Source organism: Snodgrassella sp. ESL0304, assembly GCF_013344995.1.
In the GTDB taxonomy this organism is placed as follows: Bacteria; Pseudomonadota; Gammaproteobacteria; order Burkholderiales; family Neisseriaceae; genus Snodgrassella; species Snodgrassella alvi.
This window is the reverse complement of the sequence record NZ_JAAEDR010000012.1, coordinates 57,672-115,342: the sequence shown is the minus strand read 5'-3', so window position 1 is coordinate 115,342 and position 57,671 is coordinate 57,672. Positions and strand designations below refer to the sequence as shown.

The 57,671-nt window shown below is 41.1% G+C and carries 50 protein-coding genes (2 of these 50 cut by a window edge); 39 read left to right on the top strand and 11 right to left on the bottom strand.

Features of this window, described 5'->3' with window-relative positions:
* Both GYX91_RS04125 and GYX91_RS04120 read left to right on the top strand, forming a co-directional pair.
* On the top strand, positions 1 to 755 hold the 3' end of the coding sequence (locus GYX91_RS04125) for a flavocytochrome c (RefSeq protein ID WP_174830018.1). Its footprint begins 2,023 nt before the window's first position; 755 of the gene's 2,778 nt are visible here — the last part of the coding sequence; the start codon falls outside the window, past its left edge; it ends in the stop codon at positions 753 to 755.
* 24 nt (positions 756 to 779) lie between these two features.
* Positions 780 to 1,748: an FAD:protein FMN transferase gene (locus GYX91_RS04120; protein ID WP_078475275.1), complete on the top strand. Its 969-nt coding sequence runs from the start codon at positions 780 to 782 to the stop codon at positions 1,746 to 1,748.
* A 74-nt stretch (positions 1,749 to 1,822) separates the two neighbouring features.
* Here GYX91_RS04120 and hisC read toward each other — a convergent pair whose 3' ends face one another.
* The 5 genes from hisC to GYX91_RS04095 form a co-directional block, all read right to left on the bottom strand.
* Complete coding sequence (gene hisC / locus GYX91_RS04115; RefSeq protein WP_084564704.1) at positions 1,823 to 2,881, bottom strand: histidinol-phosphate transaminase; 1,059 nt, start codon at positions 2,879 to 2,881, stop codon at positions 1,823 to 1,825.
* An 81-nt stretch (positions 2,882 to 2,962) separates the two neighbouring features.
* Positions 2,963 to 4,498 (bottom strand): SulP family inorganic anion transporter, encoded by a 1,536-nt coding sequence (locus tag GYX91_RS04110; protein WP_084551618.1) that lies wholly within the window; start codon positions 4,496 to 4,498, stop codon positions 2,963 to 2,965.
* Positions 4,499 to 4,527: 29 nt separating this feature from the next.
* Positions 4,528 to 5,715, bottom strand: a complete 1,188-nt coding sequence (locus GYX91_RS04105) for a 5-(carboxyamino)imidazole ribonucleotide synthase (RefSeq protein ID WP_174830017.1) — start codon at positions 5,713 to 5,715, stop codon at positions 4,528 to 4,530.
* A gap of 481 nt (positions 5,716 to 6,196) precedes the next feature.
* On the bottom strand, positions 6,197 to 6,787 hold the full coding sequence (locus GYX91_RS11230; protein ID WP_174830016.1) for a ricin-type beta-trefoil lectin domain protein: 591 nt from the start codon (positions 6,785 to 6,787) through the stop codon (positions 6,197 to 6,199).
* 28 nt (positions 6,788 to 6,815) lie between these two features.
* The gene (locus tag GYX91_RS04095) at positions 6,816 to 7,763 is read right to left on the bottom strand and encodes a class I SAM-dependent methyltransferase (RefSeq protein WP_174830015.1); all 948 of its coding nucleotides are present in this window, start codon (positions 7,761 to 7,763) and stop codon (positions 6,816 to 6,818) included.
* A 425-nt stretch (positions 7,764 to 8,188) separates the two neighbouring features.
* Between GYX91_RS04095 and GYX91_RS04090 the strand changes: the two genes are divergently transcribed.
* The 8 genes from GYX91_RS04090 to GYX91_RS04055 all read left to right on the top strand — a co-directional run bounded on the left by GYX91_RS04090 (position 8,189) and on the right by GYX91_RS04055 (position 18,719).
* Positions 8,189 to 9,520 carry a DEAD/DEAH box helicase gene (locus GYX91_RS04090; protein WP_084585850.1) on the top strand — a complete coding sequence of 444 codons (1,332 nt, stop codon included), beginning with the start codon at positions 8,189 to 8,191 and terminating at the stop codon, positions 9,518 to 9,520.
* A gap of 297 nt (positions 9,521 to 9,817) precedes the next feature.
* A complete protein-coding gene (locus tag GYX91_RS04085; RefSeq protein ID WP_157785008.1) occupies positions 9,818 to 9,958 on the top strand; it encodes a hypothetical protein in 141 nt (46 codons plus the stop codon).
* Positions 9,959 to 11,235: 1,277 nt separating this feature from the next.
* Positions 11,236 to 11,775 carry an RNA pyrophosphohydrolase gene (locus GYX91_RS04080; RefSeq protein WP_025330459.1) on the top strand — a complete coding sequence of 180 codons (540 nt, stop codon included), beginning with the start codon at positions 11,236 to 11,238 and terminating at the stop codon, positions 11,773 to 11,775.
* A gap of 127 nt (positions 11,776 to 11,902) precedes the next feature.
* The gene (locus tag GYX91_RS04075) at positions 11,903 to 13,879 is read left to right on the top strand and encodes a DNA topoisomerase IV subunit B (RefSeq protein WP_174830014.1); all 1,977 of its coding nucleotides are present in this window, start codon (positions 11,903 to 11,905) and stop codon (positions 13,877 to 13,879) included.
* A 607-nt stretch (positions 13,880 to 14,486) separates the two neighbouring features.
* Positions 14,487 to 14,849 carry a roadblock/LC7 domain-containing protein gene (locus GYX91_RS04070; RefSeq protein ID WP_078475281.1) on the top strand — a complete coding sequence of 121 codons (363 nt, stop codon included), beginning with the start codon at positions 14,487 to 14,489 and terminating at the stop codon, positions 14,847 to 14,849.
* A 445-nt stretch (positions 14,850 to 15,294) separates the two neighbouring features.
* Complete coding sequence (locus GYX91_RS04065) at positions 15,295 to 15,792, top strand: PAS domain-containing protein (RefSeq protein WP_078475340.1); 498 nt, start codon at positions 15,295 to 15,297, stop codon at positions 15,790 to 15,792.
* Position 15,793: 1 nt separating this feature from the next.
* Entirely contained in the window at positions 15,794 to 16,540 is a 747-nt protein-coding gene (locus GYX91_RS04060; RefSeq protein ID WP_078475282.1) for a phosphate/phosphite/phosphonate ABC transporter substrate-binding protein, read from the top strand.
* Between the two features lie 778 nt (positions 16,541 to 17,318).
* Positions 17,319 to 18,719, top strand: a complete 1,401-nt coding sequence (locus GYX91_RS04055; protein ID WP_084584914.1) for a DHA2 family efflux MFS transporter permease subunit — start codon at positions 17,319 to 17,321, stop codon at positions 18,717 to 18,719.
* Between the two features lie 250 nt (positions 18,720 to 18,969).
* On the opposite strand, the gene GYX91_RS04050 is transcribed toward GYX91_RS04055, so the two are convergent.
* Positions 18,970 to 20,364, bottom strand: coding sequence for a nucleobase:cation symporter-2 family protein (locus tag GYX91_RS04050; protein WP_174830013.1), 1,395 nt, complete (start codon positions 20,362 to 20,364; stop codon positions 18,970 to 18,972).
* Between the two features lie 224 nt (positions 20,365 to 20,588).
* Here GYX91_RS04050 and dapA point away from each other — a divergent pair, with 224 nt between their 5' ends.
* The 11 genes from dapA to GYX91_RS03995 all read left to right on the top strand — a co-directional run bounded on the left by dapA (position 20,589) and on the right by GYX91_RS03995 (position 30,815).
* Positions 20,589 to 21,464 carry a 4-hydroxy-tetrahydrodipicolinate synthase gene (gene dapA / locus GYX91_RS04045; RefSeq protein WP_025330452.1) on the top strand — a complete coding sequence of 292 codons (876 nt, stop codon included), beginning with the start codon at positions 20,589 to 20,591 and terminating at the stop codon, positions 21,462 to 21,464.
* A 46-nt stretch (positions 21,465 to 21,510) separates the two neighbouring features.
* Positions 21,511 to 22,659, top strand: a complete 1,149-nt coding sequence (bamC, locus tag GYX91_RS04040) for an outer membrane protein assembly factor BamC (RefSeq protein ID WP_078475284.1) — start codon at positions 21,511 to 21,513, stop codon at positions 22,657 to 22,659.
* 1,184 nt (positions 22,660 to 23,843) lie between these two features.
* Positions 23,844 to 24,083, top strand: a complete 240-nt coding sequence (locus tag GYX91_RS04035; protein ID WP_025330449.1) for an NGO_0222 family membrane protein — start codon at positions 23,844 to 23,846, stop codon at positions 24,081 to 24,083.
* The gene (gene rdgB / locus GYX91_RS04030) at positions 24,076 to 24,687 is read left to right on the top strand and encodes an RdgB/HAM1 family non-canonical purine NTP pyrophosphatase (protein WP_174830012.1); all 612 of its coding nucleotides are present in this window, start codon (positions 24,076 to 24,078) and stop codon (positions 24,685 to 24,687) included. Before GYX91_RS04035 ends, rdgB begins: the two co-directional genes overlap by 8 nt.
* Positions 24,680 to 25,879, top strand: coding sequence for a radical SAM family heme chaperone HemW (gene hemW, locus GYX91_RS04025; protein WP_174830011.1), 1,200 nt, complete (start codon positions 24,680 to 24,682; stop codon positions 25,877 to 25,879). Before rdgB ends, hemW begins: the two co-directional genes overlap by 8 nt.
* 30 nt (positions 25,880 to 25,909) lie before the next feature.
* Entirely contained in the window at positions 25,910 to 26,296 is a 387-nt protein-coding gene (locus tag GYX91_RS04020; protein WP_174830010.1) for a RidA family protein, read from the top strand.
* Between the two features lie 60 nt (positions 26,297 to 26,356).
* Positions 26,357 to 27,175 (top strand): symmetrical bis(5'-nucleosyl)-tetraphosphatase, encoded by an 819-nt coding sequence (locus GYX91_RS04015; RefSeq protein WP_174830009.1) that lies wholly within the window; start codon positions 26,357 to 26,359, stop codon positions 27,173 to 27,175.
* Between the two features lie 257 nt (positions 27,176 to 27,432).
* Complete coding sequence (locus GYX91_RS04010; protein ID WP_078475288.1) at positions 27,433 to 27,981, top strand: hypothetical protein; 549 nt, start codon at positions 27,433 to 27,435, stop codon at positions 27,979 to 27,981.
* 231 nt (positions 27,982 to 28,212) lie between these two features.
* On the top strand, positions 28,213 to 28,746 hold the full coding sequence (hslV, locus tag GYX91_RS04005; RefSeq protein ID WP_025330443.1) for an ATP-dependent protease subunit HslV: 534 nt from the start codon (positions 28,213 to 28,215) through the stop codon (positions 28,744 to 28,746).
* 57 nt (positions 28,747 to 28,803) lie between these two features.
* The gene (gene hslU / locus GYX91_RS04000) at positions 28,804 to 30,141 is read left to right on the top strand and encodes an ATP-dependent protease ATPase subunit HslU (protein ID WP_025330442.1); all 1,338 of its coding nucleotides are present in this window, start codon (positions 28,804 to 28,806) and stop codon (positions 30,139 to 30,141) included.
* An 86-nt stretch (positions 30,142 to 30,227) separates the two neighbouring features.
* Positions 30,228 to 30,815, top strand: a complete 588-nt coding sequence (locus GYX91_RS03995; protein ID WP_174830008.1) for a biotin transporter BioY — start codon at positions 30,228 to 30,230, stop codon at positions 30,813 to 30,815.
* Positions 30,816 to 30,918: 103 nt separating this feature from the next.
* Here the strand turns inward: GYX91_RS03995 and GYX91_RS03990 are convergent, their stop codons facing one another.
* Positions 30,919 to 31,257, bottom strand: coding sequence for a P-II family nitrogen regulator (locus GYX91_RS03990; protein ID WP_174830007.1), 339 nt, complete (start codon positions 31,255 to 31,257; stop codon positions 30,919 to 30,921).
* A 166-nt stretch (positions 31,258 to 31,423) separates the two neighbouring features.
* Here GYX91_RS03990 and purL point away from each other — a divergent pair, with 166 nt between their 5' ends.
* From purL to GYX91_RS03910, 16 genes are all read left to right on the top strand, one after another.
* Positions 31,424 to 35,359 carry a phosphoribosylformylglycinamidine synthase gene (gene purL / locus GYX91_RS03985; RefSeq protein WP_174830006.1) on the top strand — a complete coding sequence of 1,312 codons (3,936 nt, stop codon included), beginning with the start codon at positions 31,424 to 31,426 and terminating at the stop codon, positions 35,357 to 35,359.
* A 19-nt stretch (positions 35,360 to 35,378) separates the two neighbouring features.
* A complete protein-coding gene (luxS, locus tag GYX91_RS03980; protein WP_084563444.1) occupies positions 35,379 to 35,885 on the top strand; it encodes an S-ribosylhomocysteine lyase in 507 nt (168 codons plus the stop codon).
* 387 nt (positions 35,886 to 36,272) lie between these two features.
* Positions 36,273 to 38,552: a class 1a ribonucleoside-diphosphate reductase subunit alpha gene (gene nrdA / locus GYX91_RS03975; RefSeq protein ID WP_174830005.1), complete on the top strand. Its 2,280-nt coding sequence runs from the start codon at positions 36,273 to 36,275 to the stop codon at positions 38,550 to 38,552.
* Positions 38,553 to 38,638: 86 nt separating this feature from the next.
* Positions 38,639 to 39,772: a class Ia ribonucleoside-diphosphate reductase subunit beta gene (nrdB, locus tag GYX91_RS03970; protein WP_096765293.1), complete on the top strand. Its 1,134-nt coding sequence runs from the start codon at positions 38,639 to 38,641 to the stop codon at positions 39,770 to 39,772.
* A gap of 55 nt (positions 39,773 to 39,827) precedes the next feature.
* The gene (gene yfaE, locus GYX91_RS03965) at positions 39,828 to 40,139 is read left to right on the top strand and encodes a class I ribonucleotide reductase maintenance protein YfaE (protein ID WP_025330435.1); all 312 of its coding nucleotides are present in this window, start codon (positions 39,828 to 39,830) and stop codon (positions 40,137 to 40,139) included.
* A gap of 79 nt (positions 40,140 to 40,218) precedes the next feature.
* The gene (pdxJ, locus tag GYX91_RS03960; RefSeq protein WP_084564921.1) at positions 40,219 to 40,950 is read left to right on the top strand and encodes a pyridoxine 5'-phosphate synthase; all 732 of its coding nucleotides are present in this window, start codon (positions 40,219 to 40,221) and stop codon (positions 40,948 to 40,950) included.
* Positions 40,951 to 40,979: 29 nt separating this feature from the next.
* On the top strand, positions 40,980 to 41,366 hold the full coding sequence (gene acpS / locus GYX91_RS03955; RefSeq protein WP_084564923.1) for a holo-ACP synthase: 387 nt from the start codon (positions 40,980 to 40,982) through the stop codon (positions 41,364 to 41,366).
* On the top strand, positions 41,363 to 42,154 hold the full coding sequence (locus GYX91_RS03950; protein ID WP_174830004.1) for an NUDIX domain-containing protein: 792 nt from the start codon (positions 41,363 to 41,365) through the stop codon (positions 42,152 to 42,154). The genes acpS and GYX91_RS03950 overlap by 4 nt, the downstream gene beginning before the upstream one ends.
* An 87-nt stretch (positions 42,155 to 42,241) precedes the next feature.
* Positions 42,242 to 42,682, top strand: a complete 441-nt coding sequence (locus GYX91_RS03945; protein WP_078475298.1) for a hypothetical protein — start codon at positions 42,242 to 42,244, stop codon at positions 42,680 to 42,682.
* An 89-nt stretch (positions 42,683 to 42,771) separates the two neighbouring features.
* Positions 42,772 to 43,077 carry an accessory factor UbiK family protein gene (locus tag GYX91_RS03940; RefSeq protein ID WP_084551633.1) on the top strand — a complete coding sequence of 102 codons (306 nt, stop codon included), beginning with the start codon at positions 42,772 to 42,774 and terminating at the stop codon, positions 43,075 to 43,077.
* Between the two features lie 11 nt (positions 43,078 to 43,088).
* A complete protein-coding gene (locus GYX91_RS03935) occupies positions 43,089 to 44,585 on the top strand; it encodes a YifB family Mg chelatase-like AAA ATPase (RefSeq protein ID WP_084551634.1) in 1,497 nt (498 codons plus the stop codon).
* Between the two features lie 104 nt (positions 44,586 to 44,689).
* A complete protein-coding gene (locus GYX91_RS03930; protein ID WP_174830003.1) occupies positions 44,690 to 45,394 on the top strand; it encodes an SPOR domain-containing protein in 705 nt (234 codons plus the stop codon).
* A 29-nt stretch (positions 45,395 to 45,423) separates the two neighbouring features.
* Positions 45,424 to 46,119 (top strand): thiol:disulfide interchange protein DsbA/DsbL, encoded by a 696-nt coding sequence (locus tag GYX91_RS03925; RefSeq protein ID WP_078475302.1) that lies wholly within the window; start codon positions 45,424 to 45,426, stop codon positions 46,117 to 46,119.
* A gap of 98 nt (positions 46,120 to 46,217) precedes the next feature.
* Positions 46,218 to 47,036 carry an undecaprenyl-diphosphate phosphatase gene (locus tag GYX91_RS03920; protein ID WP_174830002.1) on the top strand — a complete coding sequence of 273 codons (819 nt, stop codon included), beginning with the start codon at positions 46,218 to 46,220 and terminating at the stop codon, positions 47,034 to 47,036.
* A gap of 151 nt (positions 47,037 to 47,187) precedes the next feature.
* Complete coding sequence (locus GYX91_RS03915; RefSeq protein WP_174830001.1) at positions 47,188 to 48,339, top strand: ATP phosphoribosyltransferase regulatory subunit; 1,152 nt, start codon at positions 47,188 to 47,190, stop codon at positions 48,337 to 48,339.
* Between the two features lie 36 nt (positions 48,340 to 48,375).
* Complete coding sequence (locus tag GYX91_RS03910; RefSeq protein WP_041880984.1) at positions 48,376 to 49,668, top strand: adenylosuccinate synthase; 1,293 nt, start codon at positions 48,376 to 48,378, stop codon at positions 49,666 to 49,668.
* Between the two features lie 135 nt (positions 49,669 to 49,803).
* Here GYX91_RS03910 and GYX91_RS03905 read toward each other — a convergent pair whose 3' ends face one another.
* The gene (locus GYX91_RS03905) at positions 49,804 to 50,946 is read right to left on the bottom strand and encodes a D-alanyl-D-alanine carboxypeptidase family protein (RefSeq protein ID WP_174830000.1); all 1,143 of its coding nucleotides are present in this window, start codon (positions 50,944 to 50,946) and stop codon (positions 49,804 to 49,806) included.
* Between the two features lie 198 nt (positions 50,947 to 51,144).
* Here GYX91_RS03905 and ilvA point away from each other — a divergent pair, with 198 nt between their 5' ends.
* Complete coding sequence (gene ilvA / locus GYX91_RS03900) at positions 51,145 to 52,677, top strand: threonine ammonia-lyase, biosynthetic (protein ID WP_174829999.1); 1,533 nt, start codon at positions 51,145 to 51,147, stop codon at positions 52,675 to 52,677.
* 160 nt (positions 52,678 to 52,837) lie between these two features.
* On the opposite strand, the gene recR is transcribed toward ilvA, so the two are convergent.
* From recR to dnaX, 3 genes are all read right to left on the bottom strand, one after another.
* Positions 52,838 to 53,443: a recombination mediator RecR gene (gene recR, locus GYX91_RS03895; RefSeq protein ID WP_174829998.1), complete on the bottom strand. Its 606-nt coding sequence runs from the start codon at positions 53,441 to 53,443 to the stop codon at positions 52,838 to 52,840.
* 386 nt (positions 53,444 to 53,829) lie between these two features.
* Complete coding sequence (locus tag GYX91_RS03890; RefSeq protein WP_025330421.1) at positions 53,830 to 54,171, bottom strand: YbaB/EbfC family nucleoid-associated protein; 342 nt, start codon at positions 54,169 to 54,171, stop codon at positions 53,830 to 53,832.
* A gap of 56 nt (positions 54,172 to 54,227) precedes the next feature.
* Positions 54,228 to 56,186: a DNA polymerase III subunit gamma/tau gene (gene dnaX / locus GYX91_RS03885; protein ID WP_174829997.1), complete on the bottom strand. Its 1,959-nt coding sequence runs from the start codon at positions 56,184 to 56,186 to the stop codon at positions 54,228 to 54,230.
* A 668-nt stretch (positions 56,187 to 56,854) separates the two neighbouring features.
* On the opposite strand from dnaX, the gene GYX91_RS03880 reads away from it, so the two are divergent.
* Positions 56,855 to 57,671, top strand: partial view of a hypothetical protein gene (locus GYX91_RS03880; protein ID WP_174829996.1) — the 5' portion only. The gene runs 341 nt beyond the window's last position; the window shows 817 of its 1,158 coding nt (coding positions 1–817); its start codon is at positions 56,855 to 56,857; its stop codon lies beyond the right edge, outside the window.

Sequence of the window (57,671 nt, the reverse complement as noted above, 5' to 3'; positions counted from 1 at the left end):
TGGTCACCCATTACCGCCCTGATTTAGCTGATTTTGTCACCACCAATCATAAAGGAGCAACCGGTTCAGGCATTGCTTTATTACAAAAAATTGGTGCCGGCACTGTTGATATGAACGAAATACAGATTCATCCCACAGTAGAGCAAAATACCGCTTATCTGATATCAGAATCCATTCGTGGCGGAGGTGCTATTCTGATATCGCAAAAAGGCAAACGCTTTGTCAATGAACTGGATACCCGTGACAAAGTATCCAACAGCATCATTGCTCTTTCTGAACATTATGCCTATATATTATTTGATGAACAGATTTGTGCTGAAAATAAAGCAGCAGAAACCTACATAAGCAAAGGACTAGCGGTAAAAGCCGGCTCACTGACTGAACTTGCAGAAAAGCTGAATATTAATCCGGATTCTCTCATTACCACAGTAGAGCGCTACAATCATTTTGTAAAACAACAGCATGATGAAGATTTCGGACGTACTACCGGCATGCGTCACCAGTTGAACCAGCCATTCTTTTACGCTATCCGCATTGCACCAGGCATTCACCATACTATGGGTGGTGTAACCATTAATACGAAAACAGAAGTTCTTGATACTCATGCAGAGATTATTAAAGGTGCTTATGCCGCAGGTGAAGTTGCCGGTGGTGTACATGGGGGCAACCGCATTGGAGGGAACGCCATTGCCGATATCATTATTTTTGGTATTCAGGCCGGTGATCAGGCTGCTGCATATGCTAAAAATCATTAATTACAGATAAATACCTCATCACTTATGTCTGGTACAAGTTACACCTATAGCCAACAGTTAATGGGGACAACGGTTTCCCTGAAACTGTTCGTTGAAAACCTAACCGCAGTTTCTGCCGTTTTTAACGCTATAGAGCAACTGGAAGCTCAGTTAACGGTAAACCGCTACCACTCAGAGGTGATGGGCATTAACCATGCTGCCGGCAAACAGCCGGTAGCAGTAAGCAAACTGGTTTTTGATTTAATCAGTCAGGCTAAAGCAGCCAGCCTGTTACCTGACAGCAAGTTTAATCTGGCAATTGGTCCGTTGGTGAAATTATGGAAAATAGGTTTTAACGGACGCAGTATTCCGGAAAAGGATGAAATAGCCCGTAGATTAACACTGACTAACCCGAATCACATTGATCTGAACCGGACAAATCAAACTGTATATCTGGCTAAAGCTGGTATGGAAATTGATTTAGGAGCTATTGCCAAAGGCTATATTGCGGACATTATCAAATTGCTCTTAGCTCAATATAATATTTTTCAGGCAATTATCAATTGCGGAGGTAATGTACTAACAATCGGTTACTCACCAATTACTGCTGACAAGCAATGGCATATTGGTCTGAAACGCCCTTTTGCCGAGGCAAACAATCTGCTCGGAATCATACATGTCGAAGACAAATCAGTAGTCACTTCCGGCATTTATGAACGCTATTTCATTTTTAACGACCAGCTGTATCATCACATCCTTGATCCGCACACCGGCTATCCTCTGAATAATGAATTGCACAGTGTAACCATCATTTCAGATAACTCATTAACCGGAGATATTTATTCAACTATTTTCTATGGCTTAGGTATCAGACAAGGGTTGAGTGAACTGAAAAAAAAGCAAAATATCGGAGTCATATTCGTAACACGGGATAAAAAAATAATTATTCAATCCAATCAGCATTTCACATTTGAATTAACAGCAGATGATTATCAGCTCATCAGCTATTCTTAACTGCATTAACCGAACAAATACCTTTTATGATAATTTGCACTTTCCAGACGAGCAAAATCAGAATGTATATTTGTCTATGGATTCAGCATTTCTTCCAATACTTCAATCAGCCTTTGCTGCTGTTGCTGTGTTCCGACACTGATTCGTAAAAAATTATTGATTCTTTCCTGAGGAAAATGCCGAACCACTACACCATGCCGGCGTAACTCAGCAGCAATTTCCACAGCTGTTTTATTTTTATGACTTGCAAAGACAAAATTGGCCTGCGAAGGTAAAACCTCAAATCCGAGCTGAGACAGATGTTTAGTCAGCCAGATACGGTTTTCAATAACTTTGGCACAAGTTGAGCGAAAATAATTTTCATCTTCGAATGCTGCAATAGCGCCAGCTTGTGCTAAACGATCAAGCGGATAAGAATTAAAACTGTTTTTAACCCGCTCAAGTCCTTCAATCAGCTCTGCCTGCCCTAGTGCAAGACCAATCCGCATACCGGCAAGCGAACGAGATTTTGAAAGTGTCTGCACCACAAGCAGATTAGGATAATCAGCAATCAATGCCACCGCAGACTCACCGCCAAAATCAATATAGGCCTCATCTACCAGTACCACACAGTCCGGATTGGCTTGTAATATCTGCTCTACCTGAGCCAAAGGCAAAATACATCCGGTAGGTGCATTCGGATTAGGAAAAACAACTCCGGCCTGAGCACCATAATAATCAACCGGATTAATAGCGAAGTGCTCATCAAGCCGGATATAACGGGCCTCAACATCATATAACTGACAATAGACCGGATAAAAACTATAACTGATATCAGGTAATAATAATTGTTGTTTTCCCTGAAAAAAAGCAGCAAATGCCTGAGCCAGTACTTCGTCCGAACCATTACCCACAAAAATCTGCTCCCTGGACAAACCATAATAATCAGCAATGGTCTGTTTTAATCTATCTGCATTCGGATCAGGATATAAACGCAAATCTTCAGTAGCAGCCTGCATTGCTTTTAATACCAATGGAGAAGGCGGAAATGGATTTTCATTAGTATTCAGTTTAACCAGATTAGCTATTTTGGGCTGCTCTCCGGGTACATAAGGTTGCAGCTGTCTGGTTTTCTCACTCCAGAATTTACTCATTCTCTCTCCAGCCTGAATAAAATATTCAGTATTAAAATCTCAGAACTGACATTCATATCAACAATTATCATATTGAGCAAATCATGCTATTACAGGACCATTATTATACTTATGACATATTAACAAAGATTCAGCACTGAGGGTACTGAATTGCTCGGCTGATAAATAATCCAGCTTTTTAGCAATAAGTATACGGTATGTTTTTTCATTCAGACCACATACAAATAACATTTTTTCCTGCTGATGCAATCTACGGGCAAGAGCTTGTAAATGAAAAAATACAGTCACATCAGCATGACAGCCTGCACTCATATCCAGATATATTTTTTTAATATCCAGCGTATTAATAAGAAGATAGCTTTTATTCAGCAGCGTGCTGACATTAGCAAACAATAATATCTGCGGTAAAATGATAACCGCTTCTTGCGCAATAATCTGAACTTCAGGCAATAAAACCGGCCAGGCATGCATCCGGAGTGAATACCAGCACATTACTATCAGAGCAAAAGAAATCACCAGCCACAAACCCGTACAGACACCAAACAGAATAATCAGTATGGCAGATATACACAGCCACAATAAATCGCTCCATTGCCAGCAATATAAACGTAATTCACACCAGTTAATCTGAACACAAATAACATATAACGCAATTACTGCCAGCACAGGTAATGGTACATATGCCAGCCATGACCAGCAAAAAATCAGTGCCATAAGCAATAACATTGCTATCAGCGTATTACGCTTAATCCTGAGAACCTCATCAGCTATGTAGCCTAAACTGATTACCATACCTCCGGTGAATGCTGTCAGAATATTACTAAAACCAACCAGGCCAACATTACGCCTGAACTGATTAGATAAATACTGACAACTTTCCATATATATTAATAGTGCTATTGTGGCACTTAAAAAAAACAATAATGGCCAGTCAGCATGTACGGGATTCATAAATGGCCAGAGCTGAACATTTTGCTGAACCGGAGTAGCAATTCCGACTAGCGCAAACGGCCATATATAACTGAGAATCCATACCAGTAATAATACCCATAAAGCCTTGGGCTGAGTTTTGCTTCTCCATAATACCAGCAAGGCAAATGATAAACCGGCCAAAACCACACTTGGCCAGTTCCAGCTTTGCCAATTAATCAGCAGTTCACACATTCCCTGCCATGAACTATTATTGGACTGCACACCTAAAATGACCGGAAAAAGCATGACAATCAGAGTCAGCGTCATACCCAAACCAATACCATGCCAGACTGGCCGTGCAATCCAGTTCAGACAATGTTTGGGTAATATCAGTGACATCAATATTAACCAGCCACCGGTAAACAGCGTAAGTAAACTGGCCACAGCAATACGTTCACTGACTACACCTGCATAATAGGCTATTGCCGCCATCAGCATTAGTGCGGAAAAAGGTGATGGTGTTAATAATATTTTTTTACTACCGCCCAAAAGCAGACTGCATAACAAAGCACACATCACACCTGCAATTGCCATAGAAACAGGTAAACCGGCAATACCAGCACAGGCTAGGGCCATTGGCAGGACATATCCCAATAATTTCCAGCCAGAAGAAAACCACGCCAATGGAGACAGTTTTGTGCTCATCAGTTTCAAGGTATTATCCTTTGTCCATGTCAACAGGATTTATCTAAAGCAGTCGAGCAAGAATTTTGAGCTGAGTTTTGCAAGTGAAGATGAAGATTGCGTGCTGTCTGCCATGCCTGATCAGGGTTATCAGCCAGAACAGTAAAATGTCCCATTTTACGGCCGGGTCTCACCTGTTTTTTTCCATACAGATGTAAACAGGCAGTTTTATGATTCAGAACAGCATTCCAGTCCGGTTCGCCGTTTTCAGGCCAGACATCACCAAGAATATTCGCCATACAGCAGGGCTTTAATAAATCTGAGGCTGCCGGAGGCAAACCACACATTAATCTTACCTGCTGCTGAAACTGATCAGCAATACAGGCATCTAAAGTGTAATGACCTGAATTATGCGGCCGGGGAGCAATTTCATTAACAATCAACTGCATATCATTGCCTACAACAAACATCTCAACTGCCAGTACCCCTTGATAATTCATGGCCTGAGCCAGCTTAAAAGCCATATTTTCAGCCTGCTTTAATATAGCCTGAGGTAGCCTTGCCGGTACTAATGAGTACGCCAGAATACCATTTTTATGCTGATTTTCTGCGGGTGGAAAACATACTGCATACTGATTATTCAGACGGGCAACCACTACTGATATTTCAGCACGTAAATCTACTTTTTTTTCCAGCACACAGCGCACATGCTGCAATTGAGTAAAAGCTTCACGCAATTCAGCGATAGAATCAACTGTTTTCTGTCCTTTTCCGTCATAACCCAGAGTGGCTGTTTTCAGAATACCCGGTAACAATTTTTTCAGAGAATCATTAATATCAGATTCCGTGCTGATAACAGCATAAGGCACGGTAACCAGACCTGCGCGGTCAATCCATTCTTTTTCCTGCTGCCTGTCCTGAGCAATCGCAACACAATCTCCCGAGGGCGATACAACCGTATATTGTGCCAGCCAGCGCATTGAATCAGCACTTACATTTTCAAATTCAGTTGTAACAGCAGCACATTTGGCCATATGCTGCAAAGCATCAGCATCATCGAATGCAGAACATAAATGTCTGTCAGCAAACTGTGCTGCTGGCGCATTCGGATCAGGATCCAGAACCGTTACCTGATAACCCATTGTCTTAGCAGCTACCGTAAACATTGCACCCAGCTGGCCGCCACCCAGAATACCCAGCATCGCCGGCGGCAGAATACAGGAAGAAAAACGAGACATAGTGGTATTAAATTACCTTACCAAGAATATAAATAAAATTAGCTGAAATCAAAAATTCCTGCAATGAAAGTCATCAGTATGAAATCGCCTTTTCTCATACATATTCGTTATATTTCTACCTGATAAATCGGATTAATAGCTTAATTACCACTTCTTTAGCAGCTATTATTCCACCAGTGAAACCACTGAAACAGGCAAAGTTTACACAGGCACAACATAAATAAAACTGATGTCCGTATTTATAATTATGAATATAAAAACAAATTTTTCAATAAATTTAAAGCAATTTCATTAAGTATTATCTTAACATAATAAAATATAAAATTACATAAACATGTAGAATTATATTAAAGTCAAAAGTTATCTACTTTTACCAAATTTATCAATTAAACAAAATATTACAAACATAGATTCGCATTATAAAATATAACAATAAATTTTATTGGATATATTTATTATATTAACAAATCTGTAAACAGATTTAATGAAACTGCTGACTTCTATCATTACTGCAAGGTCGCAATTGTAAATGTCCTTGTGATCCATCCACACATAAATTACTGTTTCTGTCACGAATCTGTCTGCCTGTAAGCAACCAATTATTGTTCCTGTCCGGTTCACAGAAAACTGTCCCTACTGAATGATTTTTCACCGCCAGACAACGATTATTCAGCCATACCTGCCCCTGATGAAAATAAAAAGCCTCGCTGATTTCACCGCCGGCACAGGAATCGAGTGCTACCGACTGCCAGACCGAAGACATACCGTCATTACGCAGACAGCCATGGCTTACCGGCCGTAAACTGATACTGGATGCCATAGGATAAACCGGAGGATACGGAAGTGCAGCAGGATAAACCGGCGTATCCGTATAAATCACTGTTGCACCGGCAGGAGCATTAATATGTACTGTTTTATTAATGGTTGTAGTTGATGAAACGGGTAAATCGACATAAACATGACGTTCGCCACGACCTGAATGGTAGATAACAGCGGCCTCAGCTACAGAAAATAACCACTCTGACAAACTCAATACACCAAAAACTAAAAATAATTGTATAGCCCGAATCATTTTTATCTCCCGCAAAATGACCTTTTGATTAACGATGCCGGATTTCCCAACATTGATGAATACGAGTATTGCGAAAATCTTCAGGTATTGTTTTTCTGGAAATATTATTTACATCATAACGTTGCTCCAGAACCGGATTTAAAGTAAAACTACGCAGATTATTTGAAAAATACAAACTACCCTGTTTCGATAATAAACGCATTGCACCATCTATCAGTTTTTCCTGATCCCGCTGAATATCCAGAATATCCAGCATTTTCTTACTATTTGAGAAACTTGGCGGATCCATTACAATCAAATCAAACTGTTTGTGATCTTCATCAGCTTTCTGCAAATATTGAAATACATCAGCACGAACAATCTGATGAGCCTGCATATCCAGCCCGTTCAATTCAAAATTTCGTTGTGCCCATTGCAGATAAGTATTCGAGAGATCTACAGTTTCGCTGAATAAAGCACCGCCAGTTGCAGCATATACTGAAAAACTGCCTGTATAAGCAAATAAATTCAAAAATCGTTTTCCCGCCGCTATATTGCCTATTTTCTGGCGAGTATTACGATGATCAAGAAATAAACCTGTATCCAGATATTTATCCAGATTCACCCAGAATGCACGCCCATGCTCATGAATTACAAAATCCGTACCCGTAACACCAGTTTTTTCATACTGATCTTTACCTTTTTGCCTTTGTCTTTTTTTCACATGAATATGTTCTTTAGGCAGACCAGTCACAAATAAAACAGCCTCCACTACTTCAGCCAACCATTTTTCATAGTCTGTCTTATGCATCAACCAGCCCGTATCATATTCTTGTAAATGTACATGATCGGCATAAATGTCAGCAGCAAATGGATACTGCGGAATATCCCGGTCATACATACGCCATGCCTCTATATCCTGACGTTGTGCCCATTTACGTAAATGCTTAATATTTTTGCCCATACGATTGACAAAAGCACCAATATCTTCACTCATAAATAAAATTTTACATTTCTGCAATAAATACACTAACAGTCACATTGTAACGGAAAAAACCACAGAAACCTTCGCACATTTACATATACAGATATAATAGTGCTCTTGCTTAAAAAGACCATATCTCTTATAATTAAAAAGATAATATTTGAAACCATCGTTTGCAACCTTATTAAATACGGCGAATTCATTATTACTTTAATAGTTATGTAATGCCGCTCTCCCAACACTCGCAGCAATGCGTACGTTGTCTGGTTGTTGTCGATGTATAAAATACCTAAACACACACGCTTACGACAACCAATTGCTATCTTTCCTTTGTTATTTTCTTTTTGGCTTAAGCTAGCAACAGTTCCCTGTAATCTAATTTCACATCAATAAACTAGATTATCACGTTTGGTTGGTCGTTTAACCAAAGGAAAATCATGACATTGTCTTTTTCAGATTTAAAACTAGACAAACAACTCACCAATGCACTCACTGCTGCCGGCTACGAAAATCCAACACCAGTACAACTTGAATCTATTCCGGCAGTTCTGGATAACCAGGATTTAATGGTTTCCGCTCAAACTGGTTCTGGAAAAACAGCCGCATTTTTATTACCAACACTGCAAAAACTGCTCAAACGCAGTGAAAAATCAGGCAAAGGCCCGCGTGCTCTGGTATTAACACCTACACGCGAACTTGCTCAACAGGTAGAAAAAAACGCTCAGATTTATGGTAAAAACATGCCTTGGCTGCGCACAGTAACGTTGGTAGGCGGCACAGCTTTCGGTCAGCAAATCCGTGCATTATCCCGTCCGATTGATCTTATCGTAGCTACTCCGGGACGTCTGATGGATCACATGCGTCAGGGACGCATTGATTTTGGCCGGCTTGAAGTGCTTATTCTGGATGAAGCAGACAGAATGCTGGATATGGGTTTTATTGATGATATTGAGACCATAGTTGCCGCAACTCCTACTGAACGTCAGACCCTGTTATTTTCAGCTACCTGGGATGGTATGGTAGGTAAACTTGCCGAAAAATTAACACATCAACCGCAAAAAATCGATATTGCCCGGGAAGAAAAACAAGGCAAAATTGATGAAAAACTGTATTACTGTGATGACATCCGGCATAAAAACCGTCTGCTTGATCATCTGTTGCGTGATACCAGTATCGATCAGGCAGTAATATTTACTGCCACCAAAGCTATGTCTGAACAGCTGGCTGATGAACTTTATGAAAAAGGCTTTTCGGCTAACTGTCTGCATGGCGATATGCCACAAGGCTGGCGTAACCGTACATTAATGGATTTACGCAAAGGCCGGATTAAAATACTGGTGGCTACTGATGTTGCCGCCCGTGGTATTGATGTACCAACCATTACACATGTCATTAATTATGATTTACCTAAGCAGGCTGAAGACTATGTACATCGTATCGGTCGTACAGGCCGTGCTGGCCGAACCGGTCTGGCCATTACTTTTGCTGAAGTAAACGAGTATATTAAAGTACATAAAATTGAACGCTACCTAAACCGCAAACTACCTGAGCAAACTATTGCCGGTATGGAACCGACACGTAAACGTGCTGGTAAAATAGCGAATAAAGGTCGCCGCTCCTATGGTAATCACAACAAAAATGGCAACTGGAATGCAAACCGCCGTCAGTCTGGCGAACAGCAACCAAACCGTTCCCGCCAGAACAATCCGGCTGCCCGTCAGAGAAACAGTCAGCCAAACAGACGTAGTAATAGCCAACCCAAGCAATAAGCTCCTCACTTTATCGTAATAAAAGGTCAGGCTACTGATTCAGACCTGACCTTTTAACAATTCTGCGGTTTTTCTATTTATCATTTCCTCTCAATTTAAAGACAGACATACATCACTGTCTTGCAATATTCTGTTATATCTTATATATTGTTTAATGAACTAATAAATTATTACGTTAAAAACAATATCCGAACTGATAACTGATCTGCATTATTAATTTATCAGTAAACTTATACTTCCAAGTTATAAATGACAACAGTTGGTGCCCCACACCAGCAAGCGAGAAAGGATTTAACTATGCAACATCGTCGTAGATTACAAATTTTTCAGGCAGCTAAACGCGCTGCTTTTTATCAACATACTCAGGCTGTAAATGGCAAAGAGCAAACTCCTGAGAATGAAAAAGCCATTCATAATTTCGAACCTGTTCATCAATAAAATTTTTGCTAATAAAGAGCCCTATCTGCAGAGATAGGGCTCTTTTTAAATATGCTCTCTTTAATAAAAACTATAAATAATATTTTCGGAAAAGTTATTACCAGTAACAAATACCTATAAACTCATTACATCTTATTTATAATAAAATTTCAAATACAAAAAGATTGCAGTAATGTGGATTTTTTTCAGCTGAATTTGTTTTAATTCAATTATTGAGTACAGATTCAATTATTATAAATCGGTATGAAAATATTTTTTAATCAGTTATTCCTTAGTATATTTGACCACACTAAATTAAATAAAATTTTTTATAAATCAAACGATTGACAATACAATAAATATCATCATATCCCAGTCCTAAAATTGAATATCTTTGCGCTAAAATAAAAATATTAAATTTCTCTGCATCTGCATTCATTTTGTAAATGACTTTAATTTGACCAGATAGACATTTTTATCTTTTATATACCGTCCCACTATTTCAACCTTTTCAGGATTAAGCTCCAGGAGCAATATTAATTATCATCAGCTATACCAGTCACTATAATATAGATTCAACCACCCTCACTACAATATTGTTTTTCTTTTAGACAATTAATTTTATAATAATTTCTTAATATTAATAATTTTTTCAATTTAATATATACCCTTACCAACTGTTCAATCATTCATAGATTTAACAGAATTGTCTTTTTTAAAATATCAAAATGAAAATAAGCAGAATATTAGAAATAATAATTTACCTGTTTATCAGCATAAAGTTTATCTTTCGTCTAAAATATTGGAAATGAGAAAATATTTGAAAAAATAATTTTCGTATATCGTTTATTCCAAACGACCACATAATCCCAATGATATTCTATTGATAGATAAAGAAAGATACGTTTTTTACGCTTTTAACTGATTTAATATTTACACAATTATCTGGTTTCTGAAAACCATAAATAAAATATAAAACAAATACACTACTCTATATGAATAATAAACTTCGCCGGATTTTTCATACATCAGTTCGAATTGAATCATAATAATTAATAACAAGACTAATTAAATACCCAATCTGAATGATTAAAACTCATCCAGATATCTAATTAATCATTAATAATAGATTTCACCAATATTATTTATAGCTAAATCCAGATTTTTAACTGAAAATTTCCATATGCCAATATAATATAAAAATTTACTTAATTTAATTTGATATTTCACATTTAATCCTTACTAGTCTCACTGCCTGATTTGTGCGAAAATTCAATTTATTTATTGGGCGAACTACCATGTTAGACAGAGAAGGTTATCGCCCCAATGTCGGGATAATCATTACTAACGACCATAACGAGGTTTTTTGGGGCAAGCGTGTACATGAACACTCTTGGCAGTTTCCGCAAGGCGGTATTAAGCCGGGTGAAAGCCCGGAAGCCGCCATGTATCGTGAGCTCATGGAAGAAGTCGGCCTGCTGCCGCATCATGTCAAAATAATCGGACGCACCCGGGACTGGTTACGTTATGATGTACCTACACATTGGATCAAACGCGAATGGCGGGGTTCTTATAAAGGCCAAAAACAGATCTGGTATTTGCTGCGCCTAACCGGACGGGAAAGTGATGTTCATCTGCGAGCAACCCATCATCCTGAATTTGATGCATGGCGCTGGCACCAATACTGGGCTCCGGTTGATGAAGTTATTGAATTCAAAAGAAATGTCTATCTGAATGCATTACATGAGCTTTCACGCTTTTTACACGAACTGCCCAGCTGGACTGAATTTGTTCAAACTCGACAAAATCATGATGATAAATACTCACTGGCAGAATGATTGCCTGTGAATAGTTCTGTATTGAAGATTCCGCCAAAATTCTGAATCTGAAACAAATTACCGAAAAAATAAATTTTTTACGGTAATTTGTTTTATATTGCGATTAATACTTATCTAAAAATAAATTATGAGCAAATCCACAACTTATGATGAATCCAGTGTCACCGTTCTGAAGGGTCTGGCACCGGTTAAAGAACGCCCTGGTATGTATACCAGAACGGATAGCCCTACTCATATCATTCAGGAAGTAATTGATAATGCCGCAGACGAAGCTCTGGGCGGCTATGCACAAAATATCGATGTTACTCTGAATCCCGATGGATCCGTTACCGTCAGAGACAATGGTCGCGGTATTCCCACCGGATTACACCCAACCGAAAAAGTACCCGTAATTGAACTGGTTTTCACCCAATTACATGCTGGTGGTAAATTCAATAAAAAAAGCGGCGACGGTGCTTATGCTTTTTCAGGTGGCTTACATGGTGTAGGCGTTTCCGTGACCAATGCACTGTCTTCCCGGCTTGAAGTTACTGTTAAAAGAGCCGGAAATATTTACCATATTGCCTTTGCTGGTGGTGACGTCATTAAACCTTTGTCTGTAACCGGTAAATGCGCCGTTAAAGACAGTGGTACCGAAGTTCGTATCTGGCCTGACGGAAATTACTTCGATAATCCGCAATACAATCTGCCGGAACTGGAACGCAATTTACGTGCTAAAGCTGTTTTATTACCCGGCGTGAATGTTACCCTTACCCGCTACCAGAATGCTACGGATGAAGCTCAGACACAAAACTGGCATTATCCGAATGGCCTGAAAAGCTATTTACTTGACTTACTTTCAGACAGCCAGACTGCCACACCCATTTTCTCCAGTGAAAATTATTTAAACTCAAATCATGGAACTGACTTTAATCAGGGTGAAGGTGCAGCTTTCGCTCTGACATGGCTGGAAGACGGACATACACCAAGTGAAAGCTACGTTAATCTGATCCCTACCGCGTTAGGCGGCACTCATGAAGCCGGGCTGAAACAGGCAGTTTTTCACGCTGTAAACAACTTTATCAATCATCATAATTTACTTCCACGCGGCGTAAAACTACAGTCAGATGATGTTTTTTCACGCGTTGCCTTTGTTCTCTCTGCACGGTTGCTCGATCCTCAGTTTCAAGGGCAGACAAAAGACAAATTAACCAGTCGTGATGCACTCAAACTGGTAGCTGCAGTATGTAGTGATCCATTAGAACTCTGGTTAAACCAGAATATCGATACAGGTAAAAAAATAGCTGAACTGGCTATTAGTCAGGCTCAGGCGCGAATGCGTTCAACTAAAAAAATTGAAAAGAAAAAAGGTTCTGGCGTAGCTGTTTTACCAGGCAAACTTACTGACTGCGAAAGTGAAGACATCCGAGAAAATGAATTGTTTCTGGTAGAAGGTGATTCAGCCGGCGGCTCAGCTAAACTGGCCCGGGATAAAAATACTCAGGCAATTCTTCCATTGCGCGGTAAAGTTTTAAACAGTTTTGAAATTCATCGCGACCAATTGTTTGGTAATGCAGAAATACATGATATTTCTGTTGCCATCGGAGTAGACCCCCACGGTAGAAACGATAATCCTGATTTATCTGGCTTACGCTATGGAAAAATAGCCATCTTATCAGATGCTGATGTTGATGGTGCTCATATACAGGTTCTATTACTCACCTTGTTTTATACCCATTTCCCGCGACTGATAGAGACCGGACACATTTATGTAGCCCAACCACCACTTTTTCGTATAGATGTAAATGCACAGGGTAAAAGCAAACCTGCACGCAAGATTTATGCTCAGGATGAGGCAGAACTGGAAAGCATTAAAGACAGACTGCAACTAGAAAAAAGTACTTATCACATAAATCGCTTTAAAGGTTTAGGCGAAATGAATCCTGATCAGCTCAAGGATACTACCATGAATCCGGATACACGCCGTCTGTTGCAAGTACATATTCCCGATGAAGAAAACAGTGAAACCCGAAATATTTTTATCAAATTAATGGGAAAAGGTGAAGCAGCTTCCAGAAGAGTATGGATGGAAGCTGAAGGAGATAAAGTAGAAGCCGATATTTGAAATTAACCTAACAAACAGGTTGTTTAGCATATTGAGAACAACCTGTTTAAATTAATTTATATATTAAACAACAAAATAAACATAATTAACATTATCAAACTATAAGGGCACTAATTTCACTTAATTGTCTTTTTAATAAATAACATTAATTTAAATTTGTAAAATATATAAGCAAACTTACAACACACTATTAATTTATATATTAATATGCACTAAAAAAATAAGATTTTAATATTTAAAACAATTCATTTACCATTAGTTAAGCATAGAATTAAACATATATTCGCAGCCTCAATAGCATATAAAATATAAAAAATGAGATAACATTTGATAAATATCAAACTTTAGCTAAGTTGACAGGATTATATTACGCAATCTACTATCTAAAATGCTATAATTTCATTTACATTTCAATAGAATTCAATAAACTGTAACAATAGCTTTCATTGGTTCTGAATAATTATAGATAAACTAAAAAATAAAGAAATGTAAATAAAATAGAAAGCTTAAATAAAGATAATTAATAAAATTTAATAACATTTTTTTGCAAAAACATTCACCCATCTTTATAATTGACAAAGTTACAGTCAATTTAAGAGGAATTTCCATGAAATATGATTTTATCGACGGCGTATTGAAAACCCTGAACAGTACACCCGACATTACATCTTCAGCAGTTATCTCAACTGATGGTTTGCCAATTGCTTCAGCTTTGCAGAGTGGCATGGATGAAGACCGTATTGGTGCAATGGCTGCAGCATTACTGTCTCTGGGTAATCGTTCTGCAAAAGAGGTATTAAAAGGTACTCTGGACAATACCATTATTCATACTGATAAAGGCTACATGCTGCTGTTTCAGGCCTCTGAAGCTATTCTGTTAACCATTACTACCACTCATGAAGCCAAATTAGGTCTGATTCTGTTTGAAGCTAAACGGGCATTGAAAGAATTAGCTGACCATTTTAGTTAATAATCAATTTGCTTGATCTGAAATATGCAATGCTATTTAAATACCCGCTCATGCAAATTTGAAATTAACACGTTTTATTGCAGTTTATAATACTGTAAAAATAAGCTTTAAAATCAGGCAGTACTCTTGTATTCGGATATTTTCTGAATTCTGACTAAATTGCTGTTAGTCAAACCTAAAGAAAACTAAAGCTAAAACTAAATTTATTGCATGAAAGGGCGTTTAAATGTTTTATAACTATATTGAAACGCATCGCATATATGTATTGGGTAATATTTAAAATCCCGATTGTATGCATTTCCAGAAATTTATATTAGCAGTAAATTTATTAAAGTAGAAAGAATAAACTACTGTAAGAAAAATAAAAAATCTGAAATGCATTTCTATTAAGCACACTCATTCTTTATCAGATTAAACCAAAATTGAAGGACAGATAAATATGGATATGAGTCGTTGGATTCAGCCAAAGCCTGAAGGTGAATTTTCAGAGTATAAAATTAAGCATTATCAGCAAGACGGAGAATCAACAGTATATGTAACTCATCAGGAATTTCCTTATCCTGATGGTGCTTTAATTGTATCACGTACAGATCTTAACGGTATTATCACGCATGCCAATGACGTCTTTGTTGATATCAGTGGCTGGGCACGTGATGAAATTATTGGTGCTCCACACTGCCTTTTACGTCATCCTGACATGCCAAAAGCTCCATTTGCCGATATGTGGGAAACCTTGCAAAGAGGCGAACGCTGGTACGGTTATGTTAAAAACTTACGAAAAGATGGCGGCCATTACTGGGTATACGCCACTGTAATTCCGAACTTACGTCAAGGCAAAGTGATTGGCTATAGCTCAATTCGTCGCAAACCAAGCCGTGAACGTGTTAACGAAATGAGTGCCAAGTATATAGAAATGCTGAAAACTGAACAGGAAGGAAAATAATATGCTGAGTTTAATGGTTGTACCCGATTATTTGCCTGATCAGTTCAGCACATGGTATTTGCTAAATAATTACCTGCAAAAGAAAAGCAATCAGAATATTTCTCTGATTATGCCTCCTTCATTTGATGAAGTAAAAGCACAGCAAGATAAAGAAAAAGTCTCTATGCTTTTTGTTAATCCGTTTGCTGCCGGTAATTATGTACGTGAACAAGGTTATTTACCACTGGTTAAACCTAAAAATCAACCAGATGAGATTGTAATTGTTACTGCGGCTGATTCGGAAATTAATGCTATTGAAGAGCTCAAAGGTACTGTTGAACTGGCTCTTTCCAATAATGAAGATGCCAACTTTATTGGTTTGCGTTTGCTTGAACCAGCTAATCTGAGCGATGATGAGCTGGTTATCAATCGTAAAGATAACTTCCTTATGGTAGCTTCCAGTGTTATCCGCCAACAAGCAAAAATTGGCATTATTCAAGCTGAAGTATATGACAGCTTTAACTCTGTTACCAAAGATCAGTTAAAAGTATTACTGAAAAGCCGGATTAATGAAGTATCTCATGTCATGTTATATCATAAAGATATAGCTGATAAAGCAGAACCGTTGAGAGAGATATTATGCAAAATGGCAGACGATTCTGATGGCGCTACTATTGTTAAAGCATTAAGTTTTCCAGAAGGCTTTACCGAGTTATCTGAAGAAGATATGGAATTCATGATTGATGTTGTAGACACATTACGTATGTAAGTCTATTACTGCATTCTAGGCCGTGTTAGCTTTATTAAGCTAACACGGTTTATTTTATATCTAACCTTTTTGTTTTATATAAACAGAGTAGATATTATTTATGTGAAACATATATCAATTTTTTTGAGATTTATTCAATACTTTCTCATTTTATAATTATCCACCTTATTTGAAAAATTTTTTTATAAGCCGGATACTAAAAGCAAGCTTGTACTTACCAGCATCTGCAATAATAAATTTATCTAATATTCATAATGACATATGTACACAATGAATGTTATTTAAAACATCTAAATATTTTTTTACGCTAAATTTATAATGATTACTTTGTATGTTTGTTAGCTTTTTCCAATTTAGTGAAGCAATGTGTCTTCTGGTAAACAAGTTTAATAAATGTAAAAAACAGATATATTTTAAATTATCCATATACTGGCATTTTTCACCAAACTTTTATATAAGCTTAAATATGATTCAGAAAAAATAAAATAATATCTATCTATACAATTATCCTAACATTATAAACAAACTCAACAAACCTATATTTTATAAAAAAATTACTTATCAGAATTTGGTAATGCATGCCTGCTTCGCGTTATTAATCTACCATAATAAAACATATATCAATCTTAAAGCATAAACACTTCTTATATACATTTATTATCTTAAAATTATGAATATAAAAAATATACTTTCATAAATTTATGCTTTTATATTAACAAAATAATGCATTACATGATTCTGTTATAATAAATGAATCCATTATTGATAAACAACAATTATGGCTTCTATTAACGACAGTAAACCTTCACGCTTTTTGCCCATTTTGTTGGCTATAGCCATTTTTATGCAGCAGCTGGATGCTACTATCCTGAATACTGCTCTGCCCTCAATGGCTGCCGATCTTGGGCAGTCACCACTTAATATGCAATCAGCAATTATTGCTTATGCGCTAACGCTAGCAATAATGATGCCTCTGTCTGGTTTTCTGTCGGATAAATTAGGAACTCGTAAACTCTTTATGGGTTCTATGGTCATATTTATTATTGGATCTGTACTGTGTGCTGCAAGTAATAATCTGGCTTTGCTGGTACTGGCCAGAATCATTCAGGGTTTAGGTGGCGCAATGCTAACACCGGTAGCCCGTTTAACCATGATGCAGGCCTACGACCGCTCTAAACTCATAACTGTTATGAACTATGCCATCATGCCGGCACTGATCGGACCGGTACTGGGGCCAATTATTGGTGGCTATCTTGTGGTATATACCAGCTGGCACTGGATATTTTTGCTTAATGTACCGATAGGGTTATTAGGATTACTGGTTACCTGGTATATCATGCCCAATTTTAACCGTCCGGCAAATTACTTTGATGGATTAGGTTTCTTTCTGTTTTCGGCATCTGCTTTTTGCATGACGCTTACTTTTGAAACCATGTCACATGCTAATAATATTTTATTTGGTTGTATGATGGCTATTGCTGGTATTGGCGCTTTATTTGCCTATCTTGCTCATGCACGCCAGAACAACTGTGCTTTGTATCCTCCGCATTTAATTCTGGTGCGTACATTTCGTCTGGGACTGGCAGGTAATTTAGTAAGCCGCCTTGGCATGAGCGCCCTGCCTTTATTATTGCCTTTATTATTTCAGGTTGCTTTTAACTATGATGCGGTAAATTCAGGCTGGCTGCTGATGCCTCTTGCTTTGGCGGCTATATTTGCCAAACCCTTTCTGAAGCCTTTAATGAATCATTTTGGTTATCGTAATACACTTGCCTGGAACACACGTATTATCGGTATACTGATTATGTCACTCGCTTTAATCAGTGCTAGTACACCGCAATGGTTGATATTATTACATCTGTGTATTTTGGGCGCTTGTAACTCTTTGCAGTTTACTGGTATGAATACCATTACACTGGCTGATTTACGCCCTAATCAGGTTAGCAGCGGCACCAGTCTGATGGCTGTTAACCAGCAACTGGCATTAAGTTTCGGTATAGCAATTGGCGCATTACTTTTACAATCTTTCAGTCGTGCCAGCTTTATCAATCACAATATTACTACCGCGTTTCGCATTACTTTTATTATTCTCGGCGTGTTTACTCTGCTTTCAAGCTGGATATTTGCCCGTCTGCATTCAACTGACGGTGCTAATCTGCTTTCAAAGGAAAAAGCATAGATAACAATTTTCTGAATTCTGACAAAACAAACTCCTTACCTGCCGGATATTGTTATTAAATCAAAGAATAATACAAAATTAAAAGTAATTTTTAATACAATACTAATACCACCCAGAATTACAGATAATTAAACTTTTCCCTATAACTTATAGTATTCATTAATTAAAGTAGAACTTACTATTTAAAATCATTATTTTAAATTTATAAAAAAGCTGCCAATATTTTCGGCAGCCTTTTTTCAGATATTAATTAATGTGGAATGTCGTCACTTAAATAAACAGCCGGTTCACTTTTATCATGTGGCAACACTATATTTAGAATAATCGCTACAATTCCGCCCATACAAATCGGATTTTGAAACAATATTGGTAACTGAGCAAACACTTCCGGTTCAAAAGCCACACCCAGACCAAGCCCCAGTGATGTAGCACAGATAACTGCTTCACGGCGTCGGATACCAGCAGTAATAATAATTCTGATACCGGCGGTGACAATCAAAACGAACATAAACACCATTGCGCCACCTAAAAACGGACTGGGTATAGTGGTAAAAATAGCACCAACCCATGGAAATAAGCCAAGTATAATCAGAATAGCAGCAATATATTTACCGACATGCCGGGAAGCAACTCCCGTCATCTGAATTACGCCATTATTCTGAGCAAAAGTGGTTAACGGCAATGAACCCAGTGCTGTAGCAATTACGGATACCAGACCATCAGCCATTACTCCGCCGCGTAAACGGTTTGTGTACGACGGACCATCTACCGGCTGATTAGAAATCATGGCGGTAGCAGTTAAATCACCTACTGCTTCAAATACACTTAAAAGATAAATGGTACCGGCCACCATAAAAGCATGCCAGTCAAAAGCAAAGCCGTATTTAAATGGAATCGGTATTGTAATTAAGGGTAAATCGTGCAGATTGGAAAAATCTACAATTCCCATAAAAATAGCAATTACATAACCTGATATCAAACCTACCGCAATGCCGGCCATACGCCACCATGCATTTTTAAAACAGTTAAATAACAATACAGTAAACAGTACAAATGTGGACAGAGCCAGATTAGACCATGAACCAAAAGTATGATTTGCTTTTGCAGTAAGACCACCGCCAAAGTCAGTAATACCGACATGAATAAGACTCAGGCCTATCATCAATACCACAACTCCGCTTACAGTAGGTGTGATGATTTTTTTCAGAAAAGGTAACAGCCATGATGCCCCGATTACTAAAAAGGCGCCCACGAATGAGACGCCCAGTAAAGTTGAAATCATAGTATTTTCATTCATCCCGCTTTCTTTCATGCCCAGCCCCAGCGCAATCATGACAGTGACAAATGAAAAATTAACTGATTGAATTGATAACAGCCCCGAACCAATAACACCAAAGCGGTGTACCTGAATATAAGTACCTACACCTGAAGCTACCATAGACATTGAGACCAGATAAGCAGTCATGTCAGCCGGCAGTTTCAGCGCACCGCCCACCACAAGAGCCGGCGCCACCATAGGAACAAAAAGAGCGAGTAAATGGGTTAATGCACTGAGCAAACCATTTAAAACAGGAGGTTTTTCCTCCAGACCATAGACCAGATCAGAGTGTTCATTCTGCTTACGAACAGAGGAATTATCGGCCATGTCATCCTTCCTTATTTGCTTTATGCATGTGTGAAATGTATATAAAGCAGCGTATTTTAAGCGATACGGCACTGTTTAATCCAGAGCAAACTATTGAGGAATAGAATCTTTAACACAAGCAAACTACTTTTATCAAAAGTGGTTCGAATACCGGCAGTTTTCCATGTAAGCAAAAAATACGCTACAATCATCACATTTTTAGCTCACCTGTAAAGGGTAGAATTATGTTGACAGGCAGCCTGGTTGCCATCGTAACGCCTATGCATGAAGATGGCAGTATTGATTATGAACAATACAAACAGCTTATTGACTGGCATATCGAGTCCGGAACCGATGCCATTGTCGCCGTGGGAACAACCGGTGAATCAGCCACACTCAGCGTGGATGAGCATTTGAATGTCATCAAAACTGCTGTAGAACATGTAGCCGGACGTGTGAAAGTAATTGCCGGTACTGGTGCCAACAATACTCATGAAGCAATTTATCTGGCTCAGGAGGCTCAGCAGGCTGGTGCAGATATGACTTTGTCTGTAGTACCCTACTACAATAAACCGAATCAGGAAGGTATCTACCGCCACTTTAAAACTATTGCCGAAGCAACCAGTATCCCCATGATTTTGTATAATGTCCCGGGTCGCACTGTTGCCGATATGCAACCGGACACAGCCTTACGTCTGGCAGAAATTGACAATATTGTTGGTATTAAAGAAGCCACTGGCAACATTGGCCGTGCATGTTATCTGTTTAAGCACGTACCTGAAAATTTTGCAGTTTATTCCGGTGATGATCCTACTGCCCTGGCATTTTTACTGTGCGGTGGTCATGGTGTGATCAGCGTTACTGCTAACGTTGCTCCGAAATTGTTTGCAGATATGTGTCATGCAGCTTTGCGCGGAGATATTACCGGTGCACGCGCTTTAAATGATAAATTACAGCGTCTGCATGGTGATCTTTTCTGTGAACCAAGCCCTGCACCAACGAAATGGGCACTGTCTAAACTGGGTAAAATCAATCCGGTTTGCCGACTGCCTATTACTGAATTAACTCCTGCCGGACAGGCTGTCGTGCTGGCCGCCATGCAGGAAGCCGAATTAATTTAAACACAAGCCTAAATTGCCATTGTAAAGCACACTGAAAGTGGCCGATATGAATATAAGTAAAACCGTTGCACTAACCCTGCTGGCAGCCAGTCTTGCCGCCTGTGCCAGCAAAAAAGATAACCTGCCTAAACTGGATTATCAGTCTGACAATAAAAAAATTGTTCAGCTGGATGTACCTCCTGATTTGACTGATCCGAATCAGGGGAACCGCTTTAGTGCACCTGGCAGTACACTGATTAATGGGGCTGTACGTGCCAGTGACATGAACAAGAAAGCAGGCAAAACTCAGAATAATGCGAATGCACAGGTACTGACTCAGGTACCGAATATTCATTTACAACGTGATGGCAGTATTCGCTGGCTGACTATCGATAACAAGCAAGCTGCTGAATTATGGCCGCTGCTCAGAGCATTCTGGCAGGAACAGGGCTTTACCATCGAGCGTGAAGAACCATCCATTGGTCTGATGCAAACCAACTGGGCGGAAAACCGTGCCAAACTGCCATCTGATGTGATTCGCGGTATATTCGAAAAAGTAGGTCTGGGTGGTGTTTACTCCAGCGGCGAGCGGGATATGTTTACTATCCGTCTGGAACGTAATAGCAAAGGCGGTACAGATGTATTCTTCAGCCAGAAAGGTATGAAAGAAGTCTATACCAGCAAAGATGGTGACAGCACTGCATGGCAGCCAAGACCAAATGAGCCTGAGCTGGAAGCAGCATTTCTTGCGCGCTTTATGCAATATCTTGGTGCAGACGCCAAACAGGTACAGCAACAGATAGCTGCCCAAAAACAAAACCCGAATGAATACAATCTAGCCAAAATTGATGGCAATAGTATTTACCTGCTTGGACCTCAGGAACGTAACTGGAGACGTGTTGCACTGGCTCTGGATCGTGTTGGTCTAAATGTAATTGGCGAAAACCAGAGTCAATATGCTTATCTGGTTGAAGTAGCTGCTGCAGAAGCCTCTTCTGTTTCTAATAAAAAACCAGGATTATTCGGACGTATGTTCGGACGTAGCAAAAAAGCTGAACAACAGCAACAGCCAAAACAGCAACCTCGTCTGATGGTACTGGCAATACCTCTCAAGGATGGCGGAACACGTGTCACTCTGGCCAATGAAGATGGTACAATATATACCGGAAAAGATGCCACAAAATGGCTTCAGCAACTGGATCAGCAATTACGCTAACTTTAAAAAAGCCTGCTTATGCAGGCTTTTTTAAACCAAACAACTACCCAGACTTTTATTTCAGGTCGCCTAATTAAATAATTAGAATCAATTTGGATTAAATGGATTGTTTGATTTCTAATCAGAGCTAATTAATTACTTTAAGATTAACTTAACTGACACGGGATTTTTGTTTTATGCTGTTTTCAGGATTCGATTAAATTACTTATCAAATACTTTTTTAAATTACATACTAACGATTTAATATTTATATCTTTTAAAAATAAAATTATTTTTATACAATCTTTTTTACTGTTCAATCTGTTTATTATACAACCGGTTTTCTTGTCTATTAGACAGATAAACAGATTCTAAAGATAGAAAATAAAAAATTCTGAAGTGTCAAATATGAAAAAATTAATTGTTAGTTATTGTGTTCTTTCAATGACCGTAATTGGAGCTTTAGTTATCGGTACAATATTCTTTGCGGATATACGCTTTCCATTATGGTACAGTATCACCTGCTTTGTTATTGCTGCTTTCGGCTTAATAATACTAACGCCATTTACCATTAAAATAATTAAAATTAATCGAAACTTAAATTAATTCAATATCCATTTTCAATAATATTAATTTATTTTATATGCATATTTTTAACTATAAGTTGTAAATATTTATTATTTAAATATTTACAATAGTTTTCATTTAACAGATTTTCTGTATATAATTGGCTGGAATTTCTTCTTTAACCTTTTATAATGTCAGACTAATGAAAAAATTAATTATAATGCATATCTGCACAAGCCTTATGTTTGTAATCTTTCTCGGTATCGGATTTTTTCTCTATAATAAAGATCAGCAACTGACAATTTATAGTAAAACATTTTTTATCCTAGGTGCAATTATGGCTATCGGAGAAATGCCTTTGACCTTTAAATTAACCAAAATGAAACAAGAGAATCAGCAGAAATCTGAAACAACTACAGATTTTACTTCATTGGGAAAAAAATAAAATTTTTCAGTTTATGAAATCACTATAATTAATATCAATCTGTATTTTATAAATAACTCATATTTTTTTACTTAAAATTGATTTATAAACTGATTTATTTTATTCCGGCTGTAAGTAATAATCGTAAATAGCTGTATCTTTCTTAATTAACCAATCTGTCCAGCCAATTTATATCTTTTTAAAGCATTTACGAATGACGAAACTCAAACTTTTATTACTCATTCTGGCTTCATGTACATTTATGTTTATTGGCTGGGTTGTGCTGGGCTGTTATTATTGGGTACATCAACAGCACACTATTGCGATAATCTGCTGTTTACTCGCTTTCATTAGTGTACTGGGGCAATTTGCTGCGCTGGCATTTACTTTGCGTGAACGTGCATACCGGCAAATTAATCAAGTGTTATCCTCAAATGATGTAAACCATGAATAAAATTGTTCTTGCCAGTAATAATCAGGGCAAGCTGGCTGAATTCAGCCGCCTGTTTAATTCTTTAAATATCGAAGTTGTTCCGCAGTCTGAATTTAATATTCCTGAGTGCCCTGAACCTTATGTCACATTTGTTGAAAATGCACTTGCTAAAGCACGTCATGCCAGCCGTTATAGTGGCTTACCGGCATTAGCCGATGATTCTGGTATTTGTGCCAATGCACTGCATGGCAAACCTGGCGTCCATTCAGCACGTTATGTAGGTACAGAACCAAAATCAGATACAGCCAACAATGCCAAGCTGGATGATGAATTACGCAATTGTGATGACAAAAGTGTGTTTTATGTATGCGTACTGGTTTTAGTGCGTCATCCTGATGATCCACAGCCATTAATTGCTGAAGCCAATTGGTCTGGGCTGTGGCAATCCTCTGCTGCAGGAAGCAATGGTTTTGGATACGATCCGCATTTTTATGTTCCAGACCAGAAACTGACTGCAGCACAAATGAGTCAGGAAGAAAAAAACCGGATAAGTCATCGTGCTCAGGCATTAAATATTTTAATGGATAAACTGCGTGAGCAGTATGGTCTGAATACTCATGTCTGAGTTTCCCGTTTCTCTGCAAATACCGCATTCTGTTACGCCAGCTTTGACCAGTTTACCACCACTATCTCTGTATATTCATATTCCATGGTGTGTTCGCAAATGTCCGTATTGCGACTTCAATTCGCATCAGCTTAAACAAGAACTGGATGAGCAGAAGTATATTGATGCCTTATTAACTGATCTGGAAACTGAACTGCCTTATTTCTGGGGTAGGTCTGTTCACACAATTTTTATCGGCGGAGGGACCCCCAGCCTGTTTTCCGCATCTGCAGTTGAAAAACTCTTAAGCGGCATTCGTGCACGGGTTAATCTGTTACCTACAGCAGAAATTACCCTTGAAGCCAATCCGGGCACATTTGAACGCGATCGTTTTGCAGATTATGCAGCAGCTGGTATAAACCGGCTTTCCATCGGAGTACAAAGTTTTGCCAATGACAAACTGGCTGCACTGGGAAGAATTCATAACCGCAATGAAGCACTAAATGCCATTGAATCAGGCTTAATCCTGTTTCCTAAACTCAATATTGATTTGATGTATGCCTTACCAGAACAAACTGTCGAACAGGCAAAGGAAGATATTAATACAGCAATTGCAACGGGAGTAAGGCACATTAGTGCTTATCAGCTTACACTGGAACCCAATACACCTTTTGCCCATTCGCCTCCTCCGAAGCTACCAGATGATGACCATATTGCTGATATAGAAGAAGCGGTATATACATCACTGTCACAGGCAGGTTTTCATCATTATGAAACGTCTGCCTTCGCCCACCCTCAGCAACAATGCCGGCATAATCTGAACTACTGGCAATTTGGTGATTATATCGGTATCGGAGCTGGCGCTCATGGTAAGATATCCAGTGCTCAGGCAATTGAGCGCACTACTCGGTGCAGGCATCCGAAAGATTATCTGCAAGCGATGCAGCAGCAACCTCAGTGTGCTATTGTCCGCCGGCAAATTTCTGCACAGGATTTGCCTTTTGAATTTATGCTGAATGCTCTGAGATTAACTGACGGAGTTCCTACTACATGGTTTAGCGAGCGTACCGGCTTGCCTGTTACCTCCATTCAATGTGCGATTACTCAGGCCGTAGAGCGAGGTTTAATGAACGCAGATCCGTTAAACTTACGTCCGACTGCACTCGGACGTACTTTTCTGAACGATTTACTGGCTTTATTTTTGAAAGACTGATAACCCCTTTTCATACCAAGGAGTAAAAACATGGGAAAAAATATTATTCATACTAAGAAAGCACCGGCCGCTATCGGTGCTTATTCACAAGCAGTGCGTGCTGGCAATACAGTATATCTTTCCGGTCAGATTCCGTTAGTAGCTGAAACAATGCAAATCGTTGATGGCGGTTTTGCTGAACAGGCACATCAGGTGTTTAAAAATCTCCGGGCAGTTGCAGAAGCAGCCGGAGGCAGTCTGAATGATTTGGTAAAAGTAAATGCCTATCTGACTGATTTGAGTAATTTTGCTACGTTTAATGAGATTATGGCGCAGTACTTTACAACTCCTTATCCAGCTCGTGCTGCTGTTGAAGTTTCTGCTTTACCTAAAGGTGCTCTGGTTGAAGCTGAAGCCATTCTGGTACTGGACAAGTAAACAGACAAATCGGGACAAACCAGTTTGATTAGGTTTATCCCGATTTCTCGGGAGATGAACATGGCACAGTATGTGATTGGTGACTTACAGGGATGTCTGACAGAGTTTAAAAAACTGCTGGACAAACTGAATTTTAATCCCGGTACTGATACCTTATGGCTTACCGGAGATCTGGTAAACCGGGGCCCGCAATCACTTGCCACATTGCGTCTGGTAAAACAGCATGATGGCTGTATGCAGACTATTCTGGGAAATCATGACTTACATTTACTTGCACTGCATTATGGTTATGGCAAACTCAAACGTGCAGATACAATCAGTGACATTCTGAATGCGCCCGACAGAAAACAATTAATTGACTGGTTACTCCGACAGCCTTTATATCGCCAGCAGGACAATTATGTCATGGTACATGCAGGGATCTGGCCTGAATGGACATGCGATCAGGCACAGCTACTGGCTCAGGAAGTGGAAACCGTATTGCAAAATACACCGGAACAATTTTTTTCCCGAATGTATGGAAATAAACCTGTTCGCTGGAACAATAATCTCAGTGGCGATGAGAGATTGCGTTTTATCACTAACAGCTTTACCCGGATGCGTGCACTGACTGATGACGGAGCAATGGATTTTGATTATAAAGGGACGCTCATTAATATACCAGCGCATCATATTCCATGGTTTAAGGCGCCACACCGCCAAAATATCGATAAAACCATTCTATTCGGTCATTGGTCGGCATTAGGTTTATATCAGGCCGATAATGTTGTGTGTGTGGATACCGGTGCTTTATGGGGGGGTAGCCTGACAGCTTTTAATCTGAATGACAGAAGCGTGGTACAGATACCAAGTGAAATAAAGTTAAATATTGAAAATTAAATACAGTTAAAATAATGACTTTCACATACTAACAGTTGACCTTGAAAGCAAATATTTCACTTGAAACATGTTGTTGTGAAGAATTTTTTATTCATGTACTATTAACATAGTAACGATAACGTTTAAACTGTATTATTTAATACTACCCTACATTAGCTAAAAAAGACTAAGATACAGCTATTGCATCTTTACCTAAGCCAAGTATGATGGTTTATGTTATCAGAAGATTTATTCATAAATGCTTATAAGGAGTTGTCATGAAAAAAGTTCTTGTCCCGGCTGTATTGTTGATGCTGGCTGTTACCGGCTGTGCATCAAAACATCATCATAAAGCACCTTCTGCACAAGTAGTCGTACCTGCTGCAACTACAGCGAACGTACAGATTGATGCACGTAAAGAAGTAGCTTATTTATGCGGTACTGGAGCAGCCAAAAACCGTTTGACTGTAATGTACGGATTGCAAGGTCAGAACGTCGTGGCAGCTCAGGTAAATTATCAGGGCAGACTTTCTCCTGTAATGATGCGTGATGCACGTGATGTTAACTACAATACTTTCGTTTCTCCCGAAGGCATTACCTGGAAAACTGCTATTGCCAACAGCGATACTGTAGATAAAGTTGGTGCTCTGGGTCTGTTACAGCCAAGCAAACAGGTGATTAACGGTCAGGAAAAAATTGTTCCGCAAATCGTTACCCAGAACTGCGTAATAGATAATGGTACAGTGGCAGTAGCTCCGGCTAAAACTAAAACTGTTAAAACCACCAAAACTGTTACTACCAAAAAAGTATACAAACGCAAAAAATAATTGATTGTATTTTGAAAAACGGCAACCTTTCAGGTTGCCGTTTTTATTTTATATATGAATAAAAAACTCTTCTACTTCGTATCTGCACTAGCCAGTCGGAGTAACAGACAAATTCTAATAAATCAGAATAAATCATGGTTTAACTTGAAAGCAGTAATAACTGCCCTTATTTAAATGCAGTTATTTTCTCCGGCAGCTATCCGGCTGCTGGTCAGCAAAGGATCACGAGACATGCAACAATTCGACGGTACAACCATTATTTCCGTTCGCCGCGGTGAAAACGTCGCCATCGGTGGAGATGGTCAAGTGACACTGGGTAATACCATTATTAAAGGGACTGCACGCAAAGTGCGCAAACTGTATAACAATCAGGTGCTGGCCGGGTTTGCCGGTGGTACCGCCGATGCATTTACCCTGATAGAACTATTTGAAAGTAAATTGCAAAAACATCAGGGTAAACTGATGCTGGCTGCAATTGAGCTGGCTAAAGAATGGCGTACCGATCGCGCATTACGCCGTCTGGAAGCAATGTTAATTGTGGCAGATAAAAAAAACACACTGGTAATTACCGGAAATGGTGATGTGCTCGAACCGGAACAAAGCATTGCAGCTATTGGTTCCGGTGGTGCTTTTGCCCAGTCGGCAGCACGTGCATTAATGGAAAATACCGAGCTTGAACCGGCTGAGGTAGTTAAAAAATCCCTCGAGATTGCCGGTGACATCTGCATTTACACAAATCAGAGCCATACTATTGAAACCTTGTAAATTTATTGGCCGTTTAATTTGTATTTTAAAACGGTCATATCTCAAGATTGGAACAAGATGAGTACATCTGTAATGACCCCGAGCGAAATCGTTCATGAATTAGATAATCATATTATCGGGCAAACTCAGGCCAAACGTGCAGTAGCAGTAGCGCTGAGAAACCGGTATCGCCGCAGTCGCGTTGCCGAACCTTTACAAAGCGAAATCGTTCCGAAAAATATTCTGATGATCGGGCCTACTGGTGTAGGTAAAACTGAAATAGCCCGCAGACTTGCCCGTCTGGCCAACGCACCTTTTATTAAAGTAGAAGCCACCAAATTTACTGAAGTAGGCTATGTAGGCCGTGATGTTGACAGTATTATTCGCGATTTGATTGAAATTGCACTAAAAAACATTCGCAACCAGACAATCGCTAAAAACCGCGACCGTGCTCAGGATGCCGCAGAAAACCGTATTCTGGATGCTCTCCTGCCTCCACCGCGCAGCGTCGGTTTTGCCGGTGAGCCACAGGAAGCTCAACCGGAAAATCACACCCGGCAGAAATTCCGTCAGATGCTGCGTAAAGGCGAGCTTGACGATAAGGAAATCGAGATTGAGGTTGCCGCTAATCCTTCTCCGACCATGTCTGTTATGGGTCCTCCGGGAATGGAAGACTTCACGAATCAGTTGCAAGATATGTTCAGCAGCATGGGACAGGGTAAAACCAAAGCTCAGAAAATGAAAGTAAGCGCTGCCATGAAATTACTGCTGGATGAAGAAGCAGCTAAACTGGTAAGCGAAGAAGAATTACGTGAACAGGCAATTAAGTCAGTTGAACAAAATGGCATCGTATTTTTGGATGAAATCGATAAAATTGCTACTGACAGCAGTCGCCATGGCGGAGATGTTTCACGTCAGGGTGTGCAGCGTGATTTACTGCCGCTGGTTGAAGGGACAACGGTACAAACCAAGTATGGCATGATTAAAACTGATCATGTTTTATTTATTGCATCTGGCGCATTTCATCTTAATCGACCTAGTGATCTAATCCCTGAATTACAGGGGCGCTTTCCGATTCGTGTTGAGCTGGATAATCTGAGTGTAGATGACTTTAAAGCCATTCTGACAACGACCCACGCTAATTTGACTGAACAGTACTCTGCTTTACTGGCTACTGATGATGTCAATCTGCAATTTACTGATGACGGCATTGCCCGTATTGCTGAAATCGCTTTTCAAGTTAATGAAAAAACCGAAAATATTGGTGCACGCCGATTGCATACGGTTATGGAAAAATTACTTGAAGAAGTTTCCTTTGATGCGCCAGCCGGCGATATAACCATTGATGCAGCTTACGTTGATGCACGTTTACAGGATATAGCTGAACGTGAGGATCTGGCTCGTTACGTATTGTAATACTATATTCAAGCGGCTTCGGCCGCTATTTTATTAATTGCGAACCTCTTTTTTCTCCCCGATATTCAATTAAATATAACCAATCTATGACCTCAATTTCATCGCGAACCTATCAGCCTTATCTTTTGCAGCACTATAGGTTAACCCAGTGGTCGCACCAATTACTTGCTACTACATTAGCAGCATTATTAATGGCTATATCAGCCAATATAAGCATTCCTCTGCACCCTGTCCCTTTATCGCTGCAATCGCTGGCAGTTTTACTACTCGGTGCATTTTTAGGACGAAAGCTCGCTGTATTAGCCATACTTGAATATTTGCTGCTTGGTGCCTGCGGTCTGCCTTTTTTTGCGGGTGGGTATGGCGGAATAAATGTATTGGTATCAGCCTCTGCCGGTTATCTGTACGGTTTCATATTCAGTGCGTATATCGCCGGCTGGGCTGCTGAAAGAGGCTATGACCGACATTTTTTCAGCGGATTATGCGCCTTTGCACTTGCTCATCAGATTATATTTGTCTTTGGTGTTTTTTATCTGGCTTTTTATTTGCATACCAGTATTCATCATGCATTGCAATTAGGCTATCTGCCATTTGCCGGTTTTGATTTACTTAAATTTTTTATTGCGACGGCTATTATGTTCACTCTGTGGCAATTTGGTAAAAAGCCAAGCTAATATCTTCAAGATAAGAAAACCGTACGAAAGCAATGTAGCAACACACTTGGATCATGTTATCACTGCTATTCTCAGACGGTTTTCTATTTATTCTGACTATTTTTTAAATTGCCGTATCGTCCCGCTCTCCGGTCCGAATACGAATAACGCTTTCTACCGGCAATACAAAAATTTTACCATCTCCGATTTTGCCGGAATGAGCAGCGGCAATAATTACCTCAATCGCCTGTTCAACTCTGTCATCAGGTAATACCAGTTCAATTTTTACCTTGGGTAAAAAATCTACTGCATATTCAGCGCCGCGATAAATTTCTGTATGTCCTTTCTGCCGACCAAAACCTTTGACCTCAGATACAGTCATTCCGCTGAAACCTACATCAGACAAAGCTTCACGCACATCATCCAGCTTAAACGGTTTAACAATTGCTTCAATTTTTTTCATGCCGCCATGTTCCTTTTTACTGTATCCACAGTGCTAAAAACTACCATATCCTTATCTGAAACTCAAACTACCATGATTTAATAACATAAATTTAAGCAAAGCACTTATTTTTCGCGTAAAATTGCGTTTCAGCCAAAACCCACTACTAAAGTGAGCTACTCTCATCATGTCAGTTGTTCTGTCACTGTGCGGCGAGGCCGCACTTTCCCCGTTTCGTATCGAAAAATTGTTACAGCAGGCAGCCAGATTACAACTGGATTGTAATATTCAGATCAACAGTGAATATCGCTATTTCGTGGCTTCAGCCACCGAACTTGATTCTGGTCAACAGCAAAAACTGCTTCAACTTTTACGTGCTACCCATCAGAACAGCAATACTCTGACAGGCACGCAATTATTGGTTACACCCCGTCTGGGCACTATTTCACCATGGGCATCCAAAGCAACCGATATTGCACACAATTGCGGACTAAACGTAATTGAGCGCATTGAGCGCGGCATCCTGTATTCATTTTCGCGTGAGCTTAGTCAGCAGGAACAGGATAGCTGGCAAACCATACTACACGACCGCATGACAGAAAGTGTACTAACTGCTGTAGCGGACGCTACACAACTGTTTCACACAACTGCGGCAAAAAGTTTTACCAGTATTGACATACTGGCAAATGGCAAAACAGCTCTACAAGCAGCTAACCAGCAAATGGGGCTGGCATTATCTGCAGATGAAATAGATTATCTGGTTGAAAATTATCAGCAACTGCAACGTAATCCTACCGATGTAGAACTGATGATGTTTGCTCAGGCAAACTCAGAACATTGTCGACACAAAATATTTAATGCCAAATTTATTGTTGATGATGAAGCCAAACCTGAATCTCTGTTTGGCATGATTCGGGCTACGCATCAGGCGCACCCTGAAGGTACACTGGTCGCTTACAAAGACAATTCATCAATCATTGCCGGGGCCAGTATAGAACGCTTTTACCCACAGGCAAATCAACAACAGAAATATCAATTCAGCACTGAAGAAACACATATTCTGATGAAGGTGGAAACCCATAACCACCCTACCGCTATCGCACCATTTGCCGGCGCTGCTACCGGTTCCGGCGGGGAAATCCGTGATGAAGGCGCTACAGGAAAAGGCGCACGTCCTAAAGCAGGTTTAAGCGGTTTCAGTGTTTCTAATCTATGTATTCCCGAATTTACTCAGCCATGGGAACAATATACAACTACACGTAATCAGTACGGTAAGCCAGCACATATTAGCAGTGCGCTGGATATCATGCTGGATGGCCCGATCGGTAGCGCGGCCTTTAATAACGAATTTGGTCGTCCTAATTTGCTCGGCTATTTCCGTACCTTTGAAGAATTATTCAGCGGTACTATGCGCGGCTTTCATAAACCTATTATGATTGCAGGCGGGCTGGGTAATATACAGGCACAGCAGGTTTTCAAAGACAATATTCCCGCAGGTGCATTACTTATTCAGTTGGGCGGACCGGGCTTACTGATCGGTTTGGGTGGCGGAGCAGCCTCCAGCATGAGTACCGGAGCAAATCATGCTGATCTGGATTTCGACTCAGTACAGCGTGGTAATCCTGAAATTGAGCGGCGTGCACAGGAAGTTATTGACCGCTGCTGGCAACTTGGCTCAGAAAATCCGATTATATCCATTCATGATGTTGGTGCAGGTGGTTTATCTAACGCTTTTCCGGAGCTGGTCAACGATGCCGGCCGCGGGGCAATCTTTCAGTTACGCCGCATACCACTTGAAGAACATGGCCTTAATCCGTTGCAGATTTGGTGTAATGAAGCTCAGGAACGCTATGTTTTGGCAGTACAGCCTGAAAATCTGGAAATATTTCAGTCCATATGCCAGCGTGAACGTTGTCCGTTTGCTGTTGTCGGCACAGCTACTGATGATGGCCAGCTGCAATTACATGATGAATTATTCAATAACAACCCGGTAGATATTCCTCTGGACGTATTACTGGGCAAACCACCTAAAGTGACTCGCACTGATTCTACTGTTAATGAAGAGATTCCTTATTTTGACGGAAGTAAACTCGATATTCGTGAAAGCCTGTACAGAGTATTAGGTCTGCCTGCTGTAGCCAGCAAACAATTTCTGATTACCATTGGCGACCGCAGTGTTGGCGGCCTCACGCATCGCGATCAGATGATTGGAAGATATCAGACACCGGTTGCAGACGTTGCCGTAACCAAAATGGGCTTTAATACCTTACGTGGCGAAGCCATGAGTATGGGTGAAAAATCACCTGTAGCTTTATTTTCCGGTGCAGCCTCAGGGCGTATGGCAGTTGGTGAAGCATTAACCAATATTGCTGCCACAGACATCGGAGAAATGGGCAAAATTAAACTTTCTGCCAACTGGATGGCTGCCTGTGGTTTTGCCGGAGAAGATGCCCGTCTGTATGAGACTGTCAAAGCCGTATCCGAACTGTGCCAGAAACTGCAAATCAGTATACCTGTAGGCAAAGATTCATTATCAATGCAAACACGCTGGCATGATGCCGGTGAAGAAAAAAGGGTAGTTTCGCCTTTATCCGCTGTCATCACAGCCTTTGCACCGGTTCAGAATGTGCTCAACACTGTGACACCCGAGCTACAGAATATTGCAGATACTACCCTGCTGGCCATTGACCTCGGTCAGGGATACAGCCGAATGGGTGGAAGTGCTTTGCAGCAGGTATGGAAAAATCTTTGCGGTTCAGCTCCGGATATCAGCAATCCCGAAATCATTTCTAAATTTTTCACACTTATTCAGTCATTGATTCAGGAACATAAAATTCTGGCCTATCATGACCGCAGTGATGGCGGATTGGTAGTAACACTGGCTGAAATGATGTTTGCTGCCCATATCGGGGTGACTATTGATATTGCATCTCTCATCCGGCAAACCAATAAGCACAGCCAGAATCAGAAGCTGCAAGATGCCGCTGTACGCAGTCTGTTTACAGAAGAGCTTGGTGCGGTTATTCAGATACGCAATGATGACCTTGCCAGCATTCAGAATGCTTTTGCCTCTGCCGGCATAGCTGAAACTTTACATGTGCTTGGTCACATCAATACAACTGACCGGTTAATGGTTCAGCATGGTAATACTGTTTTACTCAATGAAAATCGGGTTGAATTGCAAAAGAGCTGGAGTGAAACCAGCTATCAAATGCAACGCTTACGCGATAATCCTTGCTGTGCAGACAGTGAATTTGCCTTACTGGAGCAGGAACAGCTGTCAGAATTATTTGCCAGCCTGAGCTTTAACCCGGCAGAAGATATTGCTTTACCTTATATTCATCGGCATCAGCAGCCTAAAGTTGCCATTCTTCGTGAACAGGGCGTCAACGGACAATTAGAAATGGCGGCTGCATTTACCCGCGCTAATTTCGAAACTTACGATGTTCACATGAGTGATTTACTAAGCGGACGGGTTAAATTAAGTGATTTTCAACTGCTGGCTGCCTGTGGCGGATTCAGCTATGGTGATGTACTGGGCGCCGGAGAAGGATGGGCAAAAAGTATCCTATTTAATGAACAACTGCGACAACAGTTTGCAGAATTCTTTGACAGACAGGATACACTGACACTAGGCGTGTGTAACGGCTGTCAGATGCTCAGCAATCTGGCTGAAATCATCCCGGGTGCAGATAACTGGCCACGCTTTCGGCGCAATATTTCCGAACAGTTTGAAGCTCGCCTGAGTATGGTCACTATTCCGGCTTCCTCATCATTAATTCTGGCTGATATGGTCGGCAGTAGTTTACCGGTAGTAGTGAGTCATGGAGAAGGACGTGCAGATTTTGCTCACCTGACCAATGACGCCATACCGGCAGATCTTTCTATTGCACTCCAGTATATCGATGGTCAGAATCAGGTAACGGATATATATCCGCTCAATCCGAATGGCTCTCCGGCCGGTATTGCCGGTGTCAGCAGTACGGACGGCCGCGTCACCATTATGATGCCGCATCCTGAACGGGTATTCCAGACAGCGCAAATGAGCTGGGCTCCGCGTGACTGGCCGGAAATGTCCGGTTGGTACCGGCTATTTGCCAATGCACGAAAAATTTTAAACTGATAATTACGAGGGAATCATCATGCCATTACTCGACAGTTTTACTGTAGACCATACCCGTATGCATGCTCCGGCGGTACGTGTGGCTAAGAATATGACCACACCCAAAGGAGATGACATTACTGTATTTGATTTACGCTTCTGCAAACCGAATCAGACTATACTGCCTGAAAAAGGTATGCATACTCTTGAGCATTTGTTTGCCGGATTCATGCGCGACCATCTTAACAGTGATCAAGTGGAAATTATTGATATCTCACCAATGGGCTGCCGCACCGGTTTTTATATGAGTCTGATCGGAACACCTGATGAAGCAACTGTGGCCAAAGCCTGGGCGGAATCTATGCAGGATGTGCTTGCGGTAACTGATCAGAGCCGCATACCTGAACTTAACCGCTATCAGTGTGGCAGCTATACCATGCATTCACTTGAAGAAGCCAAGTCCATTGCCCGAACAGTTCTTGAAAATCAAATTAGTATCAATTACAACAATGATTTAAAACTAGATGAGTCACTATTGCAACACTAGATACTAATCATTGTCATTGCTGCCTGAAATTAAACGAAGCTGTGCTGAGCTTATATTTTAGGCAGTTTTTCTTTTTTCCTGTAAATGTAGATATATACAGCATAAACTTATCCCCTGATATAAAAAAACTAATAAAACAAAAAAATTAATAATTTTTTTTACAATTTTATTCAAATTGAGACAAATCAAAGCAAACTACTTGTCAATCAAGAAAAAATCATTACTTCACTTAACCCAACCATTATCAAGAAGCGGATATAGTCAGTTTTGACAAGTCTTTTTTTTAAAGCAAAAAACCAGTATATTGTGTCTGGAATAACAGTTGACCACTACATTTTGTGTTGGCACTGTTTTTTTCTGCGTTAATTATGCTAGAAAGAATAACTCATGAATGCGGTTGCCAACCTTAAAGTAACCAAACGTAATGGTAGTTTGGAAGACATCAATCTGGATAAAATTCATCAGGTCGTTACCTGGGCTGCAGAAGGCCTGGATAATGTATCCGTATCTCAGGTCGAAATGCGCTCACACATTCAATTTTATAATGGTATTCGTACTGACGATATTCACGAAACCATTATTAAAGCAGCAGCCGACTTGATTTCCACAGAAACACCGGATTATCAGTATCTGGCAGCCCGCTTAGCTATCTTTCATCTGCGTAAAATTGCTTTCGGCCAGTTTGAGCCACCTCACCTGTATGATCATGTGAGTAAGCTGACAGAATCAGGTAAGTACGATAAACATATTTTAGAAGATTATTCTCGCGCTGAATTTGATGAACTGAATGACTGCATAGAACATAACCGTGATTTAACTTTCTCATATGCTGCAGTTAAACAGCTGGAAGGCAAATATTTGGTTCAGAACCGTGTTACCAAACAAATTTTTGAAAGTCCGCAGTTTTTATACATGCTGGTAGCAATGTGCCTGTTCGCCCGTTACCCTCAGGCTACAAGACTGACTTATGTAAAAAAATTCTATCATGCCATCAGTACTTTTAAAATTTCCCTGCCAACACCAATTATGTCAGGTGTTCGCACCCCGACCCGTCAGTTTTCTTCATGCGTACTGATTGAATGTGATGATAGTCTAGATAGCATCAATGCTACTACCAGTGCAATTGTGAAGTATGTATCTCAGCGCGCAGGCATTGGCATTAATGCCGGCCGGATCCGTGCACTGGGCAGCGAAATCCGTGGCGGAGAGGCACAACATACAGGCTGTATTCCATTTTATAAGATGTTTCAGGCAGCTGTGAAATCATGCTCACAAGGCGGTGTCCGCGGTGGTGCTGCTACCCTGTTCTATCCCTTGTGGCATTTGGAAGTAGAAAATCTGCTGGTACTGAAAAACAACCGCGGAGTTGAAGAAAACCGCGTACGGCATCTTGACTACGGTGTACAAATTAATCGCCTGCTGTATACCCGCCTGATTAAGGGTGAAAATATCAGTCTGTTTTCGCCTTCAGATGTCCCGGGGTTATATGATGCATTTTTTGCTGATCAGGACGAATTCGAACGTCTTTATGTTTTATACGAAAAAGACAACAGCATCAACCGCCGCAGTATTCCGGCAGTAGATTTATTTTCATTATTAATGCAGGAACGTGCCGGTACCGGACGTATTTACATTCAGAATGTCGACCATTGTAATACCCACAGCCCGTTTGACCCCAAACTAGCTCCGGTTCGTCAGTCAAATCTGTGTCTGGAAATTGCTTTACCTACCCGTCCGTTAAATGACATTAAAGACCCTGAGGGAGAAATAGCTCTCTGTACCCTTTCAGCATTTAATCTGGGTGCACTGGAAAATCTGGAAGAACTCGAAGAACTGGCCGAGCTGGCTACCCGTGCTCTGGATGCTTTGCTGGATTATCAGAACTACCCTATCAAAGCAGCTAAACTGGCTACCATGAACCGGCGGACATTAGGTATCGGTGTCATTAACTTTGCATACTATCTGGCTAAAAATGGCGTTAAATACAGTGATGGTTCTGCCATAAACCTTACCCACCGGACTTTTGAAGCCATTCAGTATTATCTGCTGAAAGCTTCTGTCAAACTGGCACAGGAACTGGGAGCATGCCCAAAATTCAGCGATACTACTTATGCTCAGGGTTTATTACCGATTGATACTTACAAAAAAGATCTGGATAAAATCTGTCAGGAACCTCTGCATCTGGACTGGGAATCATTGCGTGCCGATATAGTTAAACACGGCCTGCGCAATTCCACCCTGACGGCACTCATGCCATCAGAAACATCCAGCCAGATTGCCAATGCCACAAATGGTATCGAACCACCGCGCGGGCTGGTATCGGTGAAGGCGTCCAAAGATGGTATTCTTAAACAGGTAGTACCGGAATTCGAACGTCTGCACAACCAGTATGAATTGCTCTGGGATATGCCGAATAATGAAGGTTATCTGCATTTAGTCGGTATTATGCAGAAATTTATCGACCAGTCGATATCTGCCAATACCAATTACGATCCGCAGCGTTTTGAAGGACAAAAAGTCCCGATGAAGCAATTAATCAAAGATTTGCTGACCGCCTATAAATTTGGTCTGAAAACTTTGTATTACCAGAATACCCGTGATGGTGCCGATGATATGCAAACCAGTATTCAGGATGACGGTTGCGCCAGCGGTGCTTGCAAAATCTGATTAAACAAGGGTGCATCAGCACCCTTATCTCCTTTTTCTACATTAATTAAATAAAGAGTATCGCCATGGCCTGTGAACATCTGTCTATGAATTACAGTACATTCTGTCAAAAACCGAATAATGCCCTGACAGAACCGATGTTCTTCGGACAGCCGGTTAATGTAGCCCGTTATGACCAGCAGAAATTTGATATATTCGAAAAACTGATTGAAAAACAGCTTTCATTCTTCTGGCGTCCTGAAGAAGTAGATGTATCGCGTGATCGCATCGATTATGCCAATTTACCAGAGCATGAAAAGCATATTTTTATCAGTAATCTGAAATATCAGACCCTGCTTGATTCCATTCAGGGGCGCAGTCCTAATGTTGCCTTACTTCCTCTGGTATCTATTCCTGAGCTGGAAACATGGATTGAAACATGGTCTTTTTCTGAAACCATTCATTCACGCAGTTACACTCACATTATCCGCAATATCGTGAATGATCCTTCGGTTGTATTTGATGATATTGTACAAAACAAACACATTATTGCCCGTGCTGAAGAAATTGCCTGTTACTACGATGATTTAATCGAATATACCCAGTACTACAACTTACTGGGCGTAGGTGAACATGAGATTAACGGTAAAACCGTTGTAATCAATTTACATGAGCTGAAGAAAAAGCTGTATCTGTGCCTGATGTGTGTCAATGTGCTGGAAGCAATCCGCTTTTATGTTTCATTTGCATGCTCCTTTGCTTTTGCTGAGCGCGAACTGATGGAAGGCAATGCCAAAATCATCAAACTGATTGCCCGTGATGAAGCTTTACACCTCACAGGTACCCAGCAAATGCTTAATCTGATGCGTACCGGCGCAGATGATCCGGAAATGGCGGTGATAGCGGCTGAAACAGAAGAAGAATGTTTCCGGCTTTTCCGTCGTGCTGCCATACAGGAAAAAGACTGGGCAGAATATTTATTTAAAGACGGATCCATGATTGGTCTGAACAAAGATATTCTTGGTCAGTATGTCGAATATATCACCAATCTGCGTATGCAGGCTGTAGGCTTACCGCCGGCTTTTGAACACGCCAAACAAAATCCTATTCCGTGGATTAATGCATGGTTGTCTTCCGACAATGTTCAGGTAGCACCACAGGAAGTAGAAGTCAGCTCATATCTGGTTGGTCAGATTGATGCCGAACTTAATGAAGACGACTTAAGCGATTTTGAACTTTAAAATTTCTGTCTGAATCCAGTTTTCAACAAAATCTACCGGAGCAGCTTCAGCTAAAATGAGCTTAATCACCACCTGCGACAAAACATTCACTCTTCAGCAGGATGAAACCCTGCTGGAAGGTCTGGAACGTACCGGACATGAAGTTGAATATCAGTGTCGCAGCGGTTACTGTGGTTCATGCCGGCTCAAACTGCTATCCGGGCAGGTCAGTTATGCAGAACAGCCGCTGGCCTTTATCGCCCCGGGAGAGATACTTCCCTGCTGCTGTCAGGTAAAAACCGATTTGCATCTGGTCTGCCATCTTCGAACCGATACACCGGAACACAATCCAGACCTTTTTGACAACGATTTATTTGCAGATAAATAAAGTTAAACCGGTTATCTTTACCGCCGGAAAAAGGTAAAGTATCGTGACATCCATTTAACTCAGCACTAGGTAAAAACTTATGTTACTTGGCGTAAACATAGATCATGTGGCAACAGTACGTAACGCTCGCGGCAGTATCTATCCCAGCCCGCTGGAAGCAGCACTGCTTGCCGAAACACATGGTGCCGATCTGATTACCATGCATTTACGTGAAGATCGCCGCCATATTCATGATGCTGATGTATTTGCCGTAAAAAATGCCATCAGCACCCGTCTTAATCTGGAAATGGCACTTACCCCGGAAATGCTTGACAACGCTCTGGCTGTTCAGCCTGCCGACGTATGTATCGTACCGGAAAAAAGACAGGAAATTACCACAGAAGGCGGACTGGATGTTCTGTCACAACAGGATAAAGTAGCAGAATATGTCCAGAAACTGACAGCTGCGGGGATACGCGTATCACTGTTTATTGATGCTGATAGCCGGCAGATACAGGCCTGTCAGGAAGTCGGTGCACCAGTTATTGAGCTGCATACCGGTGCTTATGCTGATGCACCTGAAATGCAACAGCGCCGGCAGCAGCTGGCACGAATCGAAGAAGCAGCTCATCAGGCCAGTGAAATGGGCATAATTGTTAATGCCGGCCATGGTCTGAATATTCACAATGTCACCCCTATTGCTAAAATTCTGGCTATAAACGAACTGAATATTGGTCATGCCCTGATTGCTCAGGCTATTTTCATCGGCTTACCACAAGCCATTGAACAAATGAAGACCACTATTTTCCGTGCACGCAGCCTTCCTTATTAACCTAACCTTTTACCAGCAAAAGGAACAACATGATTTACGGCATAGGTACAGATTTAGTTAAAATTGAACGTATTGCCAAAATGTGTAAAACCTATGGTGCTAATGCCGTAGCAGCAAAAATGCTGTCACGGATTGAAGCACTAGAGTGGCCTTCAGCCAATCATCCTGTACAGTTTCTGGCCAAACGCTTTGCCGCTAAAGAAGCTTTTGCCAAAGCCGTCCATACCGGTCTGCGCAGTCCGGTGACCCTACGCAATATCGGAATCGGTCATAATGAACTCGGCCGGCCTGAATTTATTGTTGAAAAACCATTAGCACAATGGCTCAGACAAAAAAACATTGGCCGTATCCATCTGAGTCTCACAGATGAAGACGACTACATAGTGGCTTTTGCTGTAGCAGAGTATGCTAAATGACGCAGGATAATCTCATCGAAGTAGTTGCCGGTGTCCTTTATAACCAGCGCGGTGAATTTCTGCTTAGTTCACGACCGGCAGGTAAAGCATATGCCGGGTACTGGGAATTTGCCGGCGGTAAAGTAGAATCAGGGGAAAGCCCGCTGGCGGCATTGCAGCGGGAATTTGCCGAAGAACTGGGCATAACCGTTAATTCAGCTACACCATGGATAAGCAAAACTCATCGTTATGAACATGCCCACGTACATTTGCAATTTTATCGCATTGCTGCCGATCAGTGGCAGGGACAACTAACTGCACGAGAACAGCAAAGCTGGAGCTGGCAGCAGCCCGGTTGTCTTACTGTTACCCCCATATTACCTGCTAATGCACCTATTCTGGCCGCATTAGCCATCCCCGCTCATATGAGCGGAAATTTAAATACAGGTTTTCATACCGCGGCAAAGCAGGAACCTGCCTTAAAAATATACCCTTACCACTCAGGAATAGCAGCAGAATCAATTATTTACACACCAGCAGATCAGCTACAGCAACTGGCGAATCTGCATCCTGTCAGCGCCATCTGGGCTATATGTCATAACAGTGAAGAGTGGCTACAGGCACAAGCAGCTGCGGCGATAATCTGGCCGGTTGGCCAGCATGAAGATATTCAGCTGCTGCTTCATCTGCTGCATAATCAGCCTTCCTCTGTACCCGTTATGGTTTTACAGCAAATAAACGCTCAGCTCATTGCACAGCCAGACTGGATGACATTGGGTGTTCATGGCATCATACTGGAACAACAATAATAAGTATTACAGCCTCTGTGTATTCACGACCACCTGTACTGCAATTACCGGATAATTTTTCTTAATTTATATTGGTCTGTCAATCTCATGAATCAGCCCGCAAAAAAATCAACTGCTGTTATCATCGGACTACTTATTTTTATCATAGCTGTTCCGCTTATTATTGGCATAGTTTTCTGGCATAACACCCGTACCGATGCTTTGAGCACACTCAGTAACTGTAATGTCCGCACCGGCTGCATATTACCCGGAGGAGCTGTCATTCAATTTACGCCTCCGGCAGATATCACTAAACCTTTTGATATCAGCATGCGTAAAGTACCTGCTTCTGTAAAACGAATCAGCATACATTTCACCATGCGTAATATGAGTCTGGGTTTTAATCGTACCGACTTCAAACCGCAGGGACAGGGGGTATGGACAGCTTACCGTGCCGTATTGCCCGTATGTGTTGACGAACGTAATGACTTTCTTGGTGATTTAACTGTTGACGGCAAGCATTACAATATTGTGTTCACTGCACCGTAAACAGCACAGCATATAAGCATTGCATCTCAGACGGTTTCACCCGTACAATCACAGACATTGATTACCTTGCCATTAAAAGGATTCAGGTCATGATCAGCAAAAAATTTTTTGAAGACATCAGCGATAAACTCGGCGATACCATCAGTAACAGTCCCATTAAAGATATGGAAAAAAATGTTAAATCTATGCTTGGCAGTGCTTTTAACCGGATGGATTTGATTACACGTGAAGAATTCGATATTCAGCAACAGGTCTTACTAAAAACCCGGGAAAAACTGGCTGAGCTGGAAAGCAGAGTGATCGCGCTGGAAGCGTTGTTAGCACAAAATAATAACAACCATGAAACCACCGATCCGGCTGCTCCGACAGATAATCATACTGATTTGTCTGACTAAGGAATTACGCCATGTCATGGGCAGTTGTTTATAGTCGTGCTCTGGCTGGCATGGCAGCACCACTCGTAGAGGTAGAAGCTCATCTGGCCAACGGCTTACCTGCATTCAGCATTGTTGGTCTGCCGGATACAGAAGTTAAAGAAAGCAGAGATCGGGTAAGAGCGGCTATTATTCAGTCCGGTTTTGACTTTCCGGCTAAAAAAATTACCGTTAATCTGGCACCTGCTGATTTACCCAAAGAATCAGGCCGGTTTGATTTACCGATAGCTATCGGCATACTGGCAGCATCCGGTCAGATTGATGGTACTAATCTGCATCAGTATGAACTAGCCGGAGAACTTGGCCTGTCCGGTCAGATCAGGCCTATCCGCGGAGCTATCGCCATGGCAGAAGCAGCCAGACAGCACCAGCGTTCATTTATTTTGCCCTCAGATAATGCTTTTCAAACTGCCCTGTTACCCGATGCGCATGTTTATGGCGCCGATACATTATTGGCTGTAGCAGCTCATCTTAATCAGGACCAACCACTTTCCCCTGTTGATGTACAACATATACAACAACAGCCTGATGAAACAAACTATCCTGATATGGCTGATGTACGCGGGCAACAAACAGCCAGACTGGCACTGGAGATCGCCGCAGCCGGCGGTCACAGTATCCTCATGTCCGGACCGCCTGGAACCGGTAAATCTATGCTGGCACAGCGTCTACCCGGTATCTTACCGCCACTTACAGCCAAAGAACTCGTCAGTGTCTGGTCATTACAGTCACTGTTGCCTCACGGACAGCAAAAATACCGCCTGAACCGGCCATTTCGCTCGCCCCATCATAGTACTTCGGCTGTTGCACTGGTAGGTGGCGGCTCTGATCCCCGACCCGGTGAAATTTCACTGGCACATCATGGTATTTTATTTTTGGACGAACTGCCGGAATTCGACCGGAAAGTTCTTGAAGTTCTGCGAGAACCACTGGAAAGCGGAGAAATTCATATCTCACGCGCAGCACGTCAGGCTACTTATCCGGCTGAATTCCAGCTGATAGCAGCAATGAATCCCTGCCCTTGTGGTTATCTCGGACATCCAGTTAAACCATGTCGCTGTACGCCCGAAGCCATAACCCGTTACCGTGATAAAATTTCCGGTCCGCTGCTTGACCGTATAGATTTGATAATTGAAGTGCCCAGTTTACCAGCCAGTGATCTGTTACAGCAGGCAAACGGCGAAAACAGCAGCAGTATTCGTGAGCGTGTCAGAACAGCACGCTCGCGCCAGTATCAGCGTCAGGGTAAAATCAATGCTCAACTGAGCAACCGTGAACTGGATGATATAGCCCGAATCACCCCTGAAGCCAAACAAACCCTGGCCAGTGTGATGGAAAAATTGTCGCTGTCAGCACGCAGTTTTCATCGTATTTTACGTATTGCACGTACCTTAGCAGATATGAATGATATACATGATGTTGAAACCAGTCACATTTTACGCGCCATAAGCTTCCGCCGTGCTTTATAATATCAGCAGAATTGAAATTGATAATGTTATCTATACAGATAACTTCCGGTTCTGAACAGAATTTGCCGTATATAATGCCAAACATAAAGGCTTTTAACATGCATATGTACACACCACTTCGTCAGGCAGGTAAGGGGCTTGTCAGCTTTATAATAGGTTTGCTTCTGGCAACCTTAATCATTGCCTGTATCCTGTTCTTCCTGAATAAAAGCAAATCAGATTTTAAAATTCCTGATAATCCCGCTGCTTCTGTTCCGCCACAACCCGAAATACTTACTCCGGCCAATAGTACAACAGCATCTTCTCAAATCTTTACTCCTGATACTCCTGCGTCTTCAGGAACCACCGTTGAAACCCCGGAGACTATACCAGCTTCACAACCGGTCAATATGGGAGGGATTGAAAATGACATTACTATTGAACACACACTGACAACACAACCACCCATACCACATAAAACACCAGAAAAAACACCCAGAAAAGCACCCCCAGTCAGTCATACAGATATAACTCCGGAACAAATTCTGAATAACGGTAGTATTGAAAAAGCTCAGCGTGCAGCAGCAAAGCAGCATAGTGAAGACAAAGTTTTTTTACAAATCGGTTCATATAACAACCGTACTGATGCCGATGCCCAGCGTGCAAAACTAGTGATGCTGGGAATTAACAGCAGCGTGCATAGTGCTAAAGTGAACGGTACAATCAAATATCGTGTTCAGACTGATAATCTGAGTCAGAATCAGGTAAAACAGATTAAACAAACTTTACAGCAGCACAATATCGACAGCCTGACCAGAACAGCATCCTGAGTCAGCCAGTTTCATAACAGGAAATTAACATGCTAAAAAAAATCATTACTACCATGGTGACAGCAATGGCTTTTGTCACTGGTATAGCACAGGCAGCAATAGTAAAAATAGATTATGATGTACTGGATAAACCCATTCCGCAACTGCATAAAGACAAAGTAGAAGTTCTGGAATTTTTTTCCTACAGCTGTGTCCACTGCTCACATCTTGAGCCATTTATGCTTAAAGAAATGCAGTCTTTTGCGCCTGATACCTATCTGCGTCCCGTTCATGTTGTCTGGGATGATGACGTTTATTTCAATCTTGCCCGTGTTGCTGCAGCAGTAAACAGTACCGGCATGAAATTACAGGCAGACCCATTAATCTTTGATGCTATTTTTAATAAACACATCGAATTATGGCAACCTAACGTATTCAATAAATGGGCAGTAGAACAGACTGCTTTTGACGGGCAAAAACTGGTAAAAGCCTATAACAGTCTGGAAAATTCAGCTACGGCCACCAGCATGCGTAAAATGGGCGAAAAATACAATATTACGTCAACACCCACTGTTATTGTAGGCGGCAAATACGTACTTAAATTTCCGAAAGGATTTGCAGCAGGAATGAAAACAATGAATGAACTAATTGAAAAAGTACGCAATGAAAATAGCGCACATGCTGCAAGCACACGTAAACTACCCAAAAGCATAGGTGCCTCACTGGCAGCCTCTGCCAATCGATAGACTCTGGTCTTCGATCAAAACAATAGTGTGTTTAACCTTAAACACACTATTGTTTTGTATAAATTTCATGGCTTAAATACACAAATACAGTAAATAAAATGGATATTGTCTTGTTTTTAAAAGCCCTGATTCTGGGCATTGTAGAAGGTTTGACCGAATTTCTGCCTGTTTCCAGTACCGGACATCTGATAGTAGTCGGTAATCTGCTGAAATTTGAGACTACAGGTGAAGTATTCGACATTACGATTCAGCTTGGTGCAATTCTTGCCATTGTTTTTGAATATAAACACCGATTTGCTCATATCATTACCCATATTGGTAAAGAACCGGCTACCAACCGCTTTATTCTCAATCTGGCTATAGCCTTTATTCCCGCTGCCATCATGGGCTTACTGTTCAGTGAACAAATCAAGCATTATCTGTTTAATCCAATTACTGTTGCTACGGCACTTGTAATAGGCGGTTTACTGATTCTCTGGATTGAAAAACGTCAGAGCCGTACCGAACCAAAAGTTAAAACTGTTGAGGACATGCGGCCTCGCGATGCACTTATCGTCGGACTGGCGCAAATTCTGGCATTAATTCCCGGTACATCTCGTTCTGGAAGTACAATTATGGGCGGCATGCTTTGGGGAATTGAGCGCAAAACAGCAACAGAGTTTTCTTTTTTTCTGGCCGTACCAGTAATGATTGCTGCCACCGGTTACGACATGCTTAAACATCTGCATGAATTTACCCGGGATGATCTATTGCTGATTGCAATTGGTTTTGTTGCCGCATTTCTTTCTGCTCTGGTTGCAGTGAAAGCTTTATTGCGTTTTGTTGCCCATAAAAATTATATTCCTTTCGCGTGGTACCGAATTGTATTTGGCGGTATCATTTTACTTACCTGGGCTACAGGCTGGGTAAAATGGTAATCAGAATCTAATTGTCTCTGGTATAAAAACGTTAAATTGTGATAAAGTGATATTTTAAAAGACCTCAGGCACAACATTCAGCTGCCTTTCCACGTCCACGTCACACTGTTCCGTCAGGGTCAGTGTGGCTTGTATTTTGTGAGGAATCCCAATGCAGTCTTGGCAATTGCCCGAATATATTGCCGACATTCTACCTTCAGCGGCGCGCCAGCTTGAAAGCGCCAAAGAACAGCTGTTAGCACTTTATCGCGTCCATGGCTACGAACTTGTCAGCCCCCCTTTACTTGAATACAGCCAGTCCTTACTTACCCGTATTGATGAAGGGCTGTCACTAAAAACCATCCGTGTTGTCGATCAGCTTAGTGGCCGGCAGCTTGGTCTGCGCGCAGATATCACACCCCAGGTTGCCCGTATAGATGCTCATCTGCTGTCAGCCAATAGCGGGATTAACCGATTGTGTTACGCCGGTCCGGTTTTACATGCACGACCTGACGGCTTTTTAAGTACCCGGGAGCCTTTACAGATCGGCGCTGAATTATATGGATATGCGGGTATCGAAGCCGATATCGAACTTATTGATTTAATGCTCAAAAGCCTGGCCATTGTCAAAGTACCCAAACCAACACTTTCACTTGGACATATCGGTATTTTTCATACACTGGCTAATGCTGCCAGCCTGACTACACAACAAGCGGCAACTTTATTACAGCTGATGCAGGCTAAAGATGCAGCCGCAGTTCAGCAGTGTGTACAACAATGGCAGCTTTCTGAGCAGTGGATTAAAGCTTTCGTCGCTTTACCTGCATTATATGGAACCCAGACAGTATTGCAGACTGCCGCAGACTGTCTGCCAGACCTGCCGGAAATAAGTGAAGCATTACAGCAGCTCCGGCAAATCTGCACAGCATTTGCAAACCATAATATATTTATTGATTTAAGTGAATTGCGGGTAGACAACTACCATACCGGATTGCTGTTTGCCGCCTATAGCGAAGACTGGCCGGACGCACTGGCACGAGGCGGACGTTATAATGGTTTGGGTAAATATTTTGGCCGTAACCGCCCTGCTTCTGGCTTTAGTTTTGATTTACGTGATTTAATCGGGCATCTGCCTCCGGTAGAAAAACTGCGCGGCATAAAAGTCAGCGTACAAGATGCCTCTGCTGCAAAAACCGAAATAGAGCAACTGCGTTCAGCCGGTGAGTGTGTCATTATTGATTACACTCCCGAATGTAACGATATCAGAGGATGCGACCGCCAGCTGGTATGGCAAAACCAGCAATGGCAGCTGATTCCTTTGTAGCAATAATTAACCCTTAGTATGAGCAGGTAAAACCATATGGCAAAAAACGTCGTTGTTGTCGGCACCCAGTGGGGTGATGAAGGCAAAGGTAAAATTGTAGACTGGCTGACTGAACGTGCCTCCGGCGTGGTACGTTATCAGGGCGGACATAATGCAGGGCATACTCTGGTGGTCAATGGCAAAAAAACTGTTTTGCGCCTGATTCCCAGTGGTATTTTACATACAGGTAAACGTTGTTTTATCGGTTCTGGTGTTGTCGTATCACCAGAAGCCCTGCTTAGCGAAATGGCTGAATTACAGCAGGCGGGTATTGATGTAACCAAACAATTAACCATTGCACCGACCTGTCCCTTAATTCTTCCCTATCATATCGCTCTTGATCATGCTCGTGAAGCAGCCAAGGGGGATAAGAAAATCGGCACGACCGGTCGTGGTATCGGACCTGCATATGAAGACAAGATTGCCCGGCGTGCAGTTCGTATTATGGATTTATTCCAGCCTGATGTTTTACAGCAGAAAATTAAAGATGCAGTAGCCATTTATAACTGCCAGCTTACCGGCCTGTATGGTCAGGAAGCACTTGATGCTGAAAAAATTTACCAGCAGACTCTGGAACTGGCCGATCAGATAAAACCAATGGTCGGAGATGTTTCCCGTGAACTGAACGACATGAATGCCCGTGGTGAATCCTTGCTGTTTGAAGGTGCTCAGGGTACTTTCCTTGATATTGATTACGGTACCTATCCTTTCGTTACCTCCTCTAACTGTATTGCCGGAGCGGCAGCTGTTGGTTCTGGTGTAGGACCGACTAAACTTGATTACGTACTGGGTATTGTCAAAGCATACACAACACGAGTTGGTTCCGGACCATTCCCGACCGAACTTTTCGATAGCGTGGGTGAAGGTCTGGCAGAACGCGGCAATGAATTTGGTGCAGTAACCGGACGTCCGCGCCGCTGCGGCTGGTTTGATGCTGCTCTGATGAAACGGTCTATTCAGGTAAATGGTATTTCCGGTTTATGTTTAACTAAACTAGACGTTATGGACGGCATGGATAGCATTAATATTTGTGTCGGTTATGATTATAACGGGCAAAAAATAGATATTTTGCCTTGTGGTTCCGACGCCGTTTCTGCCTGTACGCCTATTTATGAAACAATGCCGGGCTGGCAGGAAAGCACTTTTGGTCTGAAATCATACGACGCACTACCAGACAATGCTAAAGCCTATCTGAAACGTATTGAAGAAATTTGCGGTGCTCCGATTGCCATGATTTCTACCGGTCCTGATCGGGAAGAAACTATTCTGCTCCGTCATCCATATGAATAACTGAAATTAAAAATAAACCCATCAGCTGATGGGTTTATTTTTAAAACAAATCAATCAATTCAGCACATATTACCTTTAAACTGATTAATTAGTCGCTTAGATAAATGCTTATCACTCAAAAAACAGCCGGCTTTATCAGTTAAAAAGGTTATGCCACCACATGGCGATACCATCCAGCCAGCGACCAAACCCGCTTGCTTCGCCCACATTCTCCAGTGCCACAACATTCTGTCGGGCAATTTCCTGTTTACCTGACAGCAATTTTAAAGTTCCGATATTCTGACCTTTGTACACCGGTGCTACCACTGGTTGAACAGCTTCCAGCTCTACAGATAATTGTTTAGCACTACCAGAAGGCAAAGTGACATAAGCATCACCTAAAAAACCTGCTGCTACTTTCCTGTGTGCACCTTTATAAACAGTAATATCACTTACTTTATGTCCGGCCGGATATAATCTGACCGTAGTAAAATTAGTCAGAGCCCAGCTTAATAATTTACTTCCCTCTGCTGCTCTGGCCTCACTACTGTCAGCTCCTACCAGTACAGCTACAATTTTGCGTTCATTGCGTTTACTGCTTACAACCAGATTGTAACCACCATGTATAGTATAGCCGACTGCCAGACCATCTACCTGATCATCTCTGAATAGGAGCAAATTACGGTTTAACTGAGTAACACCATTATAAGCAAAAGATTTTTTAGCAAACCAGCTCTGATATTGCGGAAAATCGCGCACCAAAGCCTGAGCCAGCAGCAGCAGATCCCCCACACTGCTATATTGTCCCTCTGCCGGTAATCCGGTGCAATTGACAAAATTGGTATTTGTCAGTCCCATTTTTTGCGCCTCAGCATTCATCTTGCGCACAAATGCTTTTTCGTTTCCGCTCACAGCCTCAGCCAGCGTAATTGCTGCATCGTTAGCTGAGATAACCAGCATACCCTGCACAACGGTTTCCACATTTACCGGAACACCCTGCTGTAAAAACATCCGGCTACCGTCTGCCTGCCAGCCGGTAGCGGAAACTTTTAGCTGTTGCTGCGCTTTCAGTTTACCCGTATGCAAAGCATTAAATACCAGATAAGCTGTCATTAGCTTTGTCAGAGCAGCAGGTTCAATCCGGGCATCAATATCACGGCTGGCCAGAACTGTACCACTTTGCTGATCTGCCACTGCATATGCAGCAGCATTAATTTCAGGCATAGTTACAGCATGTGTCGGTAGCAAAACACTCATCAGCACAGTTGTAATGAGCCAGCGAAAAAAATTTCTCATCATTTCTATTATCAAATTTAAATCTGAATTAACCACGATTAACTACTTCCATAACCGCTTATTATAAACAGTAGTCTGCACAAGAGAAGCAATATTGGCAAATTTACTTGCATAAAAAAAACAGCCGCGTTATCGTTAATTTTTGATTAATTCAGTTAAGCAGATAATCTGCAAAATAAAATCAGTTTTTCATTCTACATTATGAACAATCACACAAACTACCTTACCCGCATTCTTACTGCCGCAGTATATGATGTGGCCATTGAAACACCCTTGGATTATGCTGCTAATCTGTCAGATCGACTCAACAATCACATCTGGCTGAAACGGGAGGATTTACAACCAGTATTCTCTTTCAAAATCCGCGGGGCCTATAACAAAATGGCCAAGCTGGATAAAAATGCCCTGGAAAAAGGTGTCATCACGGCCTCAGCCGGCAACCATGCTCAGGGCGTAGCGCTTTCAGCACAAAAACTGGGTTGTGAAGCAACTATCGTTATGCCACAGACCACACCACAAATTAAAATCGATGCTGTAAAAAAACGCGGTGGCAAAGTAGTACTGGCTGGTGAGTCCTATAATGATGCCTACAACCATGCCATGCAACTGGTTGCCCAAAGTGGCCTCACATATATTCCACCGTTTGATGATCCGGATGTCATTGCCGGACAGGGTACCATCGGTATGGAAATATTACGCCAGCATCCGAAACCTATTGATGCTGTATTTGTTGCTATTGGCGGTGGCGGGCTGGCTGCAGGAGTGGCAGCGTACATTAAAAATGTACGTCCGGAGGTCAAAGTAATCGGCGTAGAAACTGAAGATGCCTGTGCTATGAAGCAATCTATTGCTGCCGGCAAACGCATAGAACTTAAAGAAGTAGGTCTGTTTGCGGATGGTACTGCAGTTAAACTGGTAGGTGAAGAAACATTCACACTATGCAAAGACTTACTGGATGATATTATTATTGTAGATACCGATAGTATTTGTGCTGCAATTAAAGACATTTTCGATGATACCCGCAGTATTACGGAAACCTCAGGTGCACTGGCTCTTGCCGGATTAAAAACCTATATCGCCCGGAATCAATGTCAGCATCAAAATCTAATCGCAGTAACCAGCGGTGCAAATATGAATTTCCATCAACTGCGCCACGTCTCTGAACGCTGTGAACTGACAGAGGGACATGAAGGAATTTTTGCGGTAACCATCCCGGAAAAACCCGGTAGCTTTCGTTTTTTCATTGATCTAATCGGTAACAGAAATATTACCGAATTCAATTATCGTTATGGTGATGACCAGAAAGCCCATATATTTGTTGGTATTCAAAGCAATGATACTGCTGATTTACAGACTATCGTACAGGAACTGAACAACAATGGTTTGCCGGCTCTGGATCTCACCCATAACGAAATGGCCAAACTGCATATCCGATATATGGTGGGTGGTCGTACCAGCAAAGTGGCTAATGAACGTCTGATTAGTTTTGAATTTCCTGAGCGACCGGGTGCCTTGAGACGTTTTCTGATACATATGCAATCCGACTGGAACATTACTTTGTTCCATTATCGCAATCACGGAGCCGATTTCGGTCGCGTACTGGTTGGTTTGAATATTCCCCCGGCTGATGCAGAAAAGTTCTATGCATTTCTGGATAATGTGGGTTATATCTATCAGGAACAAACTCACAATGCCGCTTATCAGCTATTTCTGAGCGAATCCGCCACTGCCTGATAATTAATCAGAAATACAACCACAAAACAACAGACAGAGTAATTGCTGAAATTACTCTGTCTGATTTTTTAAATGAATCTGTAACTGGCTTAATCTTTCCTAGTGATATTTTTATTCTCCATTCTGCCATTAAGCCGATTTTATCTGTAAATTATACTGTTTACTTTACATTACGGCGTTCATAAACAGCCTGAGCCAGAGTACCCGCATCTATGTATTCCAGTTCTGCTCCGAGTGGCATACCTCGCGCCAGACGCGTAACTTTTGCCGGAAACTCAGCCAGTAATTGTGCCAGCACATACGCAGTAGCATCTCCTTCAGCAGTAAAATTGGTAGCAATAATAATCTCATCTACTTCATGATGCTGTAATCGCGTTACCAGTTTACCCAAAGCAATGGCCTGCAAATCTGCTCCCTGAGCCGGACTAACCTGTCCCATCAATACAAAATACATACCATCATGGCAATGTGCTGATTCCATACTGGCTACATCCACCGGCATTTGTACTATCATTAATCGCCTGGTGTCACGCTGCTCATCAGAACAAATTGCACACAATTCACCTTCACAGAAAGTATTACATAAACGACAATGCTGTACCTGTAATAAAGCAGCTTGAATTGCTTCCACCAGCTCTTCTGCGCCCTGACGCTGGTGCTGTAATAATTCATATGCCATGCGCTGCGCTGTTTTAGGGCCAACATTAGGCAATACTTTTAATGCATTGGTTAAGCGGCTAAATGCGTCCACTTGTTTTGTACTCATTCTTTACCTGTAACAAACTCTTAAGTCATACATAAAACCAGCCCGTTTTCACTGATTGACTGCCCGGATCTATATCCATAAAAACTATAGACTATTTTATATATAGTTCTCATGAATTTAAACTTTTATCAGACCGGAAGAAACAGGACTGGCTTCATCAACTCAGAGAAACATCTTTACCTTATCCAACCTGAGATTTGTATACCATGTAAGATTACAATCAGACTAACCCGGATCACTTACTATCCTGCCTTCTGAACTTAAATATAACATTTTACCTGCTTAGTTTCGTAACTAAGCAGAAAACAATGGTTTTAATGATAACAACTTAAACTAAAAACAATAAAAAAGGGTAACGGTTACGTTACCCTTTTTTATTGGAGTAATTATTTAAATAAATCTCCCATACCTGCCGGTAAATTCATACCCTGAGTAAACTGACTCATACGTTCTGAAGAAGTTGATTCAGCTTTACGTACGGCATCATTAACCGCAGCTGCAATCAAATCTTCCAGCATCTCTTTGTCATCAGCAGCATCTGCAAGCAAACTGTCATCAATATGGATACGTTTTACTCCATAGTGACAATTCATGGTTACCTTAACCATACCAGCCCCAGATTCACCTTCCACCTCTACATTAGCCAGATCAGCCTGCGCCTTTTTCATACGTTCCTGCATCTGTTGCGCCTGCTTCATCAAACCACCCAAACCTGCTTTTCCAAACATAATATCTTCCTTACACGTCAATTAAATAGAGAGAAAAATTAAACAAATAATGGCAATTATTCTTTATCCAGATGTAAACTTTCCGGTATCCATTCTGCATTAAAAATTTCCATCAGCATCTTTACAGCGGGCTGCGCTTCTAACACTGTCTTTGCCTGCTGTTGTTGTTCTGCATGTAATCGCTGCTGACGCATTTGCGGTGTTTCCGGCATACTCTGCTCCTGCCAGCTACAGGTATGCAGATGTATCGGCCGTTGATAAACTTCTGACAACGATTCAGCTAGCCGGTTTAATAACTCACGATTGGCTGTCGGCTCACCCTGCTCAGCCAGAGCAATAGTTAAATCACCATTATTTTCATCATAAGCAACAATCGCCGTATGCTGACTGAACAACTGTACTGCACCGAGACGATGTGCCAGCAAAGTTAAAATTTCCGGCCAGTTCTCTGCTGTCAATGGCGGAAAAGCCTTTTTTACCAGAGATAAATTCTGAGCATCTCTGGGGTTTTCTGCGGATATATCCGTATCTTCATCATACTTTTCTGCCGCGTTTGCATTGTCTGATTCTACAGCCTCAAACACACTCACAGCCTCGTAGGATAAGTCATCAACACCTGTTTCCCAGGGTGGCGGAGGCTCATCGCTAATCGTTACAGACTGAGATTCCTGCAAAGCAGGTGATGAATCATTTAATATCTTGCTATCAGCAGCTGTTATCGACGACGATTTTTTTTCGATTATTTCAGTTTCTAATGTTACCGGTACTTCAGTAGTTGCATCAGATGCTGTCTCTGACAGTGCTTCAGATACTGAAGCTGGACTATTTTTTTCAGAAACAGTTGGTATATTATCAATCTGCTTATTGTTTACTGGCACATCATGCAACTGTGTACCATCGATTTGCCCATGCAAACGTTGTGTATTCAGTGCAGCCAGAGGTGCAAATGCAAGCATCCGCAATAAGGTCATGACAAACCCGGCTTTCTCATCCGGAGCAAGCGGCAAATCTGCCTTACCTCGTAATACACACTGATAATATAATTGAATCTGCTCTCCTGAAAACAAACCCGCAAAACGGGTTAAAGCCGTATATTCAGGATCATCAGCGCCGACTGCCGGAACAGATTGCAGTATTGTTAATCGCTGTAATAACAGAGCCAGCTCAGTTAACGCACTATCAAATCCTACCGCGCAACTGGCCATTTCCTCCGCTTTAGCCAGTAATGCCTGACCATCCCGTACAGCCAAGGCTTCCAAAAGCGCATACAAATAACTTTTATCAACCGCACCAATCATATTCCGCACATCAGATTCAGTTACCTTTCCTGAACCAATGGCAATAGCCTGATCAAGCAAACTGAGTGCATCACGCATTGAGCCGGCAGCAGCCCGGCCTAACAGCCATAATGCCGGATCTTCATAAGCAATTTGTTCCTGCTGTAATACATAAACCAGATGATCATGTACCTGAGTACTATTCAGATTGCGCAAGACAAATTGCAGACACCGGCTTAAAACCGTAATCGGTACTTTCTGCGGATCTGTTGTCGCCAGAATAAATTTCACATGTTCAGGCGGCTCTTCTAAAGTTTTGAGCATGGCATTAAAAGCACTTTTCGACAACATGTGCACTTCGTCGATGATATAGACTTTATACTGCCCCATCGTTGGCGCATATTGTGCGTTTTCGAGTACTTCGCGGATATTATCAATTCCTGTATTGGAAGCAGCATCAATTTCCAGCACATCAACAAAACGGCCGGCATCAATCTGGCGACAAGAATCACATTGGTTACATGGCTCACCATGTTCAGTATGCTGGCAATTCAGGCTTTTGGCCAGAATACGGGCAATGGTGGTTTTACCTACACCCCGAGTCCCTGTAAGCATATAAGCATGATGCAAACGTCCTTTATCAAGCGCATTTAACAATGCCCTGACTACATGCTCCTGTCCTACTAAATCGGCGAACTTTTTTGGTCGCCATTTTCGTGCCAATACTTGATAAGTCATAACCATCCGCAACTGCCAGCCACAGCAAAACTTAAAGGCAAAATAAATCTTGTTCAGTGCAATCTAAACAAGCACTTTATTGTAACCAAAAACCAGCATAAAAGGTTATACCAAAGCCACAAACCAGGTGAAACAATCAGATGAAACAACCTCAACTTGCTTTAACATCTGTTGTTATTACTTTAAATAGTTAAGATTGCAGAATATATATTTAATATGCTTAAATCATCAATAATAAATTAAAGTACAAATATTTTACACAAATCGCTCTTAGTAAATATAACTACGCGAAAATAAAAACAAATAAAAATTCATTTGCTACATGAAAAATTATCTGAATACATGTAAACACGCACTTAGTCTGTATGCTTAATTATAAATCAATCTTAATTTATGAAATATATAACATTACTTGAGCAGCTGCGTTTAACAATCACATTATTCCAATATTAAATATTTTTACCCTTAATCTAAGCATTTGGATGAGTAAAAAATTACCAGAGATTTATTTATCCTTGTCAAAAGAGTTCATATTTACAAATTAACCTACCAATAATTTGATATAAATACACAATATATCAATATTATTTGTTTTAAATAAAATAATTAATTTATATTAATAACAGGGTCAATATAATTTTAAAAAGATATTTTTAGTGAGCCTGTACATGGATCATCCTTATTATCACACTGATAGTTATGTTTTTGTATGGATATTTATACTGCCTTTTTTCTACATCGTTTTTCTTCCTACCCTGATAATTGTTTATGGAAAAATTTATAAATTTATCAAAATAGGCTTTGCCATTATTATTGCCGGATGGTTAGTTTTCAGCCTGATATTTGCTGACATCTATATTTTTTTATTTTCAATAACAGGAGCACTTTTTCCAGTTATTCTTCGCTACTGTCAGTCCTTCACCGCTCATTTTCAAGGCATTAAGCAAAAATTTTATTCTGTTATTGTTTATATTGTTTTGCCATTCTTATGTACCTTTTTCTGGCCAGCCTATCTTGTCGCTCCGCCGTTAATAGAATACTGGCAAAACCGTCCAGACAGTGAATGCAAACAAAATGGCCGATTAGTGGCTTTATCAGAAGATATTAACTTACGTATTTACCCGATCTCCAAATATCCATCATTTTGGATTAGAAGCCTTGCTCCTAAGTTAGAAGATTATATTTTTAATACCGCTCAAAAGAATTTTTGCAGGCAGTTTTCAGCTTCACAACCAACTTTAATCGACTCCATTGGTAAAATAAATATTGATTTAAATACTTTATGCCAACATCCGGTTTCAAAAAAAATGGCCGGCTATTGCGAAAATCTGGCAACCAGACAAATAAAATTTGAATGGCTTGAATTCGAACTGATAAAAAAAGATAAGAATACTAAAAGTCCCTGGCAACAATTTCAACATGATTTGGATAACAAATATATTTATACTAAAGAAGAAAAAATAAATTATGAAATAGTGAATCATC

Bases quoted from the DNA above. Each gene is read 5' to 3' on its own strand.
- GYX91_RS04120 (WP_078475275.1), top strand. From the start codon at position 780: ATGTCTGGTACAAGTTACACCTATAGCCAACAGTTAATGGGGACAACG.
- hisC (WP_084564704.1), bottom strand. From the start codon at position 2,881: ATGAGTAAATTCTGGAGTGAGAAAACCAGACAGCTGCAACCTTATGTA.
- GYX91_RS04110 (WP_084551618.1), bottom strand. From the start codon at position 4,498: ATGAGCACAAAACTGTCTCCATTGGCGTGGTTTTCTTCTGGCTGGAAA.
- GYX91_RS04105 (WP_174830017.1), bottom strand. From the start codon at position 5,715: ATGTCTCGTTTTTCTTCCTGTATTCTGCCGCCGGCGATGCTGGGTATT.
- GYX91_RS11230 (WP_174830016.1), bottom strand. From the start codon at position 6,787: ATGATTCGGGCTATACAATTATTTTTAGTTTTTGGTGTATTGAGTTTG.
- GYX91_RS04095 (WP_174830015.1), bottom strand. From the start codon at position 7,763: ATGAGTGAAGATATTGGTGCTTTTGTCAATCGTATGGGCAAAAATATT.
- GYX91_RS04090 (WP_084585850.1), top strand. From the start codon at position 8,189: ATGACATTGTCTTTTTCAGATTTAAAACTAGACAAACAACTCACCAAT.
- GYX91_RS04085 (WP_157785008.1), top strand. From the start codon at position 9,818: ATGCAACATCGTCGTAGATTACAAATTTTTCAGGCAGCTAAACGCGCT.
- GYX91_RS04080 (WP_025330459.1), top strand. From the start codon at position 11,236: ATGTTAGACAGAGAAGGTTATCGCCCCAATGTCGGGATAATCATTACT.
- GYX91_RS04075 (WP_174830014.1), top strand. From the start codon at position 11,903: ATGAGCAAATCCACAACTTATGATGAATCCAGTGTCACCGTTCTGAAG.
- GYX91_RS04070 (WP_078475281.1), top strand. From the start codon at position 14,487: ATGAAATATGATTTTATCGACGGCGTATTGAAAACCCTGAACAGTACA.
- GYX91_RS04065 (WP_078475340.1), top strand. From the start codon at position 15,295: ATGAGTCGTTGGATTCAGCCAAAGCCTGAAGGTGAATTTTCAGAGTAT.
- GYX91_RS04060 (WP_078475282.1), top strand. From the start codon at position 15,794: ATGCTGAGTTTAATGGTTGTACCCGATTATTTGCCTGATCAGTTCAGC.
- GYX91_RS04055 (WP_084584914.1), top strand. From the start codon at position 17,319: ATGGCTTCTATTAACGACAGTAAACCTTCACGCTTTTTGCCCATTTTG.
- GYX91_RS04050 (WP_174830013.1), bottom strand. From the start codon at position 20,364: ATGGCCGATAATTCCTCTGTTCGTAAGCAGAATGAACACTCTGATCTG.
- dapA (WP_025330452.1), top strand. From the start codon at position 20,589: ATGTTGACAGGCAGCCTGGTTGCCATCGTAACGCCTATGCATGAAGAT.
- bamC (WP_078475284.1), top strand. From the start codon at position 21,511: ATGAATATAAGTAAAACCGTTGCACTAACCCTGCTGGCAGCCAGTCTT.
- GYX91_RS04035 (WP_025330449.1), top strand. From the start codon at position 23,844: ATGACGAAACTCAAACTTTTATTACTCATTCTGGCTTCATGTACATTT.
- rdgB (WP_174830012.1), top strand. From the start codon at position 24,076: ATGAATAAAATTGTTCTTGCCAGTAATAATCAGGGCAAGCTGGCTGAA.
- hemW (WP_174830011.1), top strand. From the start codon at position 24,680: ATGTCTGAGTTTCCCGTTTCTCTGCAAATACCGCATTCTGTTACGCCA.
- GYX91_RS04020 (WP_174830010.1), top strand. From the start codon at position 25,910: ATGGGAAAAAATATTATTCATACTAAGAAAGCACCGGCCGCTATCGGT.
- GYX91_RS04015 (WP_174830009.1), top strand. From the start codon at position 26,357: ATGGCACAGTATGTGATTGGTGACTTACAGGGATGTCTGACAGAGTTT.
- GYX91_RS04010 (WP_078475288.1), top strand. From the start codon at position 27,433: ATGAAAAAAGTTCTTGTCCCGGCTGTATTGTTGATGCTGGCTGTTACC.
- hslV (WP_025330443.1), top strand. From the start codon at position 28,213: ATGCAACAATTCGACGGTACAACCATTATTTCCGTTCGCCGCGGTGAA.
- hslU (WP_025330442.1), top strand. From the start codon at position 28,804: ATGAGTACATCTGTAATGACCCCGAGCGAAATCGTTCATGAATTAGAT.
- GYX91_RS03995 (WP_174830008.1), top strand. From the start codon at position 30,228: ATGACCTCAATTTCATCGCGAACCTATCAGCCTTATCTTTTGCAGCAC.
- GYX91_RS03990 (WP_174830007.1), bottom strand. From the start codon at position 31,257: ATGAAAAAAATTGAAGCAATTGTTAAACCGTTTAAGCTGGATGATGTG.
- purL (WP_174830006.1), top strand. From the start codon at position 31,424: ATGTCAGTTGTTCTGTCACTGTGCGGCGAGGCCGCACTTTCCCCGTTT.
- luxS (WP_084563444.1), top strand. From the start codon at position 35,379: ATGCCATTACTCGACAGTTTTACTGTAGACCATACCCGTATGCATGCT.
- nrdA (WP_174830005.1), top strand. From the start codon at position 36,273: ATGAATGCGGTTGCCAACCTTAAAGTAACCAAACGTAATGGTAGTTTG.
- nrdB (WP_096765293.1), top strand. From the start codon at position 38,639: ATGAATTACAGTACATTCTGTCAAAAACCGAATAATGCCCTGACAGAA.
- yfaE (WP_025330435.1), top strand. From the start codon at position 39,828: ATGAGCTTAATCACCACCTGCGACAAAACATTCACTCTTCAGCAGGAT.
- pdxJ (WP_084564921.1), top strand. From the start codon at position 40,219: ATGTTACTTGGCGTAAACATAGATCATGTGGCAACAGTACGTAACGCT.
- acpS (WP_084564923.1), top strand. From the start codon at position 40,980: ATGATTTACGGCATAGGTACAGATTTAGTTAAAATTGAACGTATTGCC.
- GYX91_RS03950 (WP_174830004.1), top strand. From the start codon at position 41,363: ATGACGCAGGATAATCTCATCGAAGTAGTTGCCGGTGTCCTTTATAAC.
- GYX91_RS03945 (WP_078475298.1), top strand. From the start codon at position 42,242: ATGAATCAGCCCGCAAAAAAATCAACTGCTGTTATCATCGGACTACTT.
- GYX91_RS03940 (WP_084551633.1), top strand. From the start codon at position 42,772: ATGATCAGCAAAAAATTTTTTGAAGACATCAGCGATAAACTCGGCGAT.
- GYX91_RS03935 (WP_084551634.1), top strand. From the start codon at position 43,089: ATGTCATGGGCAGTTGTTTATAGTCGTGCTCTGGCTGGCATGGCAGCA.
- GYX91_RS03930 (WP_174830003.1), top strand. From the start codon at position 44,690: ATGTACACACCACTTCGTCAGGCAGGTAAGGGGCTTGTCAGCTTTATA.
- GYX91_RS03925 (WP_078475302.1), top strand. From the start codon at position 45,424: ATGCTAAAAAAAATCATTACTACCATGGTGACAGCAATGGCTTTTGTC.
- GYX91_RS03920 (WP_174830002.1), top strand. From the start codon at position 46,218: ATGGATATTGTCTTGTTTTTAAAAGCCCTGATTCTGGGCATTGTAGAA.
- GYX91_RS03915 (WP_174830001.1), top strand. From the start codon at position 47,188: ATGCAGTCTTGGCAATTGCCCGAATATATTGCCGACATTCTACCTTCA.
- GYX91_RS03910 (WP_041880984.1), top strand. From the start codon at position 48,376: ATGGCAAAAAACGTCGTTGTTGTCGGCACCCAGTGGGGTGATGAAGGC.
- GYX91_RS03905 (WP_174830000.1), bottom strand. From the start codon at position 50,946: ATGATGAGAAATTTTTTTCGCTGGCTCATTACAACTGTGCTGATGAGT.
- ilvA (WP_174829999.1), top strand. From the start codon at position 51,145: ATGAACAATCACACAAACTACCTTACCCGCATTCTTACTGCCGCAGTA.
- recR (WP_174829998.1), bottom strand. From the start codon at position 53,443: ATGAGTACAAAACAAGTGGACGCATTTAGCCGCTTAACCAATGCATTA.
- GYX91_RS03890 (WP_025330421.1), bottom strand. From the start codon at position 54,171: ATGTTTGGAAAAGCAGGTTTGGGTGGTTTGATGAAGCAGGCGCAACAG.
- dnaX (WP_174829997.1), bottom strand. From the start codon at position 56,186: ATGACTTATCAAGTATTGGCACGAAAATGGCGACCAAAAAAGTTCGCC.